Origin of the sequence: Streptomyces sp. WAC 06738, from assembly GCF_003945505.1 — a bacterium.
In the GTDB taxonomy this organism is placed as follows: domain Bacteria; phylum Actinomycetota; class Actinomycetes; order Streptomycetales; family Streptomycetaceae; genus Streptomyces.
The window spans coordinates 3,987,389-4,043,690 of record NZ_CP029618.1 but is presented as its reverse complement, the minus strand read 5'-3'; the positions used below and the strand labels follow the sequence as shown (position 1 = coordinate 4,043,690).

Below are 56,302 nucleotides of genomic sequence, written 5' to 3'. Positions count from 1 at the left end.
AGGTCCGTGCCCGCGCCCTCGCCGGCCGCCAGCAGCGACGGCGGCGTGGCGCTCACCAGCAGGCGCGTGGCCGGGCCGTAGCGGGTGTCGAGTTTCTGGCCCGGCGGGGGGCGGAAGACGACCTCCAGCGACAGCGCACCCGGGGCCACGTCCGTCGCCGCGCGCCGCGTGCGGTGGGCGACCGGGGTCACGCGGACCGCCTCGTCCGGGAGCCGGAGGCGGGTCAGGCGGTGGCGCGCGGACTCGACGACCACGATCTCGTCGCCGTCCACCACCGCGTCCGACGGCTCCCGCAGGTCCGTCGCCAGCGTGGTCACGGTGCCGGTGGCCGGGTCGTAGCGGCGCAGGGCGTGGTTGTACGTGTCCGAGACCGCCACCGAGCCGTCCGGCAGCGCCGTGACGCCCAGCGGGTGCTGGAGCAGCGCCTCGCCGGCCGGGCCGTCGCGGTGGCCGAAGTCGAAGAGCCCGGTGCCGACCGCGGTGTGCACCCGGGCCCGCTGCCCGGGCTCCCCGCCCGGCTCCAGCCAGCGCAGCGCCGACGTCTCCGAGTCCGCGATCCACAGCCGGCCGTCCGTCGCCGCCAGCCCCGAAGGCTGCGCGAACCACGCCTCCTCGGCAGGCCCGTCGAGCAGTCCCTCGTTCGTCGTGCCGGCCGCCGCCCGCACCGTGTCCGTCTCCGGGTCGTACGTCCACAGTTGGTGGACCCCCGCCATCGCGATCCACAGCCGGCCGTCGAACCACGCCACGTCCCACGGCGACGACAGGTCGACCTCGCGCCCCGGCCCCGACGCGGGCGAGCCCTGCCACCACTGCCGCCCGGTCCCCGCCAGCGTCGTCACAGAGCCGGTGCCGAGGTCGAGGGCCCTGATCGCGTGGTTCACGGTGTCCGCCACCGCCACCGCGCCGGACGGCAGCAGCGCCAGCCCCTGCGGCTCGTTGAAGCGCGGCGCGGCTCCGTCCGCGTACCCCCGCTCCCCGCTGCCGATCGACCGCACCACCGTCTCGCCGTCCGGCTCCAGCTCCACCAGCCGGTGCCGCGTCGTGTCCGAGACGAGCAGGTTGCCCGACGGCAGCCGCAGCGCCTTCCCGGGGAAGCGCAGATGCGTCGCCACCGGCTCCGGCGCCCGGTACGGACCGTCGCCGCGCCGCAGCGTGCCCTTCGCCGCGTGCTCCGCCTCCAGCTCCGCGACCATCCGCTCGATGGCGTGCACGTGCCCCTCACCGGCGTGCTGCGCGACGACGTACCCCTCCGGGTCGATCACCACCAGCGTCGGCCACGCCCGCACCGCGTACTGCTTCCACGTCGCCAGCTCCGGGTCGTCCAGCACCGGGTGGTGCACCCCGTAGCGCTCGACCGCGTCCACGACCGCCGCGTGCTCCGCCTCGTGCACGAACTTCGGCGAGTGCACGCCGACGACGACCACCGTGTCCCGGTGCTTCTCCTCCAGCTCGCGCAGCTCGTCCAGGACGTGCAGGCAGTTGATGCAGCAGAACGTCCAGAAGTCCAGGATCACGACGCGGCCGCGCAGCGCGGCGAGGCTCAGCTCCACCCCGCCGGTGTTCAGCCAGCCGCCGCTGCCGGCAAGCTCGGGAGCCCGCACCCGGGCACGTTTCGCCATGAGCAGAGCCAACCACACCGCTGACGCGCCCATTCCCCACCGGCCACGCCAGCCCCGCCGGCCCCGGCGCTACGGCCGTCCCAGCACCCGGTCCCGCAGCGCGGGGAACTCCTCCCGCGTCCGCGCCACCCGCGCCGGATCCAGCTCCGCCCGCAGGACTTCCTCCCCCTCGCCCGCCTCGGCCAGGATCTCGCCCCACGGGTCCACGATCATGCTGTGCCCCGCCTGCGCCACCCCGCCCGTCGTCCCCGCCGTGCCGCAGGCCAGGACGAACGCCTGGTTCTCCACCGCCCGCGCCTGCGCCAGCAGCCGCCAGTGCGCGCGGCGCCGCGCCGGCCAGCCCGCCGGGACGACGAAGGTCTGCGCGCCCTTGTCGGTCAGGGCCCGGAACAGCTCGGGGAAGCGCAGGTCGTAGCAGGTGGCGAGGCCCACGACGGTGCCGGGGAGGTCCGCGGTGACGACCTCGCCGCCCGCGCCCATGAGGACGGCCTCGCCGCGGTCGAAGCCGAAGCGGTGGATCTTGCGGTACGTGCGCGCCGGCGCGCCGTCGGGAGCGTAGAGGAGGCTCGTGTTGAAGAGCGTGCCCGCCGCGTCCCGCTCCACGATCGAGCCCGCGTGCAGCCACACGCCCGCGTCCCTGGCCGCCGCCGCCATCGCCGCCGCCGTGGGCCCGTCGAGGGTCTCCGCCGCGGCATCGAAGTCGTCGAAAGCGAACGCGCCCACGTGCCACAGCTCCGGCAGCACCACGAGCCCGGAGCCCTCTTCGGCACGGACGAGCGCCGCCGCACGGGCCCGCCGGCTTTCCACGGTTTCATCCGGATCCACCCGGAACTGGATCAGAGAAGCGCGCACCTTACCACCACCTCGAAGCCCAAGTCGTGTGCGTCACCGCATAATCGTCACCCGAAAGCACTGCCGGGGCACCCGTGCGCAGCGTAACTTAGGGCCTGCCGTGCATCTCGCGAACGATCCCGTAAGGGGTAGTGTGACCGTCCACTCCAGCCTCCAGCCGTCCATCGATGCCTGGGCCCACTCGGCCGAGGCCATTTCCGAACTCGTGGCACCGCTCTCCGAGGGGGAGTGGAGCGGTCGAAGCGGACTGCCGGGGTGGTCCGTACGGGATGTCGTCTCCCACGTCATCGGCGCCGAGTGCGAGGCGCTGGGCGACCCCCGGCCGATCCACAACCTGCCGGCCGACCTCATGCACATCACCAGCGAGAAGGCGCGCTACGTCGAGGTGCAGGTCGACACGCGCCGCCACCACACCGCGCCGGAGATGACCGCCGACCTCGAGTACACGCTCATCCGCCGCCGGCGCCAGCTCCGCGACGAGAAGCGCGCCCCGGAGGCCAAGGTGCGCGGCGCGTTCGGCAGCGAGATGACGCTCGCGGAGCTGACGCACTACCGCGCCTTCGACATATGGGTGCACGAGCAGGACATCCGCCGCGCGCTGGGCAAGCCGGGGAACATCGACTCGCCGGGCGCGCACCTCGTGCGCGACGAGCTGCTGGCGCGGCTGCCGAAGGTGGTGGCCGAGGACGCGGCGGCGCGGCCGGGGTCGATCGTGGTCGTGGACGTGACGGGCCCGGTGGAGTTCATGCGGACGGTCCGGGTCGGGGAGGACGGCCACGGCTCCATCGACGGCAGCGTCTCGCTCGGGCCGACGGTGACGCTGACGACGGACTGGGAGACGTACCTGTGGCTGGCCACGGGCCGGCTGCGGGCGGCCGCGGCGGCGGACCGGGTGAAGGTGGAGGGCGACGCGCACCTGGCGGAGACGGTCCTGCGGCACTTCTCGGTGACGGACTGAGGGCGGGGACGAGGGCCTGACGGCCGGCACGGCGCCCGGCCCGCGGCCGTACGGCACCTGACGGTCCGTACGACACCTGACGGTCCGTACGACACCTGCGGCATCGCCCGTACGGGCCGGGGCGGGCGCGCCTCCTCACCCGTAAGGGGGCAGCCCTCATCCGACCGGCACAGCCCGGCGGGCGCCCCGCGCCCGGCCGCCCCAGGCTGATCATGTGAGCATCAGCCAGGAACAGCTTCTCCGTTGCAGCGTCGCCGTCGACGTCGGGGCCACCCGCACCCGCGTCTACCTCAGGGGCATCGGCCTCGTCGTGGACGAGCCGAGTGCCGTCGCCCTCAACTCCCACACCGGCGCCCTGGTGGCCGTCGGCGGGCAGGCCGAGGCGATGACCGGCCGTACCCCCGACCACATCCAGGTCGTCCGGCCCGTGGGGCCGAACGGCATCACCGACATCGAGATGGCCCAGCGCATGCTCCGCCACCTCATCCACGCCAAGGTCCGCAGATCCTGGCGCTTCCACCCCTCGCTACGGGCCGCGGCGTGCACCCCGCACGACGCCGAGCCGCTGACGCAGCGGGCGATGATCGACACGCTGGCGGGGCTGGGCGCCAAGCGGGTCATCCTCGTCGACACCCTCATCGCCACGGCGGTGGGCTGCGGGCTGCCGGTGCCGGCGGCGGAGGGCACGCTGATCGTGGTGTGCGGTGCGGCGATGACGCAGATCGCCGTGCTGTCGCTGGGCAACGTGGTCGCCGCCGAGAAGGTGCCGGTGGGCGGGCAGGCGGTGGACCGGGCGCTGGTGGAGCATCTGCGCATCAACCACGAGGTGATGCTGCGCAGCCACACCGTCAGCCAGGTGCACCGCGACCTCTCGCTCGCCGGGGCGCAGGGCGCGGCGACGCTGGAGGTGCTCGGCCGCGACGTGGTCTCGGGACGCCCGCGTACGGTCCAGGTCGACCCGGCGGCGGTGGGGCAGGCGGCGGGGGTGCCGATGCTGGCGGTGCTGGACGGGATCCGCTCGGTGCTGCGCCGCTGCCCGCCGGACCTGGTGGCGGACATCGGGGACCGGGGGATCGTGCTGGCGGGCGAGAGCGCGACGATGCCGGGCCTGGAGACGATGCTGCGTACGTCGGTGGGGCTGCCCGTGCGCATCGCGGAACGCCCGGACGTGGCGGCGGTGGTGGGCCTCGGCTCCATGATCGAGAACGGCGCGCCGCCGGAGACCATCCCCGACGCGACCTCGGGCCCCGCGGGCTTCCACGAGCCCACCCCGGCGGCCAACCCGGCCCCGCAGCCGAACCAGACCCCCGAGGTGGCCACGGAGGTGGCGACGGACTGACACCGCAGACTCCGGGTTCGGTGTTGCGGGGTCAGTGGCGGCATGGGCGTCGCGACCCACAGGTTTCGGGCATTGCTCTTTCCGGCGCACGCATCGCCGCGGCGGTCAGGTGGCCGCCGGCCGGCCCGCCAGCGCCTGGGCGGCCATGAAGGAGCGGGCACCCATGGCCATGGCGGGCTGGTGTTCCTGGATCAGGCGGACGCGGTGTACGGATTCCTTGTACGCGGGGTCGATACGAAGACCGCGCGCCGTGCCGCGGGCGCGCCTCAGGCGGGGACGTGGACGGCCGAGACGCGGCTCGCCACCAGGCGTTCGCGTTCGCGGCGGTGGGCTCGGCGGCGCAGGCGCAGGATCTGGGTGATGCCCAGGATCTGCAGGACGAAGATGCTCGCGAAGGCGATGCCGTAGCGGTCGCCCGTCGCGTCCAGCAGCAGGCCCACCGCCAGCAGCGTGGTGATCGACGCCGTGAAGCCGCCCATGTTGACGATGCCGGACGCCGTGCCCAGCCGCTCCGGCGGGTTCGCCGGGCGGGCGAAGTCGAAACCGATCATCGACGCGGGCCCGCACGCGCCCAGCACGCAGCAGAGCACCACCAGCAGCCAGCCCGGCGCGTGCGCCCCCGGCCAGCTCAGTACCGTGCCCCACACCAGCGCCGTCGCCGCCACCGTGCCCAGCGCGAGCGGCAGCCGGGCCGCGTGGTGCCGGGCGACGAGCTGGCCGTAGACGAGGCCGACCGCCATGTTGGAGAGCACCAGCAGCGTCAGCAGTTGGCCGGCCTCGGCGCGGCTCGCGCCCTGGGCCTCGACGAGGAACGGCAGCCCCCACAGCAGCAGGAAGACCATCGCCGGGAACTGGGTGGTGAAGTGCACCCAGAAGCCCAGCCGGGTGCCCGGCTCGCGCCAGGCGCCGGTTATCTGCGCCCTGATGCCGCGGCCGTGGTGGTCCTCCGGGGGCGGGGGCACGTAGTCGCGGGGCTGGTCGCGGAGGAAGAGGAGGACGAGGACGAGCATGACCGCGCCGGCCACCGCGCTGCCCGCGAAGGTCGGGGTCCAGCCGAACTCCTGGAGCATGCGGGAGAGTACGAGCGTCGAGACCAGGTTGCCCGCCATCCCGACGAGCCCCGCGAGCTGCGCTATCAGCGGCCCGCGGCGGGCCGGGAACCAGCGCGCGCCCAGCCGCAGGATGCTGATGAACGTCATCGCGTCGCCGCAGCCGAGCAGCGCGCGGGAGGCGAGTGCGGTGCCGTACGTGCCGGAGAGCGCGAAGCCGAACTGCCCCGCCGTGTAGAGCACGATGCCCATCGCCAGCACCCGGCGCGTGCCGAGCCGGTCGACGAGCAGGCCGACGGGGATCTGCATCCCGGCGTAGACGAGGAGCTGGAGTATGGAGAAGCCCGACAGGGCGGAGGCGCCCACGTCGAAGCGCTCGGCGGCGTCGATGCCGGCGACGCCCAGGCTCGTACGGTACGTGACGGCGACGAAGTAGACGGCGACGCCGAGGCTCCACATGGCGGCGGCCGTCAGGCCGCCGGGCGGGTCGCCGGGCAGACCGCGGCCGCCCCCCGCGCGCACGGCGGTCACCGCAGGTCCCCGCGGAGCAGGTCCCGTACGGAGGCGACGTGGCCGTGCACCGCGGCGGCGGCGGTGTCGGCGCTGCCGCTGCGCAGCGCCTGGAGGATCTCGGCGTGCTCGGCGAGGGAACGGCGCATGCGGTCGGGCTGGGCGTTCATGAGCGCGACGCCCATGCGGAGCTGGCGGTCGCGGAGTTGGTCGTAGAGGCGGACGAGGATGGCGTTGCCCGCGTTGCGGACGATCTCGGCGTGGAAGCAGCGGTCGGTGACGGACGCGGCGGCGCGGTCGTCGGCCTCGACGTGCCGGCGCTGCTCCTCCAGCAGCTCTTCGAGCCGGGTGAGCAGCGCGGCGGGCGCGGGCACGGACCGGCGGGCGGCGTGCTCCTCGACGAGCATCCGGGTCTCGACGACGTCGGCGATCTCCTGTGCGGAGACGGGCAGGACGAACGCGCCCTTCTTCGGGTACAGCTCCAGCAGCCCCTCGGCCTGCAGCCGCAGCAGCGCCTCGCGCACGGGCGTGCGGGAGACGCCGACGGCGTCGGCAAGCTCGCCCTCGGTGAGCATCGTGCCGCCCTCGTAACGCCGTTCCAGCACGCCTTGTTTGACGTGGGCGTAGACGCGGTCGGCGGCGGGCGCGGGCTTGGCGGGGGCGGCGGGGCTCGGCGGCATGCGCACAGCATAGATACAACACGTATGCGTACGCCGTCGCCGTCCGCGATGCGGACAGGAGTTCACGGGTACGTACGCACGCGCACGCCCCCGGCGCCCGTGGGAACGGGGACCGGGGGCGTGCGCCGTGCCGGGGGTCAGCCCCAGGTGAGCAGCCGCTTCGGCCGCTCCAGGACCGCCGCGACGTCCGCGAGCACCTTCGAGCCCAACTCCCCGTCGACCAGCCGGTGGTCGAACGAGAGCGCGAGGGTCGTCACGTGCCGCGGCTTGACCTTGCCCTTGTGCACCCACGGCTGCTGCTTGATCGCGCCGAAGGCGAGGATCGCCGGCTCGCCGGGGTTGAGGATCGGCGTGCCGGTGTCGATGCCGAAGACGCCGACGTTGGTGATGGTCACCGAGCCGTTCTGCATCGCCTCCGGCGTCGTCCTGCCCTCGCGGGCGGTGGCCACCAGCCCGGCCAGCTCGGTGGCCAGCTCGGGGAGCGATCTGGCGTGCGCGTCCTTGATGTTCGGCACGATCAGGCCGCGGGGGGTGGCCGCGGCGATACCGAGGTTCACGTAGTGCCTGCGGACGATCTCCTGACGCTCCTCGTCCCAGGCGGAGTTCACCTCGGGGTTGCGCCGGATGGCCAGCAGCAGGGCCTTGGCGACGATCAGCAGCGGGTTGATCCGCAGCCCGGCGAGATCGGGGTCCTCCTTCAGCTCCCGGACGAGCTTCATCGTGCGGGTGACGTCGACGTTGACGAACTCCGTGACGTGCGGCGCGGTGAAGGCGCTCGCGACCATCGCCTGGGCGGTGGCCTTGCGGACGCCCTTGATGGGGATCCGGGTCTCGCGGGCGGTGGTCCCCGGTTCCGCGGCGGGGGCCGGGTGGGCGGCGGGCTCGGCGGCCGGTACGGGCCGCGCGGGCGCGGCCTGCGCCGGTGCCGCGGCGGCGTGGACGTCGTCGCGGGTGATGACGCCGCCGTCACCGGTGGGGACGACGGCGGCGAGGTCGACGCCGAGGTCCTTGGCGAGCTTGCGCACGGGCGGCTTGGCGAGCACGCGACCGCCCGCGGCGGGCGCGTCGGGTGCCGCGGCGGCGGGCGCGGCCGGCTCCGCGGTGGAGACGTCTGCTCCCGGCATGTCCGTGATGCCGCCCGCGGCGGTGGCGCCGTGGCCGGCCGCGGGGGCAGCCGTGCCGGTGCCGGCCTGCGGCGGCGGTGCCGCCCGGCCGTTCAACTCGCCCTGGATCGACGCCGATGCCTCGGCACCGGGCTGCGGCTTGCGCGGCCGGCGCTTCGTCGAGCCCTGCGCCACGCCGTAGCCGACGAGCACCGGCTCCCGCTTGGGGGCGCCGCCGGCCGCCGCGGCGTCACCGCCGTCCGGCGCGGCGGCGGCGTCGGACGCCGCCTCCGTCCCGCCGGCGGGCTCCCCGGCTTCCGGGGCCGCCCCGGGTTCCGTGTCGACGGCGATGATCGGCGTACCGACGTCGACCGTGTCGCCCTCGGCGAAGCGGATCTCCTGCACCACCCCGTCGTACGGGATCGGCAGCTCGACGGCCGCCTTCGCCGTCTCCACCTCGCACACCACCATGCCGTCGTGCACGGCGTCGCCAGGCTGGACGTACCACTTGAGGATCTCCGCCTCGGTCAGGCCCTCGCCCACGTCGGGCAGCCTGAACTCGCGGAGGCGCGCGGTGTTGCTCATGGTCACGGACACGCTCCCTGTTCAGTACGCAAGCGCGCGGTCGACGGCATCGAGCACCCGGTCCAGGTTGGGGAGGTACTCCTCCTCCAGCCTCGCCGGCGGGTACGGCGCGTGGAAGCCGCCGACGCGCAGCACCGGGGCCTCCAGATGGTAGAAGCACCGCTCCGTGATGCGTGCGGCGATCTCCCCGCCGGACCCGTAGAACACCGGGGCCTCGTGCACGACGACCAGCCTGCCGGTCTTCTCCACCGAGCGCTGCAGGGTGTCGAAGTCGATCGGCGACATCGACCGCAGGTCCACGACCTCCAGCGACGTGCCCTCCTCCGCGGCCGCGGAGGCGACCTCCAGACACGTCTTCACCATCGGCCCGTACGCGGCGAGCGTGAGGTCCGTGCCCTCCCGGGCGACCCGCGCCTCGTGCAGCGGGCCGGGGATCGCGGAGGTGTTGACCTCGCCCTTGTCCCAGTAGCGCCGCTTGGGCTCGAAGAAGATCACCGGGTCGTCGCTGTGGATGGCCTGCTGGAGCATCCAGTACGCGTCCGCCGGCGTCGAGGGCGAGACGCACTTCAGCCCCGCCACGTGCGCGAACAGCGCCTCCGGCGACTCGCTGTGGTGCTCGACCGCGCCGATGCCGCCGCCGTAGGGGATCCGGATGACGACCGGCAGCTTGACCCTGCCCAGCGCCCGCGCGTGCATCTTCGCGAGCTGCGTGACGATCTGGTCGTACGCGGGGAAGACGAACCCGTCGAACTGGATCTCCACCACCGGCCGGTAACCCCGCAGCGCCAGCCCGATCGCGGTGCCGACGATGCCGGACTCGGCCAGCGGCGAGTCGATGACCCGGTCCTCGCCGAAGTCCTTCTGCAGCCCGTCGGTGACGCGGAAGACGCCGCCGAGCTTGCCGACGTCCTCGCCGATGACGAGCACCTTGGCGTCGTCCTCCATGGCCGTGCGCAGCGACGCGTTGATCGCCTTGGCCAGCGCCATCTTCTCGACCGCCATGGTCAGTGCCCCTTCCCGGCGGCGGCGCCCGCCTCGTCCGCGAAGGACGCCTGGTACGCCGCGTACTGCGTCCGCTCCTCGTCGACGAGCGCGTGCCCGTCGGCGTAGATGTTCTCGAACATGGCCATCGGGTCCGGGTCGGCCATGGTCCTGATGGCCTCGCGCACCCGCTTGGCCAGCGCGTCGCTCTCCTCGTCGAGCCCGGCGAAGAACGCCGCGTCGGCGAGGCCCTCCCGCTCCAGCAGGGTGCGCAGCCGCAGGATCGGGTCCTTGGCCTCCCAGGCGGCGCGCTCGTCGTCGCGGCGGTAGCGGGTGGGGTCGTCGGACGTGGTGTGGGCGCCCATGCGGTACGTGTACGCCTCGATCAGCATCGGGCCCTGGCCGGAGCGGGCGTGCTCCAGCGCCTTGCGGGTGACGGCGAGGACGGCGAGCACGTCGTTGCCGTCGACGCGGACGCCGGGGAAGCCGTAGCCGGCGGCGCGGCGGTAGAGCGGGACGCGGCTCTGGCGCTCGGTGGGCTCGGAGATGGCCCACTGGTTGTTCTGGCAGAAGAAGACGACCGGGGCGTTGTAGACGGCGGCGAAGGTGAACGACTCGGCGACGTCGCCCTGGCTGGAGGCGCCGTCGCCGAAGTACGCCACGACGGCGGAGTCGGCGCCGTCCTTGGCGACGCCCATGGCGTAGCCGGTGGCGTGGAGCGTCTGGGAGCCGATGACGATCGTGTAGAGCTGGAAGTTGTTGCTGTTCGGGTCCCAGCCGCCGTTGTTCACGCCGCGGAACATGCCGAGCAGCAGCGTCGGGTCCACGCCGCGGCACCAGGCGACGCCGTGCTCGCGGTAGGTGGGGAAGACGTAGTCGTCCTCGTGGGTCGCCCGGCCCGAGCCGACCTGTGCGGCCTCCTGGCCGAGCAGCGAGGGCCACAGGCCCAGCTCGCCCTGGCGCTGGAGGGTGACGGCCTCGGCGTCGAAGCGGCGGGTGAGGACCATGTCGCGGTAGAGGCCGCGCAGCTCTTCCGGGCTCGGGTCGACCGCGTACTCGGGGTGCTCGATGCGCTCGCCCTCGGGGGTGAGGAGCTGGACCAGCTCGGGGACGTCGGCGGCGCCGTCGCCGTGCGGCAGGGCGCCGGCGGATGCGGTCGCCTTCCCGGCGGCCTTCGCCTTCTTCGCCGCCGGGGCGGTCCCGGCCTTCTTCGCGGGCCCGGCGGCCCCGGCCGCCTTCTTCGCGGGGGCCGTCTTCTTGGCCGCGGTCTTCTTGGCGGCGGCCTTCTTGGCGGCGGCCTTCTTCGCGGGCGGCTTGGCGTTCGCCGTCGCCTTCCCGGTCGGCGTCTTCCTGGCCGCTGCCTTCTTCGCGGGCGCCGCGGGCGTCCCGGGCGCTGCCGTCGCGGCGGCGCTCCCGCCGTCGCTCCCGCTGGTGCGCTTGCTGCTGCGGCGCGGGTCGCGCGCGGCAGTGCTCTCGGTCACGGTCTCTCCTGACGTCTCTCCGGCCCCCGGGATCGCCGGTGGCCTTCGGTCCCCCGCGGCAGCGGAGGGCGGCTCACCCGATTCCCATACGTGCACGGGGTGGGTGCACCGATGGGGACGGGGGTGACAGGCGCCCGGCATTCCTTCCCACTGGCAGGCACGTTACACAGTGGTCCGCTGCTTCGCGAAGCGGTCCTGACCTGCGGTTTTGCTTTGATTTCCTAGTAACGCAGGAGCCGGCTCGCCTCGTCGGCATCAGGTCCACTGGTCACAGCCTCGCAGGCTGCCGGGACACTGGCACGTTATCCCGGCGGCCCTGAGCGCGGGAAGACCCGGTATGTGAGACTGGGACAGTGGGCATAGACGGAAAAATCACCGTATTCCTACTCGATGACCACGAAGTGGTCCGTCGGGGGGTACACGAGATGCTTCAGGCCGAGCCGGACATCGAGGTCGTCGGCGAGGCCGGCACCGCTGCCGACGCGCTGGTCCGCATCCCCGCGGTCCGGCCCGACGTGGCCGTGCTCGACGTGCGGCTGCCCGACGGCAGCGGCGTCGAGGTCTGCCGCGAGATCCGCTCCCGGGACGAGAGCATCAAGTGCCTCATGCTCACCTCGTTCGCCGACGACGAGGCTCTCTTCGACGCGATCATGGCGGGCGCGTCCGGGTACGTGCTGAAGGCCATCCGCGGCAACGAGCTGCTCACCGCCGTACGGGACGTGGCCGCCGGCAAGTCGCTGCTCGACCCGGTGGCGACGGCGCGGGTGCTGGAGCGGCTGCGCGCCGGCGGGCGCGGCCGGGAGGACGAGCGGCTGGCCGGGCTCACGGACCAGGAGCGCCGGATCCTCGACCTGATCGGCGAGGGGCTGACGAACCGGGCCATCGGCGAGCGGCTGCACCTGGCCGAGAAGACGATCAAGAACTACGTCTCCAGCCTGCTGTCGAAGCTGAACATGGAGCGCAGGTCGCAGGCGGCGGCGTACGTCGCCCGCCGCCAGGCGGAACAGGGCGGCAGCGGCGACCGGGAGAGGCTCCGGGAGGAGTAGGGCCGGGGTGGGAAACCCCGGCCGGGGCCGGGAGGGGCGGCTGCCCCCCCCTCAGCCTTCGGTGCTCAGCCTTCGGTGCCGGCGGCGCCGCCGTTGGCCTGGCCCCCGTCGACGACCTCGCCGCCGATCTCGCCGCCCTCGACCTCGCCCGTCGTCTCCCCGGTGGTCTCACCCGTGGTCTCGCCGGTCGTCTCCCCGGTGGTCTCGCCCGTCGTGCTGCCGCCGCTCTCGGTCGTACCGCCGCTGCCCTCGCTCGTGCTGCCGCCGACGTCGTCGGTCGGCTCGCTGGGCGATCCCGTGGGGCTGCCGGTGCCGGTCGGGCTGTCCGTCGGCGAGGTGGTGGGCGGAGGCTCGGAGGTCTCCTCCCACGTCGGCTCGTCGTCGTGGTACGTCGGCTCTTCCTCCGTGGGCGAGGGCGAGTCCTCCTCCTTCTCCTTGTCCTTCGTCGGACTCTGCTCCTGCTTCGTCGGCGTCGGCGGCGCCTGCTTCTTGTTCTCGTCGTCCCCGCCGCTCAGCGCGAAGGCCACGCCCAGCACTATGGCGACCACCGCCAGCGCCGCGATCGCCCACATCCTGCCGCGCCCGCGGCCCGCCCGGCGCGGGCCGGGGTCGAAGCCGCCGTCGTCCGGGCCGCTGGGCCGCAGCATCCGCGGCGGGGTGTCGCCGCCCGCGGAGGCGAGCGCCGCGGTAGCCGCGGTGGCCCCGACGGCCGGGGTGCCCATCGGCGGCGTACCGCCGACGGCGACGGCGCCGGTGTCCCACGTGCCGGTGTGCGGGCCGACGTCGCGCAGCATGCGCAGCGCGTACTGCAGCAGGCCGAGCATCTCGTCGGCGGTCTGGAAGCGGTCCTCGGGCTCCTTGGCCAGCGCCCGCATCACCAGGCCGTCCAGCTCCGGCGGCGCGTCCTCGCTGATCTGGGACGGCGGCACGGCGTTGTCCTGCGCGTGCTGGTAGACCACGGCCAGGGGGGTCTCGCCGATGAACGGCGGGCGGCCGGTCAGCAGCTCGTACAGCAGGCAGCCGACCGCGTAGAGGTCGGAGCGGGTGTCGACGGCCCGGCCGAGCGCCTGCTCCGGGGAGAGGTACTGCGGCGTGCCCATGACCATGCCGGTCTGCGTCATGGTGGAGGCCGCGCCGTGCAGCGCGCGGGCGATGCCGAAGTCCATCACCTTCACCGCGCCGGTGGTGGTGATGATGACGTTCGCCGGCTTGATGTCGCGGTGGACGATGCTGTGCTGGTGGCTGTACGCCAGCGCCTCCAGCACGCCCGAGATGATCAGCAGCGCCTGGTCGGGCGGCGGGATCTCGGCGCCGGTGAGCAGCTCCTTGATCGTCCGGCCCTCGACCAGCTCCATGACGATGTACGGCACGGTGCTGCCGGCGACCTGGTCCTCCCCCGAGTCGTACACCGCGACGACCGCGTGGTGGTTCAGGCCCGCGACCGACTGCGCCTCGCGCGTGAAGCGGGCCTTGGACACCGGGTCCTCGGCCAGGTCGCTGCGGAGCAGCTTGACCGCGACCTCGCGGCCCAGGCGCACGTCCTCCGCGGCGAAGACCTCGGCCATGCCGCCGCGGCCGAGGCGGCGGGTCAGCCGGTAGCGCCCGTCCCCGACGAGCCCGCCGACCCCCCAGTTCTCGGGAGAATCAGCCATACCGCCGCGGCCCGGCCCGTTCGCCGACGGCTCCTCGGGGGGCTCCGTCTGTGACATCAGTTCCTCGCGGTGGTTTGGTCTCGTCGTCGTCTCGTCGTGGTTCCGTCGTCTGTCCGGTTACGGGGAACGCTACCTCCTGCCCCCGACACCGGATCCCGCTGAACGGAACATGCAACCGGGTCCGGGGGTCCGTACGCAAATCCCGGACGGGGCCGGTGGTGGGGAGGGGCGCGCGGTCCGCGGGGCGGGAGGGGCGGCGGTGCGCGGTGGGTGAAGCGTGGGTGAAGCGGTGGGGGCGCGGCGGGGGACGCGGTGGGTAAAGGGGGTGCAAAGGGACGTCGCAAGGGGGCAGGTGGTCACGGAACGGGCAACCCGCTTGACCTCTCCTCTGCCTGAGGCAGACTTTCTGCATCAGGCAGGCACCCGGGGGAGATCCAGCATGACCGAATACGGCGGCCAGGACGACTACGCCGGCCGATCCGTGGGAGGCGGCCGCTACCGGCTTCTCGACCTGCTGGGCACGGGCGGCATGGCCTCCGTCCACCTCGCCCACGACACCGTCCTCGACCGCCAGGTCGCGGTGAAGACGCTCCACACCGAGCTGGGCCGCGAGGACTCCTTCCGCGAGCGCTTCCGCCGCGAGGCCCAGGCCGTCGCCCGGCTGTCGCACCAGAACGTCGTCTCCGTCTTCGACACGGGCGAGGACCGCTTCGCGGGCGACGGCGGCGGCCCCGTGCCGTACATCGTCATGGAGTACGTCGAGGGCCGCCCGCTGCGCTCGGTGCTCGACGAGGACGTGGCCCAGTTCGGCGCGATGCCCACGGAGAAGGCGCTGCGGATCGTCTCGGACGTGCTGGCCGCGCTCGACGCCAGCCACGAGATGGGCCTCGTCCACCGCGACATCAAGCCGGGGAACGTCATGATGACGCGCCGCGAGCAGGTCAAGGTGATGGACTTCGGCATCGCCCGCGCCGTGCAGTCGGGCGTCACGTCGATGACGCAGACGGGCATGGTCGTCGGCACCCCGCAGTACCTCTCCCCTGAACAGGCCCTGGGCCGCGGCGTCGACGCCCGCTCCGACCTGTATTCGGTGGGCGTGATGCTCTTCGAGCTGCTGACCGGCCGGCTGCCGTTCGACGCCGACTCGCCGCTGGCCATCGCGTACGCGCACGTGCAGGAGCCGCCGCCGGCGCCGTCGTCGATCAACATGACGGTGCCCCCGGTGGTCGACGCGCTGGTGGCGCGGGCGCTGGCCAAGAACCCCGACGAGCGGTTCCGCAGCGCCGAGGAGATGCGCGAGGAGGTGCGCCGGGCGGGCGGCATGACGCCGCCGGGCGCGATGCCGTCCGTCGTCGCGGGGGCGCACGCGCGCGACTCGGGCGCGGGGGTCGGCTCGGCGGTCTTCCCGCCGGTCAACCCGTACCACTCGCCGCCGCCCGGCGCCCCCACCCCGTACCAGCCGATGCAGCAGCAGGGCTTCGGCCCGCCGCAGCCTCAGCAGCAGCAGCCGCACGGCGGGTACGCGACGCCCCAGCCGTACTCGCTCAGCCCGCAGGGCGCGCCGGGCGGGGGTCACGGCGGTGGCAAGGGGAACCGGAACGCCGCGGTCATAGGGCTGACCGTCGTCATCGCCATGGTGGTGATCGCGGCCACCGCCATCATCCTCGTCCTCAACGGAGGCGACGACGGCGACCCCGAGGCCAAGCCGACCGGCCAGACGGAGCAGCCCACCTCCGACCCGACCGCCGGCCCCGGGGACGACAGCGGCGGCGAGGGCGACGCCGGCGGCAAGGGCGAGAACGAGATGATCCCGCCGGACCGCTCCCGCACGATCGACAAGACCCGCTGCACGGAGCCGATGACCGACCCCCAGAACGAGAAGCTGGTCCGGGTGCCGGACTTCACCTTCAAGGACTACCAGTCGGTGCGCGAGTGCCTGCGCGCCGCGCAGTGGTCGTACGAGGTGGACGAGGAGCCCGACGAGCTGTGGGGCAAGGACACCGTGCTGGAGCAGAACTTCGACGAGTACGACGACTACTTCGACCCGTCGAAGGACAAGCTGGAGCTGGTCATCGCGACGGGGTACAAGCAGTAGTACGCCCCGTCCCGCACAGGACTACGGGCCGGTCCGTACCGCGGTACGGACCGGCCCGGTGCCGTGTGGAGGCCGGGACTCGCGCGTCAGAGGTACGGGCCGCCGGTGCGCCCGTGCTCGGGACCCATCTCGCCCTGGTCGTCGCCGCCGAGGCCGCCGCCGGCCGGCAGCGCCCGGCGCATCTGCTCCAACTGCGCCCGCGCGGCCATCTGCTGGGCGAAGAGCGTCGTCTGGATGCCGTGGAAGAGCCCTTCGAGCCAGCCGACCAACTGCGCCTGCGCGATGCGCAGCTCCGCCTCCGTGGGCACGGTCTCGTCGGTGAACGGCAGCGTCAGCCGCTCCAGCTCGTCGATCAGGTCGGGCGCGAGGCCGTCCTCCAGCTCCTTCACGGAACTGGAGTGGATCTCCTTCAGCCGGGCGCGGCTCGCCTCGTCCAGGGGCGCGGCCCGCACCTCCTCCAGCAACTGCTTGATCATGCTGCCGATGCGCATGACCTTCGCCGGCTGCTCGACCTTGTCGGTCAGCGGGATCTCGCGGCCCTCCTCGTCCGCGCCGCCGTCGCCCGGCGCGACGGTCCCGCGTGCCATGCCGTCGGGTCCGACCACCACCACCTGGGGGGTCTCGGGCGGGCGCTCGTTGCTCGGAGTATTCATAGGCCCATTGTCGCGCACGAGCCGGGCGCCGGGGGTATCGGGATCTTGGGCGGCGGGGGCGGACGGGGTCCGGTCGGGTGTGGTCGCTGGTCGGAGGGCTGGGCGCGCCACCAGCCTAGCCGTCCGGCGGACGGCGGAGGTCCAGCATGTGGAAGACCTTGTCGTAGCGGCGCTCCCCGACGGCCACGAACCCGGGCAGCCTGCCGTACTCCGTGAAGCCCAGCGAGCGGTACAGGCGCAGGGCGGCGTCGTTGTCGCCGCGGGCGTCGAGGGTCAGCACCTCGATGCCGGCGGCCCGCGCGTCGGCGACGAGCGCGGCGGCCAGCGCCCGGCCGACCCCGCGGCCGTGCGCCTCGGCGGCGACCGCGAGCTTCTCCAGGTCGGCGTGCGGGCGGTGGGTGGGGCGGGCGTAGCGGAGCCAGTAGCCGAGGCCGAGGAGCCGGTCGCCGAGGTACGCGGCACGCAGCGCGGCGTCGCCCGCGCGGGCGGCGGCGGACACGTCGTCGAGGAGCGCGGCCACGTCAGCGGCGGACGGCGGCTCGACCCAGCCGAGCGCGGCACCGTCGCGGACGAGGTCGGCGAGGAGCCGGTGGGCGGCGGCGGGGAAAGCGGCGGCGAGGCCGGGGGTGGCGGCCAGGGCGGGGGCGGCGAGGAGGGTGAGTTCGTCCGCGGCACTCGCGGCACTCGCGGCCCCACTCGCCCTCACGCCCGCCCCAGGGTATGCGCCTGCGCTGACAACGCCCGGCTCACCGGCATCGCCGGGTGGCCGGTCGCGGAGGCGGGGCGGGGCCGGAGAATCGGCGCCGGGCGCGTTGGCCTGGGCGTTGGTGGGTTTCGCCGGGTCCATGCGGGCAGCGTAGTCGTGCGCTGCGGGCTCAGCGGCGGCGGAGGCGGAGGGCGAAGTACGCCAGGCCCAGGCCGACGAGGGTCATGCCCGTGCCGAGGGGCAGGACGCGGTCCGCCGTGCCGGACCCGCGCCGCTGGACGCGTTCGTCGGCGTCGGCCTGGGCGTCCGGGACGAAGGTGAGGCTCTGCGCCGGGTCGGGGGTGCGGTCGGTGCCGGGGACCGGGGGGTTGCTGCTGCGGTACGGGACGGGGGCGCGGGGAGGTACCGGGCGGGCGTGCGGGTGGTCCGGGTCCGCCTGGCGGGCGCCGGGGGCGGAGGCACGGGGGCGGGGGCTGCGGGGGCGGTCGCGTTCGGCGCGGGGCTGGTCGGCGTCGCGGCGCTTGCCGTGGGGGGAGGGCGTGGGCGCGGGGGAGCGGTCGGAGCGCGGCGGGCGGTCAGGACGGTCCCGGTGCGGTGCCGAGGAGTCGGGGCGGGGGGTGCGGTCTTCGCCGGGAGGCTGGGGGCGGTCCGGGCGGTCCGGGCGGTCCGGGCGGTCGGGACGGTCAGGGCGCTCGGGGCGCTCGGGGCGCTCGGGGCGCTCGGGGCGGTCAGGGCGCTCGGGGCGGTCAGGACGCTCGGGGCGGTCAGGACGCTCGGGGCGCTCGGGCCGGGGTGGTGCGGTGATGTCGCCGGGGGGTGCAGCGGGGTGGGGGTGACCGGGGTGGCGGCGTCCTTCGCCGGCGCCGTTGCCGGCGAGGCCGCCGGGGCGGCGGGGGCGGTCGGGTTCGCCGTCGGCGTCCGCGTCGGGAGGACGCGCCGCGGTGCCGCGGAGGGCGTCCGCGATACGGGACCGGCCGGCTGCGGAGCCGGGCCGGTCGTCTGTCGCGCCGGGTCGGCGGTGTGCGGACCCCGGTCGGTCGTCCGTGACGCCCGGTCGGAGGTCGGTCGCGCGGAGCCGGGCGGCTGCGCCGCGGGAGCGGCCGGCCGCGGGCCCGGGGCTGCCGTCTGCCGCGCGGGGCCGTCCGTCCGCAGCGCCGGGGCGGCCGGCCGCGGAGTCGGCGTACCGCGGCGGCGCGGCGGGGCCGCGGAGGGCTGCGGCGCTCGCCGGAGGGCCGGCGAGACGGGCGGGCTGCGCCGCCGTGACGGCCCGTGGCGTCTCGTGCGGGGTTCCGGTCGGCGCCGCCTCGCTCACCCCGTACACGACCGCCTGCCCCGCCACCACCCCCTGCCACAGCGTCACCGCCACCACCCCGGCCGCGAGGCGCAGGCGACGTGCGGGAGCAGCCACGGCGGGGACCCTTCCGTGCCGGCAGTGCTGACGTGACCAGAGTCACATAAGCCAATAAAGCCGACATTCGGGGCTACGCCGTACGGGTACCCACCCGCACGGCGCACCGCCCGTCCCTCACGTCGTCAGCAGCAGCTTCCCCACGTGCGCGCTCGACTCCATCACCCGGTGCGCCTCCCCCGCCTGCTGCACCGGCAGCGTCCGGTCCACGATCGGCCGCACCCGGTCCGCCTCCACCAGCGGCCACACGTGCTCCCGTACCGCCGCCACGATCGCCGCCTTCTCGCCCGGCGGCCGCCCCCGGAGCGAGGTCGCCGTGATCGCCCCGCGCTTGGCCAGCAGCGCCCCGAGGTTCAGCTCCCCCTTCGCGCCGCCCTGCAGCCCGATCACCGCGATCCGGCCGTTGACCGCCAGCGCCTTCACGTTCTGCGCCAGATACGCGGCCCCGACGATGTCCAGGATCACGTCCGCGCCCGCGCCCCCCGTGGCGGCCCGCACCTCCTTGACGAAGTCCTGCTCGCGGTAGTTGATCAGCACGTCCGCGCCCAGTTCGCGGCAGTACTCCAGCTTCTCCACGCTGCCCGCCGTCACCGCCACCCGGGCGCCGACCGCCTTGGCCAGTTGCACCGCCATCGTGCCGATGCCGCTGCCGCCGCCGTGCACGAGCAGCGTCTCGCCGGGGCGCAGATGCGCGATCATGAACACGTTCGACCAGACCGTGCACGCCACTTCGGGCAGCGCGGCGGCGGTGACGGCGTCGTGCCCGCGCGGTACGGGCAGCAGTTGCCCGGCGGGCACCGCGACCAGCTCCGCGTACCCGCCGCCGGCGAGCAGCGCGCACACCTCGTCGCCGACCTGCCAGCCGGCCACGCCGGCGCCGAGCGCGGCGATCCGGCCGGCGCACTCCAGTCCCGGGTACGGGGATGCCCCGGCGGGCGGCTCGTAGAACCCCTGGCGCTGCAGCACGTCGGCGCGGTTCACGCCGGCGGCGGCCACCTCGATCAGCACTTCGCCTTCCGCCGGCACGGGGTCGGGGACCTCGGCCCAGACGAGCGAATCGGGGCCGCCTGGCTCTGAGATGGTGATGGCATGCATGGAGTGGACGCTACTACTCCGCGTCGTCCGTGCCGCCCCCGTCCTCCCCCGGACCGCGGTCGCCGTTCCGGTTCCGGCCGCGGTCGCGGTCCCGGTCGCGGCCCCGGTCCACGCCGCCCAACTCCCCGTGCGCGCCGTAGCCCCTGGCGCCGCGGGGGTCGCGGGGGTCGCGGATGTCCTCGTAGTCCCGGTAGCCGCGGTCCCGGCGCCCGCCCAGGTCCCAGCCACCCTCGCGGGTGACTATGCGCTCCTTCTCCGGCGTCGTCGCAGGTCCGGCGGCCCGGCTGATGGTGATCAGACGGTCCGTCATCTCCAGCCGGCCGACGTCCGGATCGTCGTACGCCATCAGCCGGTGCCCGCGCTTGACCGCCACCACCAAGTCGTCGGTCTCGCGCGGGTGGAGGCCCGACTCCGCCTTGGTCGCCGGGCGCTCGATGAGATCCAGCCCCGAGCCCTGCACGATCAGGTCCTCCAGCACCGTGCCCGCGCTGGGGCTCAGCACCGACAGGCCGAGGAGCCGGCCCGCCGCGCTGGAGCTGGTGATCACCGCGTCCGCGCCGGACTGGCGCAGCAGCGGGGCGTTCTCCTCCTCCCGCACCGCCGTCACGATCTTGGCCCGCGGGTTCAACTGCCGGACCGTCAGCGTCACCAGCACCGCCGTGTCGTCGCGCTGCGGCGAGATGACGAACTGCGCGGCCCGCTGTCCCTCGGCGCGCAGCAGCACGGCGGAGCGCGTCGCGTCGCCGACGACGCCGGCGAAGCCGTCGGCGTTGGCCGCCTCGATGACCTTGCTGCTCGGGTCGATGATCACGACCTGGCTCTTGTCGAGCCCCTTCGCGCGCAGCGTCTGCAGCGCGGAGCGGCCCTTCGTGCCGTAGCCGACGATGACGGTGTGATCGCGCAACGTGGACCTCCAGCGATCGAGCCGCCACTGCTGGCGGGTGCGCTCGGTGAGCACCTCAAGGGTGGTGCCGACGAGGATGATCAGGAAGAGCACGCGCAGCGGGGTCACCACGAGGACCGTGGTGAGCCGGGTGCCCGGGGTGGCGGGGACGATGTCGCCGTAGCCGGTGGTGGAGAGCGAGACGGTCGCGTAGTACGCGGCGTCCAGCAGGCCGACCTTGCCGCCGGCGTTGTCGTGGTAGCCGTCGCGGCCGAGGTAGACGACGAAGATCGCGAGGCCGAGGACGAAGAGCGCGGCCAGGATGCGGCCGCCGACCTGGCGCAGCGGGGCGCGGGGGCGGCGGGGCAGGGCGACGCGTTGGTCGGGGTATTTCACGCGGAGCCTGCCGGGGTCGCGGCCGCGGGGGTGGCGGCCCAGGGGAGGCGGAGGACGCGTACGGGAGTGCCGGCGGGGGCGCCGCCGGGCGGGACGACGGCGAGGGCGTCGGCGACGGCGAGGCCGCGGAGCATGGCGGGTCCCGTGAAGCGCAGGGGGCGCGCGGCGAGGTAGGGGGCGCCGGAGGCCGCGGCGCGGACGGGCGCGGCGTGGGCGCCGCGCGCGGGGGTACGTGCCGGGCGCTGGGCGCCCGGGGGCGGGATCTGCGCGGCGGGTGCGGTGGGCGCGGAGCGCTCGGTACACGCGGGCCGGTGCGCCGCGGGTGCGTGCGCGCCCTGCTCCAGGGCGACCGGCACCAGCCGGGTGTCCGTCGGGTGCCCCTTCACGTCCGCGGTGAGCACCGCCTCGGGCGGCTCCGGCACGGGTGCGCCGCCGAGCACGCGCACCAGCGGCTCGGCGAGCGTGAGGAGCCCGGAGACCGCCGCCAGCGGGTTGCCGGGCAGCCCCACGACGTGGGCACCGGTCGGCAGCACCGCGAGCAGCATCGGGTGCCCCGGCCGTACCGCGACGCCGTCGACGACGAGGTCCGCCTTGAGGCGGCGCAGGGTGCCGTGGACGTGGTCGACCGGGCCCGCGGCGGTGCCGCCGGTGGTGACGACGACGTCCGCGGTGGACGTGGCGACGGCCTCGTACAGCAGCTCCGCGTCGTCCCCCAGGCGCCGGGTGACGAACGGCTCGGCGCCGCACGCGCGCAGCCACGGCTCCAGCATCGGGCCGAGCGCGTCGCGGATCCGGCCCTCGCGGGGCAGGCCGCGGTGCAGCAACTCGGCGCCGAGGACGAGGATCTCGACGCGGGGGCGGCGGACGACGCGCAGCTCGTCGTGGCCCGCGGCGGCGGCGAGCCCGAGGACGGCGGGGGTGACGCGCTCGCCGGCGGGCAGCAACTCGGCGCCCGCGCGGCACTCCTGGCCGCGGGGGCGGATGTCCTGGCCGGTGCGGACGTCCTGGGCGGCGGTGGCCCCGGTGGCGTAGAGGCTGCCGTCGTCGCGGAGTTCGGCGTGCTCGGAGCGGAGGACGCCGGTGGCGCCGGGCGGGACGCGGGCGCCGGTCGCGATGCGGACGGCGTGGCCGTCGGGCAGCGCGGGGTGGGCGGCGTGGCCGGCGAGGATGCCCTGGCCGGAGGCGTCGAGCCGCCAGGGGCCCGGCCCCGCGACGGCGTAGCCGTCCATGGCGGAGGTGTCGAAGGGGGGCAGGTCGGCGAGCGCCCTGAGCGGTTCGGCGAGCACCTGCCCGTACGCCCCGGCCACCGGCACCGCGACGGCACCCAGCCGCCGCCCGGACCGCACGGCCACCCGGCGGGCGGCGTCCCAGGACAGCCCGCGCGGGTCGCCCGGCTCCGGCCGGGCGCGCCCGGCGAGCCCGAGGGCGACGTCCAGCGGATCCCCGCCGCGCCCCGATCCGGTACGCGCCGCGGGCGCACCGGCGCCGTCGGAGCCCGCACGCCCGTCGGGGCGCGGCCCCGGGCCCGTACGGGGAGAGGCTGCGGCGGAGTCGCCGCCGCTTTCCCGGGGGTTGCGGTCGGAGCCCTCACGCGCCAGGCGAGGCCCGCGGCGCCCGGAGCCTGCCCCTGCCCCCGGCACGGCGGGCCCGTCCCCGGCGCCCGGCTCAGAACCCGGGGCACCTCCACGACCCCCGCCGGTCACGCGCCCCTCGGCGCGAGGCCCCGGACTTGTACGCGCCGCAGGCGCGCCGAAACCGTCCCCGCGCTCCCGGGGACCACGGTCCGGACGTGCACCGGCAGCGCGCCCCTCGGCGCGACGACCCGTCGCACCGCGCGCGGCAGCGCCGTCCGGGCCGTTCCGGTCCGTGAACGCCAGGGCGTCGCCGAACTCGTCCGTGCGCGCCCCCTCCCGGGACGTACCCGGCCGGACGCGGCCGGCGGGAGCCTCGGGCGGCGGGGTGTCGGCGAGGGTGAAGGCGTCGCCGTAGGTGGCGGCCAGGTCGCGGCGGTCGTTCGCCAGCGCCAGCGCGTCCGCGAACTCGTCGCCGCGGGCCCCGCTTTCGCCGTCGCTCCCGTTCCCGCTGCCGCTTCCGGCGCCCGTCCTCGGGGTGCGCCGGTCGCCGCGCCGACCAGACGTCATGTGCCCGACCGGCCCTCCTCGGCCGCCTCCTCCGCCCACCGCTCCGTCAGCGCCGTGACCTTGCGCGCCGCTTCCGCGACCGCCTCGGGGCCGCCGCCGGCCCGCCCCGCCGCGTAGCCGACGAGGAACGTCGTCAACGGCGCCGCGGGGCGGGCCACTCCGTGCGCGGCGTCGCGCGCGAGGTCGAGCAGGACGCGGGTGTCCACCTCGGTGTCGAGACCGAGTTCTTCCTTCACCGCTGCGAGCCATTCATCCAGCACGTGCCCATGCTCCCTGATCCGGTCCCTGGCCGTGGCCAGATCTTCCCAGGTGTCGCAGTCGAACGTGGCACCGGATGCCGACCGGACGAGCGTCAGCTCCCCGGTGAGCAGCCGCAGCGGCAGCCCGGCGACCCCTCCGTACTCGACGGCAAGCAGCGCGAGGCCGCGCCGCAGCGACTCGCTCCGGTACGCCGCGACCAGCGGCTGGTCGCGCCCGGCGCCGTCCACGAGCATCGCCCCGTCCACGCCGTCGCCGGCCGCCGCGAGCGATGCGCGGAGGGTGCGGACCGTGCCGTCGTCCAGGAACGGCAGGTCGGCGGAGAGCAGCACGACGGTATCGGCGGAGGTGAACGGCAGCGCGGCGGCCAGCGCGGCGACGGGGCCGCCGCCTGGCGGCGCCTCGCGGGTCCACGTCACCGGCCGGACCGTGGGACGCCGGGGCCCCACGACGACGGTCTGCCCGGCGCCGCGGCACGCGCGCAACACCCGGTCCAGCAGGGTCCGCCCGCCGACGCGCAGGGCCATCTTGTCGACCCCGCCCAGCCGCCGTGCGGCGCCTCCGGCGAGCACGACGGCGGCGTACGCCCCGGCCGCCCCGGCGCCCGCACCCGCGTGCGCCGCCCCGGACCCCGTACCACCGGACTCCTCCATGGCACGGGACCCTACCCGCCGTGCGCCGTTCCGCTAGAGGGCCCTGAGCAGCACCGCGGGATGCTCGACGCAGTCGGCCACGTACCGCAGGAAGCCGCCCGCCGTGCCGCCGTCGCACACCCGGTGGTCGAACGTGAACGACAGCTCCACCACGCGCCGCACCGCCAACTCGCCGCGGTGCACCCACGGCTTCTCCGCGATCCGCCCCACGCCGAGCATGCCCGCCTCGGGGTGGTTGAGGATCGGGGTCGAGCCGTCGACACCGAAGACTCCGTAGTTGTTCAGCGTGAACGTGCCGCCGGTCAGCTCCGCGGGCGTCAGCGTGCCGGCCCGCGCCGCCTCCGTCAGCCGCGCCATCTCCGCGGAGAGGCGCTCGGCGGAGAGCGCGTGCGCGTCGCGTACGACCGGGACGACGAGCCCGCGGTCCGTCTGCGCGGCGAACCCGAGGTGGACGGCGGGCAGCCGGACTATCTCGCGGCCTTGCACCGTGGAGTTCAACTCGGGGTAGCGCGCGAGCGCGGCGGTGCAGACGCGGCCGAGCAGCGCGAGCAGCGACACCGCGGGGCGGTCCCCCGCCGCGGCGTTCATCGCCCGCCGGGCGTCGAGCAGTTCCGTCGCGTCGGCGTCCACCCAGCACGTGACATCGGGGATCTCCCGGCGGCTGCGCGACAGCTTGTCGGCGATGGCCCCGCGCACTCCCCGCAGCGGCACCCGCTCGCCCTCGGCGAGCCCGGCACCCGCGGCCACGGCCCCGGCCGTTCCTCCATCAGCGGTACGGGCCCCGGCGCCGACTGCCCCGTCATCGACGGCCGTACGTCCTACAGCAGCAGCGGCACCGCGCCCCGCGGGCGTCCCGGCCCGTACCGCGGCCTCGACGTCGGCGCGCAGGATCAGCCCGTGCGGCCCGCTGCCGGTGATCGCACGCAGGTCGAGGCCGGACTCCCGGGCGATCCGCCGTACCAGCGGCGAGATGACCGCCACCGGCCCGTCCGCCGGGACCTCGGGCGCCTTCGCGCCCCGCGGTGCCGGCGCGCCCGCGCCGGGACGGACCGGGCCGCCGCCCAGTGAGGTTCGCCCGGCACCTGCGCTCCGCCGCCGCCTGCGCGCACCGCCCGCGCTCGTGCCGTAGCCGACGAGGACGTTGCCCGAGCCTCCCGTCTCCTCCCCGGCGAACTCCGCCGCGGCCCGCGCGTCGGCCACCACGCCGTCGGCCCGTGCGCCGTCGGCCCGTACGCCGTCAGTGCCCGCCGGACCGCCGTCCGCCGCACCCGCGCCGCGGATCCTGTCCTCGATCCGGTCCCGGTATCCGCCGCCGGATCCGGAGCCGGTGCCGGCCTCCACCGCCACCGTGACCAGAACGGACCCCACCGGCACCTCCGTGCCCGGGTCGCCGTGGCGGGCGGTGACCACGCCCCCGTAGGGGCACGGCACCTCGACCATCGCCTTGGCCGTCTCCACCTCCACCACCGGCTGGTCGACGGCGATGACGTCGCCCACGTCCACCAGCCAGGTGACGATCTCCGCCTCCGTCAGGCCCTCCCCCAGGTCGGGCAGCGCGAACTCGCGGACCTCCGGCATCAGCCGCCCTCCGTCCACTCGGCCTCCCACTGCAGCCGCGACACCGCGTCCAGCACGCGGTCCACGCCCGGCAGGTGGTGCTTCTCCAGCATCGGCGGCGGATACGGGATGTCGAGGCCGGCGACGCGCAGCACGGGCGCCTCCAGGTAGTGGAAGCACCGCTCGCCGATGCGGGCGGCGATCTCGCCGCCGGGGCCGGCGAAGCCGGGCGACTCGTGGACGACGACGGCCCGGCCCGTGCGCCGTACGGACGCCGTCACCGTCTCCTCGTCGAACGGCACCAGGGAGCGCAGGTCGACGACCTCCAGGTCCCAGCCCTCCTCCCGCGCGGCCTCGGCGGCCTCCAGGCAGACCGGCACCGACGGCCCGTACGTCACGAGCGTCGCCGTCGTGCCCGGCCGGCGCACCACCGCGCGGCCGATGCCGGGCACCTCCTCGGGACGGTCGGGGTCCCAGCCGGCCTTCGACCAGTAGAGCCGCTTGGGCTCCATGAAGACCACGGGGTCGTCGGAGGCGATGGCCGCGCGCAGCAGCCCGTAGGCGTCGGCGACGGTGCCGGGCGTCACCACGTGCAGCCCGGGGGTGGCCATGTAGTACGCCTCGGAGGAGTCGCCGTGGTGCTCCACGCCGCCGATGCCGCCGCCGTACGGGACGCGGATGGTCAGCGGCATCGGGGTGGCCCCCCGGGTCCGGTTGCGCATCCGGGAGACGTGGCTGACGAGTTGCTCGAACGCCGGGTAGCCGAAGGCGTCGAACTGCATCTCGACCACGGGCCGCAGCCCGTACATCGCCATCCCCACCGCCGTGCCGAGGATGCCGGCCTCGGCCAGCGGGGTGTCCGCGCAGCGGTCCTCGCCGAACTCCTCGGCCAGGCCCTGGGTGATGCGGAAGACGCCGCCGAGCTGCCCGACGTCCTCGCCCATGACGTGGACCGCGGGGTCGGCTGCCATGGCGTCGCGCATCGCGCGGGTGAGGGCCTGCGCCATGGTGGCGGGCTTGCGTCCGGCTGCGGTGCCGGCGACGGCCGTCGTCGTCATCGCTCGCCCTCCTCCGCCTGGAGCTCCGCCTCCAGCTCCGCGCGGAGCATGCTCTCCTCCGCGCGGAGCTGCGGGGTCGGCTCGGTGTAGACGTGCGCGAAGAGGTCCATCGGGTCCAGCTCGGCGTCGGCGTGCAGCCGCTCGCGCATGCCCGCCGCCAGCTCCTCCGCGGCCGCGCGGGCCGCGGCGGCGCCCGCCTCGTCGAGCAGCCCGCGGCCGGTCAGCTCGGCCTCCAGCAGCGCGATGGGGTCGTGCGCCCGCCAGGGCTCGACCTCGCTGTCCGTGCGGTACCGCGTGGCGTCGTCGGCGTTGGTGTGCGCGTCCATCCGGTACGTGACGGCCTCGACCAGCGTCGGGCCGCCACCGCCCCTGGCCCGCTCGACGGCCTCGGCGAGGACCTCGTACGCGGCGACCACGTCATTGCCGTCGACGAGGCGGCCCGGCATCCCGTACCCCACGGCCTTGTGGGCGAGGGAGGGGGCGGCGGTCTGCTTGGCGAGGGGGACGGAGATCGCGAAGCCGTTGTTCTGCACGAGGAAGACCACGGGGGCACGCCAGACGGCGGCGAAGTTCAGCGCCTCGTGGAAATCGCCCTCGCTGGTGCCGCCGTCGCCGACCATGGCGAGGGCGACCACGTCGTCACCCTTGAGCTGCGCGGCGCGGGCGAGGCCGACCGCGTGCGGGAGCTGGGTGGCGAGCGGGGTGCACAGCGGGGCGATGCGGTGCTCCGCGGGGTCGTACCCGGTGTGCCAGTCGCCGCGGAGCAGGGTGAGGGCCTGCACGGGGTCGAGGCCGCGGGCGACGGCCGCGAGCGTGTCCCGGTAGCTGGGGAAGAGCCAGTCCTGCGGGCGCAGGGCGCGGGCGGCGGCGACCTGGCAGGCTTCCTGGCCGGTCGTGGACGGGTAGACGGCCAGGCGGCCCTGCTTGGTGAGGGTGGTGGCCTGTTCGTTGTACCGCCGGCCGGTGACCAGCGCGCCGTACAGCTCGCGGAGCAGTCCGGCGTCGCTTTTCTCCGCGGCGGAGGTGCCGAGCACGCGGTAAGGCTCGGGGTCGGGCAGCAGGGGGGCCGCTTCCGTACGCGGCTTCCAGGCCGGCGGGGGCGCCGGTTGGTACGCGCGGCCGGGCTGCTCAAGAACCGTCATGACGTCCACCTCCTTGTGGGCGTGGCTGAGTCCTCATGCACTCCCTACCGATTGTTCGGTTGACGGCACATTTTGGCTACAGGGAACCCCAGCCTGTGGACAAACGGTTCTGCACAGCTTCCAATACCAGCAGGTCGTCCAGACAGGGGAGGCGGTACGGCATGGCGGAAGAACAGTTGGCAGACGACACCCCTGACCTGCCCGCGCCCGCCCCGGCGGTGCCCGCGCCGCGCCCACCGGCCCGCCGCCTCGACTCCGTCGACCGCGAGATCGTCCGCATCCTGCGCGCCGACGGCCGCGCCTCCGTACGCTCCGTGGCCGAGCAGGTCCACGTCTCCCGCGCCAACGCCTACGCCCGGATCAACCGCCTCATCGACGACGGCGTGATCCGCGGCTTCGCCGCCCGTATCGACCAGGAGCGGGCGGGACAGGGGACGTCCGCGTACATCACGCTGAAGATCGTCCAGAACACCTGGCGCACCGCCCGCCGCCAGCTCGAACAACTGCCGGGCGCGGCGCACATCGCGCTCGTCGGCGGGGACTTCGACGTGCTGCTGCTGGTGCACACGGAGGACAACCGCGCGCTGCGCGACCTGGTGCTGACCCGGATCCAGTCGATCCCGGAGGTGCTCTCGACGCGCACGCTGCTGGTCTTCGAGGAGACGGACGTGCAGAACGACCTGCTGAGCTGAGTACGGGCCCGGAGCCCCGCCCCGGCTGGGTACGGGCCGGGCCGTCCGCCGTCAGGTCCGCAGGCCGGCGAAGGCCAGCGTCACCACGGCCGCCGTGACCTCGGCGTCGTCGTGCGCGTTGCCCGCACGCGGGCGGTACCACTCCGCGATCGAGTTGATCATGCCGAAGAGCAGGCGCGTGGCCAGCCGGACGTCCACGTCGGCGCGGAGGTCGCCGTCCGCCACCGCCTCCTTGAGCAGCGCCGCCACCCGGGCGTCGAACTCGCGCCTGCGCTCCATCGCCCAGCGCTCCGTCTCGGTGTTGCCGCGGACGCGCAGCAGCAGCGTCACGTACGGCAGCTCCGCCATCAGCACCGCGGTCGTGCCCCGGGCCACGGCCTCCAGCCGGTCCACCGCCCGGCCGGTGCGCGCCGCGGGCTCGTCGAGGACGCCGAAGAGGCCGTCGAGCGCCCGGCTGACCGCGCGGTGGAGCAGCTCCTCCTTGCCGCGCACGTGGTGGTATATCGAGGACTTGGAGATGCCCGCGGCGCGCGAGAGGTGTTCCATCGAGGTGCCGTCGTAGCCCCGCTCCAGGAAGACCTCGACGGCCACGGCGAGCAGCGTCTCGGGGGTGTACGTGTCCCGTTTCGCGCCGCTCCGCGCGCCTGTCCGCCTGCTCTCGGCCACTTATCCACAGCCTCTCTTGCCCCGACCGATCATTCGGTTACTCTAGCCGCGAAGCCCGATTTCCGCCCAGCTCGACGAGGAGTTGGTTCCGCATGCCCGCCCCCCTCACGCCCGGCGCGCTCGCCGAGAAGCACCGCCCGATCCTGGACCAGGCGCTGGACGCGATCCGCACCCGCGCCTTCTGGTCGCCGCACCCCGAGCACCCGAAGGCGTACGGCGAGAGCGCGCCCGCGGACGGCCAGGCGGCCTTCGAGGCGCTGCGCGGCACCCGTATCGACCTCGGCCAGCCCGGCACGGACGGCTGGGCGGGGGACGAGGTCTCGCCGTTCGGGCTGGAGCTGGGGATCACGTATCCGCACGCGGACCCGGACGTGCTGCTGCCCGCGATGCGGGCGGCGACGGGGGCGTGGCGGGAGGCGGGGCCGGAGCTGCGCGCGCTGGTCTGCCTGGAGATCCTGGCCCGGATCAGCGCCCGCACCCACGAGTTCGCGCACGCGGTGATGCACACGTCGGGCCAGGCGTTCATGATGGCGTTCCAGGCCGGCGGGCCGCACGCGCAGGACCGCGGCCTGGAGGCCGTCGCGTACGCGTATGCGGAGCAGAGCCGCACGCCGCTGGTCGCCGAGTGGTCCAAGCCGCAGGGCAAGCGTGACCCGCTGCACCTGCGCAAGACCTTCACCGCCGTGCCGCGCGGCGTCGCGCTGCTCGTGGGGTGCAACACGTTCCCGACGTGGAACGGCTATCCCGGCCTCTTCGCCTCCCTGGCGACGGGGAACGCGGTGCTGGTCAAGCCGCACCCGCGGGCCGTGCTGCCGCTGGCGCTGACCGTGCAGGCCGCCCGCGAGGTGCTGACGGAGGCCGGCTTCGACCCGAACCTGGTGTGCCTCACCGCCGAGCGGGACGGCGAGGGCGTGGCCAAGTCGCTGGCGCTGCGCCCCGAGATCAGGATCGTGGACTACACCGGCTCGTCCGCCTTCGGCGAGTGGCTGGAGGAGAACGCCCGCCAGGCGCAGGTCTACACGGAGAAGGCCGGGGTCAACACGGTCGTGGTCGACTCCACGGACGACTACCGCGGCATGCTCGCCAACCTCGCCTTCTCCCTCTCGCTCTACAGCGGCCAGATGTGCACCACACCGCAGAACCTGCTGATCCCCCGCGACGGCATCGACACCGACCAGGGCCGCAAGTCGTACGACGAGGTGGTCGCCGGCCTCGCCGCCGCGGTCGACAAGCTCCTCGGCGACGACGAGCGGGCGGCGGCGCTGCTCGGCGCGATCGTCAACCCGGGGGTGAGGGAGCGGCTGGAGGCGGCCCCGGGGCTCGGCGAAGTCGCCCTGGCCACCCGGGCGGTGGTCCACCCGGAGTTCCCCGGCGCCACGGTGCGTACGCCGGTGATCGTCAAGCTCGACGGCGCGAAGCCGGAGGCCGAAGCGGCGTATCTGGAGGAGTGCTTCGGCCCGGTGTCGTTCGCGGTCGCGGTCGACTCGACGGGGGACGCCGTGGAGCTGCTGCGGCGCACGATCCGCGAGAAGGGCGCCATGACGGTCGGGGCGTACACGACGTCGACGGAGGTGGAGCGCCGGATCGAGGAGGCGTGCCTGGAGGAGCCGGCGCAGTTGTCCTTCAACCTCACCGGCGGGGTGTACGTGAACCAGACCGCGGCCTTCTCCGACTTCCACGGCTCGGGCGGCAACCCGGCGGCGAACGCGGCGCTGACGGACGGCGCGTTCGTGGCGAACCGCTTCCGGATGGTGGAGGTCCGCCGCCCCGCGTAGCCCCGGCACGGGTCGCCGCGAGCCCGGCGGAGATCCGGACGGCACGGCCTATCCGTGCGCCGGGGTGTCCGGGCCGGCGGTCTGGGACCAGTGGTAGAGGGTCATGGCGACGCTGGTGGCCAGGTTGTAGCTGGAGACCTGCGGGCGCATCGGGAGCGAGACGAGCCGGTCCGCGCGCGTGCGCAGGGCCGGGGAGATGCCGTGCCGTTCGGAGCCGAAGGCGAGGAGTGCGCCGGGCGGCAGGCGCAGGGTGCGCAGGTCGTCCCCGGCGGGATCGAGGGCGTAGAGCGGGCCGGGGGCGGCGTCGGGGAGGTCACCGAGCGGAAGGCGGGCGACGGCGGTGGCGTAGTGCAGCCCGGCGGCGCCGCGGACGGCGTTGGGGTGCCAGGGGTCGGCGTCGCCGGTGGTGACGACGCCGGTGGCGCCCATGCCGGCGGCGAGGCGGACGACGGCGCCGACGTTGCCGAGGTTGCGCGGGTTGTCGAGGACGACGACCGGCGCGGAGCGGGGCGCGCGCAGCGCGGCGCGGACGGCGGCCGGTTCCGGCCGGTCGGCCAGTGCGGCGACGCCGGTGGGGTGCCGCCGGGGCACCAGCTCGCGCAGCTCCCGGTCGGGCACTTCGGCGAGCAGGGCGTCGAGGCGGTCGGCGAGGTCGGGGGCGAGTTCGCCGGCGAGCGCGCGGGCGCCGGCGCGGGAGGCGGTGACGGCGATCCGGACCCGGGCGCCGAAACGCAGGGCGTGCTTGAGGGCGTGGAAGCCGTCGAGCAGCACGGCCCGGTCGTCCGCGGCGGCCTCGCGCCACTTCCGTACGACGTCCGCGCTCATGCGCCGAGCCTACGCGTCGCGGCCCGCCGCCCGTCCGCGTGCCCCCTGCGCCCCTCGGGCCCGCAAGCCCTCAGGCCCCGCGGACGTCCGCGGGCGCCTCCGCGGAGTCCGCCTGGGCCGGGATCGCCGGACCGGGATCGCCGGCCCGCGGTGGGTGCTCGCCGGGCGGGGCCGTGCCCGGCATCCTGCCGAGGAGCAGGTTCTTCAGCCCCGTGACCTTGGCGCCCGCCCACACCAGGGCGATCGTCGGCAGGAACACCAGGTCCGCGGAGATCATCGCCGCCGAGAAGAACGGCAGCCCCATGATCACGGCGATCGACGCGTGGTCGATGATCATGACGGTCAGCAGCACGTTCTTCAGCCGCCGGTTGAAGAGCGTGAACGGGAAGGCGACCTGCACGATGACCGTGCCGTAGCCGAGCAGCATGATCACGGCCCCGTTGCCCGCCATCATGTCCGCGAGCCCCGGCCAGGGCGTGAAGTAGTCCAGCTTGAGCGGGTAGTAGACGGCGGTGCCGTCCTGCCAGCGGTTGCCCTGGACCTTGTACCAGCCGGCGGTCGCATAGATGAAGCAGACCTGGGCCATGATCACGAGCAGCCCGGCGTTGTGCGCGAGGTTCGCCAGCACGTCGCAGACCGTCCGCGGCTCGGCGGACCTGGCGCGCCGCGCCGCCCACCACACCGCGTGCGCGACCCACAGACCCCAGAAGATCAGCGCCCAGCCCCAGGTCAGGTGCCCCAGCACGGTCGCGGTGGCCAGCGCGGCGCCGGTCACCGCCCACAGCACCGTCCCGACCCGGTCCCGCGCCGGAGCCGCCGTGCCGAGCTCCGCCTGCCGCCGCGCCCGCCGCGCGTCGAGCGACCACACCTGGCCGCAGCGCGTGATCACCAGGTACGTGGCCATGAGGTGGATGACGTTGTCGCCGCCGTCGCCCATGAAGATGCTGCGGTTCTGGAGCGACAGCACGCCGATCATGAACAGCACCGACGCCGTCCGCGTCCGCCACCCCAGCAGCAGCATCACGCTGGCGGCGATGGCCAGCAGGTAGACGATCTCGAACCAGAACTCGCTGCGCGACCACATCAGCAGCGTGAACGCGTCGGTCTGGCTGATCAGCCGCTTGCCGAGGTCGTAGCTCCACGGCCCGTCGGGACCGTACAGCTCGTGCCGGTGCGGCAGTTCGCGCAGCAGGAAGCAGAGCCAGGTGAACGCGAAGCCGATGCGCACGACGGCCGTCTGGTACGGGCCGAGCGCCCGTGTCGTGACGTGCCCGAGGCCGCGGGTGAGGGCGTCCTCGAAGCGCCGGCGCAGCTCGCTCGCCGAGGGCATCTCGGGGGGCGTGGGGGGGGTGTGCGGTGCCGAGGTCACTGGGCGGTCTCCTCCCACACCTCACGGTCGCTCTCCATCAGGTCCTCCCCCGTGACGATCCACCACGGCAGCTCCCGGTAGACCGGCGCGGTGTCCCACCGCTCGCTGCTCCACGGCGGCGGCGCGATCCGGCGGCTGGTCTGCCGGAGCTGGATCTTCTCGACCCGGCCCTCGTTCAGCACCGGGCCCAGGCGCCGCATCACGATGCGCTTGACGTAGTCCTCGGCGAGGTCGGCGCGGTCGGAGACGGCGCGGTTGTCCTCGTCGTGGGTGTCGGTCCAGTAGTCCCAGCCGCGGCGCAGTTCGTTCTGCACGGTGTGGCTGGGGGCCGGGTTGCCCCTGATGTTCTCGTGGTCCATGGCGGTGAGGTCGACCCAGCCGGTCTCCTCGGTGTCGCCGCCGGGCATCCGCAACTGGGCACGTACCTCGACGTGGATGTTCGTCTGCAGCGGGTTGGGCGCGAAGAGCCGCCAGTTCTGCTCGAACTCGGGGAAGACGATGCGGTCGATCGTCTCGTCGTGCTTCTTGCTGAGCGTGTTGGCCGGGGCGACGTGCAGGAAGCCCGCGCCCAGGTGCACGGTGACGACGCCGACCAGCACCGCGATGGCCAGGGCGACGATGATCCGCGAGACCGGCGACAGCCCGGCGACGCCGAGCACCGGCCGCGGCGAGGCCGCCGCCTCGCCCTCCGCGGGCTCCGCCGGCGCCGCCGCTTCCGCCCCCGTGACGCCCCCGCCGTCGGGTATGCCGGCGCGGCTCTCGTCCGGCTGGCGCGATTCCATAACCCCCGGGCTCCCGTCTCCTCCGGTCCTTAGGACCGGCACGCTACCCACCCCGACCGCCTCCGCGCAGTCTGCGGGGGCAGAAACCGACCTTGACAGGGTAAGGCCGGGCAAGGAGCATGGAACCGAACGATCGGTCGGTAGGGAGGGCACGGGAGCCGAGATGCCGGAGACGATCACCGAAAGAGGCCGCGGGCCGGGAGCCGAGCCGGGTCCCCGATCCCGTACGGGCGCGGGCACGGCGGAAGACGCGCCGCAGGCCACCGCCGCGTTCGAGGCGAAAATCGCCGCGGACGAGCGCATCGAGCCGCGCGACTGGATGCCGGACGCCTACCGCGCGACGCTCGTGCGCCAGATCGCCCAGCACGCGCACTCCGAGATCATCGGCATGCAGCCGGAGGCGAACTGGCTGACGCGCGCCCCCTCCCTGCGCCGCAAGGCGATCCTGCTCGCCAAGGTGCAGGACGAGGCGGGCCACGGCCTGTATCTCTACAGCGCCGCCGAGACCCTGGGCACCGGCCGCGACGAGTTGCTGGACAAGCTGCACGCCGGCCGCCAGAAGTACTCCTCGATCTTCAACTACCCCACGCTCACCTGGGCCGACGTCGGCGCCATCGGCTGGCTCGTGGACGGTGCCGCGATCATCAACCAGGTGCCGCTGTGCCGCTGCTCCTACGGCCCGTACGCGCGCGCGATGGTCCGCATCTGCAAGGAGGAGTCCTTCCACCAGCGCCAGGGGTACGAGCTGCTCCACACCCTCGCGCACGGCACCCCCGGGCAGCGCGCGATGGCGCAGGACGCGGTCGACCGCTGGTGGTGGCCGTCGCTGATGATGTTCGGCCCGCCCGACGACGAGTCGGCGCACTCGGCGCAGTCCATGGCCTGGAAGATCAAGCGCCACTCGAACGACGAGCTGCGCCAGCGCTTCGTCGACATCTGCGTGCCGCAGGCCGAGATCCTGGGCCTGACGCTCCCGGACCCCGACCTGCGGTGGAACGAGGAGCGGGGACAGCACGACTTCGGCGCCATCGACTGGACGGAGTTCAAGGAGGTCCTCCGGGGGAACGGACCGTGCAACGAGCAGCGGATAGGCCGCAGGCGGCAGGCGCACGAGGACGGCGCATGGGTGCGCGACGCCGCCGCGGCGTACGCCGCGAAGCGGGCGCGCGCCGCGGAGTCCGCGGAGGCGGCGGCATGACGGCGCCGGCCGCCGGCGGCGGTGCGGAGCAGGACGCGGCCCCGGGGCGTACGGGCGCGGAGACTGCCCCCGGGTCCGGCGGCGCGGAGGCGGCAGGGGACTGGCCGCTGTGGGAGGTGTTCGTACGCAGCAGGCGCGGCCTGTCGCATGTGCACGCCGGCTCGCTGCACGCCCCGGACGCCGCCATGGCCCTGCGCAATGCGCGCGATCTCTACACCCGCCGCCAGGAGGGCGTCTCGGTGTGGGTCGTGCCGTCCGCGGCGGTCACGGCCTCCTCGCCCGACGAGAAGGACCCGTTCTTCGCCCCCGCCGCCGACAAGCCGTACCGGCACCCCACGTTCTACGAGCTGCCGGAGGGGGTGCGGAACCTGTGAGCACCGCCCAGGACCCGGCCACCGCCGCCCCGGCGCCCCTCGACCCCGCCGCCGCCGCGGGCGCGCTGGCGCTGGGGGACGACGCGCTCGTGCTCTCCCACCGGCTCGCGGAGTGGACCGGCCACGCGCCGGTCCTGGAGGAGGAGGTCGCCCTCGCGAACATCGCGCTCGACCTGCTCGGCCAGGCGCGCACGCTGCTCTCCCTCGTCGGGGACGAGGACGAGCTGGCCTTCCTCCGCGAGGAACGCGCCTTCCGCAACGTGCAGTTGGTCGAGCAGCCGAACGGCGACTTCGCGCACACGATCGCCCGCCAGTTGTACTTCTCCGTCTACCAGGAGCTGCTCTACGGGCAGTTGGCCGCCGCCGGTGAGCCGTCGCCCCTGGCGCCGCTCGCGGCGAAGGCGGTGAAGGAGGTCGCGTACCACCGCGACCACGCCGAGCAGTGGACCCTGCGCCTCGGCGACGGCACGGAGACCTCGCACGCCCGGATGCGGGCGGGCCTCGACGCGCTCTGGCGGTTCACGGGCGAGCTCTTCCGGCCCATCGGGGGCCTGGCGGTGGACTGGGCCGGGCTGGAGGCGGCGTGGCTGGCGGCCGTGGGCGGCGTGCTGGAGCGCGCCACGCTCGGGCTGCCCGAGGGCCCGCGCGGCACCGGCTGGTCGGCCGGGGCCGGGCGCGAGGGCGTGCACACGGAGCCGTTCGGCCGGATGCTCGCGGAGATGCAGCATCTGCACCGCAGCCACCCGGGGGCGTCATGGTGACGGACGCCCCGGGGGACACCCCGCTGGAGGAGCGGCTGCGGGAGCTGGCCGGCAGCGTGCCGGACCCGGAGCTGCCGATGCTGACGCTCGCGGAGCTGGGCGTGGTCCGCGGGGTGCGCAGGACCGGGGCGGCGGCGGTGGAGGTCGAGCTGACGCCGACGTACACGGGCTGCCCGGCCGTGGAGTCCATGGCCGAGGACATCGAGCGGGTGCTGCGCGAGCGCGGCGGGATGGCGGAGGTACGGGTGCGGCGGGTGCTGGCGCCGCCGTGGACGACGGACGACATCACCCCGGAGGGCCGCCGCAAGCTCGCCGAGTCGGGCATCGCCCCACCCCGTACGACGCGCCCCGAGGGCCCGGTCCCGGTCATGCTGAGCCCCCGGCGCGCCCCGGCGACGCCGTCGCCGGGCGACGGGCCGGCCCCGGCGCCGGGCGGTGCCGGCTCCATGAGGCCGGGGGCCACCGCGCCCGTCGCAGGCGTCCCGTGTCCCCACTGCGGCTCCGCCGAGACCGAGTTGCTGTCGCCGTTCTCCTCCACCGCCTGCAAGGCGCTCCGCCGCTGCACCGCCTGCCTGGAGCCCTTCGACCACTTCAAGGAGCTGACGTGACCTCCGCCGCCGCACCCCGGGGGCACGCCGTCTTCCACGACCTCAAGGTCGCCGGCATCCGCCGTCTCACCGACGACGCCGTCGCCGTGACCTTCGCCGTGCCGCCCGAGCTGCGCGCCGTGTACGGCTTCCGGGCCGGGCAGCACGTCGCCCTGCGGATCCCCACCGGCACCGAAGGCGGCACGAGCGACCGGCGGACGTACTCGATCTGCTCCCCCGAGGACCCCGCGCCCGCCGAGCTGACCGTCGGCGTCCGCGAGGTCGCCGACGGCGCCTGCTCGCCGTACGTCAACCGGCGGCTCGCGCCGGGGGAGACCCTGCCCGTGCTCACGCCCGCGGGCCGCTTCGGGCTGCGCGAGACCCCCGTCCCCGGCGGGCGGTACGGCGCGGTGGCCGGCGGCAGCGGCATCACGCCCGTGCTCTCGATCGCCGCGACCCTCCTCGGGCGCGACCCGCGGGCCCGCTTCTGCCTCGTCCGCAGCGACCGCTCGACCGACTCCGCGATGTTCCTGGAGGAGGTCGCCGACCTCAAGGACCGCTATCCCGACCGGCTCCAGGTCGTGCAGGTGCTCAGCCGCGAGGAGCAGCAGGCCGGGCTGGCCGCGGGACGGCTGGACGCGGCGCGGCTGGCGGAGCTGCTGCCCGCGCTGCTGCCGGTGGCGGACGTCGCGGGCTGGTTCCTGTGCGGGCCCTTCGGGCTGATCCAGCAGGCCGAGCGCGGGCTGCGCGGCCTCGGCGTGCCCCGCCGCCGGATCCACGAGGAGATCTTCCACATCGACGACGCCCCGGCTCCCGAGCCCGCCGGCGCCGCGCCCGAGCACAGCACGCTGACCGCCACCCTCGCGGGCCGCTCCGGCAGTTGGCCGCTGCGGCCGGGCGAGAAGCTGCTCGACGCGGTGCTGCGGGCCCGCCCGGACGCCCCGTACGCCTGCAAGGGCGGCGTCTGCGGTACGTGCCGGGCGTTCCTGGTCCGCGGCGAGGTCCGGATGGACCGCAGCTACGCGCTGGAGCCCGACGAGCTGGCCGCCGGCTACGTGCTGGCCTGCCAGTCGCATCCGGTGACCGAGCAGGTGGAGCTGGACTTCGACCGCTGACCGGGGCGGGCCGCGGCCGCGGCCGTCGTCACGACCACGGCCGCGGGCCGGGTCAGAGCACGTGCCCCGCGGCGCCCTTGTCGTCCACGACCGGCCGCCCGGCGGCGGCCCACGCCTCCATGCCCCCGGCGACGTTGACGGCGTCCATCCCCTGCTGCACCAGGTACATCGCCACCTGCGCCGAGCGCCCGCCGGAGCGGCAGATCACGTTGATCCGGCCGTCCTGCGGCGCCGCCTCGGTCACCTCGCCGTAGCGCGCGGCGAACTGGCTCATCGGGACATGCAGGGCGCCCTCGGCGTGGCCTGCCTGCCACTCGTCGTCCTCGCGGACGTCCAGGAGGAAGGCGGTCTCCGTCAGCTCGTCGATGCCGACCGTGGGTACGTGACCAAAGCTCATGCCACGACGCTACCGGACCGCCGCCCGTGCCCGTCCCGGCTCTCTCCGGACCCGGCCCCGGCTCAGCCGCGGGCCAGCTCCGCGAGCGCCGCTTCCTTCTCCGACACCCGCGCCAGCAGCTCCTCGGCGATCTCCTCCAGCAGCCGGTCCGGGTCGTCGGGCGCGAGCTTCAGCATCTGGCCGATCGCGCCCTCCTCCAACTGCTTCGCGACCGACACCAGCAGCTCCTTGCGCTGCGCCAGCCACTCCAGCCGCGCGTACAGCTCCTCGGCCCGGCTGCGCCGGGGCTCCTCGGGCGCGGGCCCGGCCTGCCACTCCGCCTTGAGCGCGGTCAGCGCCTCGACGTCCCCGGAGGCGTACGCGGTGTTCACCCGGGCGATGAAAGCGCTGCGCCGGTCCGACTCGTGCTCGTCCTGGGCGAGGTCGGGGTGCGCCATGCGGGCCAGCTCGCGGTAGAGCCGCCGGGCCTCCTCGCTGGGCCGCACCCGCGGCGGCGGCGACACCGGCCGGCCGGTGAGCATGTCCGCGGCCTCCGGCGAGAGCCCGTCGGAGTCGAGCCAGCCGCCGAAGAGCTCCTCGACTCCGGGCATCGGCATCACCAGCGCCCGCGCCTCGTCGGCCCGGCGCTTGTCCTCCGGGTCACCGGTCCGCTCGGCCCTGGCCTCGGCGATGAGGGCGTCCAGCTCGTCGAGGCGGCTGTACATGGGGCCGAGGCGCTGGTGGTGCAGCCGGGAGAAGTTGTCGACCTCGATACGGAACGTCTCGACGGCCACCTCGAACTCGATGAGGGCCTGCTCCGCGGCCCGTACGGCGCGCTCCAGCCGCTCGGCGCCGGTGTCCTCGCCGCCGTCCGCGTCCTCGGCGTGCTCGCCGCCGGCTGCCCCGTCGGCGCGCGCGTGCTCGTCGTCGGGGGCGTCTGCTCGTCGGGCTCCGCGGGTTCCGTCACCCCGCCAGCGTACGGGGTGGGCCTCCGGGCGGGACGGCCGGTTCCGCGAGGTGTGGCCCGCCGCATACGGCCCCGCCCGCCCCGGTCGCGGTCCGGTCGCGGAAACGGCGGGACCGGCGACGGCACTGCCGTCGCCGGTCCGCTGATCGGGCAGGGGCGGGAGGGCGCGGGCCCGGGGGCTCCGCGGCTCCACCGCCTCAAGAGCCGTCACCGGCTCGGACGTTGACTCAGACGTTGACGCCGAAGTCCTGTGCGATGCCGCGCAGCCCCGAGGCGTAGCCCTGGCCCACGGCGCGGAACTTCCACTCGGCCCCGTTGCGGTACAGCTCGCCGAAGACCATGGCGGTCTCGGTCGAGGCGTCCTCGCTGAGGTCGTAGCGGGCGATCTCGTTGTTGTCGGCCTGGTTGACGACGCGGATGAACGCGTTGCGCACCTGGCCGAAGCTCTGCTGGCGGCTCTCGGCCTCGTAGATCGACACCGGGAAGCTGATCTTCTCGATCTCGGCGGGCACGCCCGCGAGGTTCACCTTCACCTGCTCGTCGTCACCCTCGCCCTCACCGGTGAGGTTGTCACCGGTGTGCTCGACGGAGCCGTCGGGGCTCTTGAGGTTGTTGAAGAAGATGAAGTGCTGGTCCGAGAGGACCTTCCCGTCGGCGCCGAGCAGCAGCGCGCTGGCGTCGAGGTCGAAGTCCGAGCCGGTGGTGGTACGCACGTCCCAGCCGAGACCGACGACGACGGCCGTGAGCCCCGGCGCCTCCTTCGTCAGCGAGACGTTTCCACCCTTAGCGAGGCTGACACCCATGACTTACCCTGCCCCAATCCGGCGCGGGCCGCGCCGCTTGACGAACATTGCTGGGCCCGGCTGACCGCGGCACCCATCGGTGCAACGAGCACCCCGGGACCCCGGTTCCCGCCAGCGTACGGCGACGAATCGGACCTCGTGCCTTTGGGTCTACCACCTTCGCCGATCGCCCCGGAACCCCCCGGGCGGCGCGTTACGCCGTCCGGGCGTTTCACGTGAAACCAGACCCGGGCCGCCCCGCGGCGGCCCGACGCTCCCCTCAACCGTTTCACACATCGCCGACCGGCGCCGTGCTGCCGGGAAAGAGCGCAAGCGCATCCGGGCCCCTCGGCCGCGGCACCCACCCGACGAGCACGGGGCGCGGGGCGCACAACAAAACGACGGAAGGCTCCCCGCACCGGTGACGTGCGTCACCTGGGCCGGGCACCTTCCGTCGATGCCGTCTGTGTGCGCGAGGGGGGAGTTGAACCCCCACGTCCTTTCGGACACTGGAACCTGAATCCAGCGCGTCTGCCTATTCCGCCACCCGCGCAAAGGGTGTGCCGTACGCGACTGGAAGCCGCCCCGGCGTTGTGCTGACGTCAGGAAGACTAGCACGCGGTCCGGGCCCGAATCACATCCGATTTGCCCGCACCGAGGCCGCTCGGGGCCGCGGGTGCGGGACACTGGGAGGAGCCGCCCGTACCATCCCAGGGGACGCCTGGGCGGACGGTGGAGGAGCAGGGCGGGGCGGCCGGCTGGACGGCCGTCCCGACAGGTGCGAGACAGGTGTGAGAGAGGACACCAGGTACCGGCGGCGGGGACCGGGAACCAGTCCATTCCCCCGCGCGTGGATACGATCAGCGTGCAGTTTCGAGCAGCATGTTCGAGGGCCCGGCGGGAAGGCCCGTAGGAGAGGAGGTGCCCCGTGGGAGTACTCAAGCGCTTCGAGCAGCGTCTCGAGGGTCTCGTCAACGGCACCTTCGCCAAGGTGTTCAAGTCCGAGGTGCAGCCGGTGGAGATCGCCGGCGCCCTGCAGCGCGAGTGCGACAACAACGCCACGATCTGGAACCGTGAGCGCACCGTCGTACCCAACGACTTCATCGTGGAGCTGAGCGCCCCCGACTACGACCGGCTCGCTCCCTACTCCGGCCAGCTCGGCGAGGAGCTGGCCGCCATGGTCCGCGACTACGCCCAGCAGCAGCGCTACACCTTCATGGGCCCGATAAAGGTGCACCTGGAGAAGGCCGAGGACCTCGACACGGGCCTCTACCGGATCCGCAGCCGCACCCTGGCGGGCAGCCACTCCCAGGCGCCCGCGCGCGGCCGGCCCGGCGGGGCGCCCACCATGCCCCCGGGACCCGCGGGCCCCGGCAGCTACGGCTCCCAGCCCAGCGACTACGCCGCCTACGGCCGGCCGCCGCAGCACCAGCCGCCGCCCATGCCCGCGGGACCGCCGCCAGGGCCGCCCGGCGGCGCCCCCGCCGGAGCCCCGCCCGGCGGCGCGCGCCGGCTGCGGCACTGGCTGGAGATCAACGGCGTACGTCACCAGATGACCAGGCAGTCGCTGGTCCTGGGCCGCAGCACGGAAGCCGACGTGCGGATCGACGACCCCGGCGTCTCCCGCCGGCACGCCGAGATCCGTACCTTCGACGGCGGCGCGATGGTGCAGGATCTCGGGTCCACGAACGGCATCGTGGTGGACGACCAGCACACCCAGCGCGCTACGCTCCGCGACGGCTCACGCATCCGCGTGGGCAACACCACCGTCCTCTACCGGCAAGAAGGGTGAAGCGGGGCCGATGTCAGAGCTGACCCTGACGGTCATGCGGCTGGGTTTCCTCGCCGTACTGTGGCTGTTCGTCATCGTCGCCGTACAGGTCATCCGCAGCGACCTGTTCGGCACCCGGGTCACCCGGCGGGCGGCGGCCGCCCAGGACCGGCCGCCGCCGCGGCCGCAGGCGCCGCCGCAGGACGCCAGGGGCGGCCGCGGCGGGCGCCGGGGCCAGCGCGGGGCCCCGACCAAACTCGTGGTCACCGAGGGGTCGCTCACCGGCACCACCGTCACCCTGCAGGGGCAGACCATCACCCTGGGACGGGCCCACGATTCGACAATCGTGCTGGACGACGACTACGCCTCCTCGCGGCATGCCAGGATCTATCCGGACCGTGACGGGCGCTGGATCGTGGAGGACCTCGGTTCCACCAACGGCACCTACCTCGACCGGACCCGGCTCACCGTGCCGGTGCCGATCCCGCCCGGCGCACCGATCCGGATCGGCAAGACCGTCATCGAGCTGCGGAAGTAGAAGACCATGACCGGAGGGCGGGCACCATGCGGATGTACCCGGAGCCGACCGGCGAGGTGCGCATGAGCCTCTCTCTGCGCTTCGCCGCCGGGTCGCACGAGGGCATGATCCGTGACCACAACGAGGACTCCGGCTACGCCGGTCCCCGGCTGCTCGCCATCGCCGACGGCATGGGCGGCCAGGCCGCCGGCGAGGTCGCCAGCTCCGAGGTCATCTCCGTCATGGTCGCCCTCGACGAGGACGTCCCGGGCTCCGACCTGCTCACCGCGCTCGGCACGACCGTGGAGCACGCCAACGACCGGCTGCGCCGCATGGTCGAGGAGGACCCGCGGCTGGAGGGCATGGGCACCACGCTCACGGCCCTGCTCTGGACGGGCCAGCGGCTGGGCCTCGTGCACGTCGGCGACTCCCGCGCGTACCTGCTGCGCGACGGTGCGCTGACGCAGATCACCAAGGACCACACCTGGGTGCAGCGGCTCGTCGACGAGAACCGCATCACCGAGGAGGAGGCGACCACCCACCCGCAGCGCTCGCTGCTCATGCGCGCGCTCGGCAGCGGCGACCAGGTCGAGCCCGACCTGTCCATCCGCGAGGTGCGCGCCGGCGACCGCTACCTGGTCTGCTCCGACGGCCTGTCCTCCGTGGTGAGCCACGAGACGATGGAGAACACCCTCGCCGGTTACGCCGGGCCGCAGGAGACGGTGCAGGAGCTGATCGAGCTCGCGCTCCGCGGCGGCGGCCCGGACAACATCACCGTCATCATCGCCGACGTCCTCGACGCCGCCGACGACGACACCATGGCCGGCCGGCTCAACGACGCCCCCCTGGTCGTCGGCGCCGTCGCCGAGAACCAGCACCAGATCGACACCGCCGGCATGCAGACCCCGGCCGCCCGCGCGGCGGGCCTGGGCCGGCCCACGCCCCCGCAGGCCGGCGGCTTCGGCCCGGCCGGCGACGGCGGCGACCCGTACGGGCTGTCGTACAACGACGAGGACTTCGTCAAGGCCCCGCCCCGCTTCAAGTGGCTCAAGCGCGGGCTGCTGATCGCCGTGGTCCTCGGCGGGCTGGGGTTCGGCGGCTACAAGGCGTACGACTGGACTCAGTCCCAGTACTACGTGGGCATGAAGGACGACCACGTCGCCGTCTACCAGGGCATCGACCAGAAGCTCGCCTGGATGAGCCTCTCCTCCGTCCACCAGGACCACCCGGACATCGAGCTGAAGTACCTCCCCACGTACCAGCAGAAGCGCGTCGAGGACAACATCGCCGAGGAGAGCCTCGGCGACGCCCAGGCGAAGGTGGCCGACCTCCAGGAGCAGGCCGACGTCTGCCGTACGGTCGCGGAGGCCGAGGCCGCCGACTCCCGTGCGCGGGAGGAGGAGCGGCGGCAGCAGGAGCAGGAGAAGCAGAACCCCGACAAGCAGGGCGACGCAGGGGACAAGGCCGGAGACAGCGCGGGGGACGAGAAGGCCGAGTCGCCGGCACCCGGAGCCTCGTTGACCGAGGAAGAGCAGAAACTGGCGAGGCAGTGCCCGAACCAATAACCCGTTGGGGGGCGGACCGTACATGAGCAGCAGCCACACCAGCACCATCAGTTCGGTGGCTGCGCCCAGTCGGCGCAACACAGAGCTGGCGATGCTCGTCTTCGCCGTGCTGATCCCGGTCTTCGCGTACGTGAACGTGGGTCTGGCGAAGGAGGACACCGTCCCCGCCGGCGTCCTCGGCTATGCGGCGGGGCTCGGCTGTCTGGCCGCCGTCGCGCACCTGGTGGTACGGAAGTTCGCCCCGTACTCCGACCCGCTGCTGCTGCCGATCGCCACCCTTCTCAACGGCCTGGGCCTGGTGCTGATCTGGCGCCTCGACCAGGAGCCGTCGCTCACCACGCCCGCGCTCGGCGGCCCGATGGCGCCCGGCCAGCTCATGTGGTCCGCGGTCGGCGTCGGGCTCTTCGTCGTCGTGCTGCTCTTCCTCAAGGACCACCGGGTCCTGCAGCGTTACACGTACATCTCCATGGCCGCGGCGCTGGTCCTGCTCATCATGCCGATGGTGCCGGGCCTGGGCGCGAACGTGAACGGCGCCCGCATCTGGATCCGCATCCCGGGCCTCGGCTCGCTGCAGCCGGGCGAGTTCGCGAAGATCGTCATCGCGGTCTTCTTCGCCGGCTACCTGATGGTCAAGCGGGACGCGCTCGCCCTGGCCAGCCGCCGCTTCATGGGGCTGTACCTGCCCCGCGGCCGCGACCTCGGCCCGATCCTGGTGATCTGGGGCCTCAGCCTCATGATCCTCGTCTTCGAGACCGACCTCGGCACCTCGCTGCTCTTCTTCGGCCTCTTCGTGATCATGCTCTACGTGGCCACGGAGCGCACGAGCTGGATCGTCTTCGGCCTGCTGCTCTCCGCACTCGGCGCGGTGAGCGTGGCCTCCTTCAACAGCCACATCGGCGACCGCGTCGACAACTGGCTGAACCCGCTGGCACGCAGCCCCGTCAACGACGGCGTGACCGAGACCGCCCAGGCGATGTACTCCTTCGGCTCCGGCGGCCTCTTCGGCTCCGGCCTCGGCCAGGGCTTCTCGCGCCTGATCGGCGGCATCGCCACCAAGAGCGACTACATCCTCGCCACCGTCGGCGAGGAGCTGGGCCTCACCGGCCTCATGGCGATCGTCGTCCTCTACGGGCTCCTCATCGAGCGCGGGATGCGCACGGCCCTCGCCGCCCGCGACCCGTTCGGCAAGCTGCTCGCGGTCGGCCTCTCCGGCGCGTTCGCGCTGCAGTGCTTCGTCGTCGCCGGCGGCGTCACCGCGCTCATCCCGCTCACCGGCATGACGATGCCGTTCCTCGCCCAGGGTGGCTCCTCGGTCATCGCCAACTGGGCACTGATCGCGATCCTGCTGCGCATCAGCGACACCGCGCGCAGGCCGGCACCGGCGCCCGCACCTTCGCCCGACGCCGAGATGACCCAGGTGGTACGCACATGAACAAGCCACTCCGCCGCGTCGCCGTCTTCTGCGGCCTGCTGGTGATAGCCCTGCTCGTCCGGGTCAACTGGATCCAGTTCGTCGAGGCCGACGAGCTGCGCAACCACGAGGACAACCGGCGCGTGGCCATCGAGCGCTACGCCCACCCCCGCGGCAACATCATCGTCGGTGACAAGGCGATCACCGGCTCGACCGAGACCTCGGGCAGCGACTTCAAGTACAAGCGCACCTACAAGGACGGCCCCCTGTGGGCCCCCGTCACCGGCTACGCCTCCCAGGCGTTCGGCGCCAACCAGTTGGAGGCGCTGAACGACGGCATCCTCACCGGCAACGACGACCGGCTGTTCTTCAACCGCACGATCGACATGATCACGGGCAAGGACAAGAAGGGCGGCAACGTCGTCACCACCCTCGACGCGAACGTGCAGAAGGCCGCGTTCGAGGGCCTGGGCGACCGCAAGGGCGCCGTCGCCGCCATCGACCCGGAGACCGGCGCGATCCTCGGCCTGGCCAGCAGCCCCAGCTACGACCCGTCCTCCTTCGCGGGCAACTCCAACAAGGACTCGGAGAACTGGGTCGCGCTCAACAAGGACAAGGACAAGCCGATGCTCAACCGGGCGCTGCGCGAGACGTACCCGCCCGGCTCCACGTTCAAGGTCGTCACCGCCGCGGCGGCGCTGGAGAGCGGCAAGTACGACATGGACGAGTCGACCGGCGCCCCCGAGACGTACAAGCTGCCGCTGTCGACCAACACCCTGGGCAACGAGGTCAAGGGCGTGTGCGAGGACGCCACCCTGCGCGAGGCGCTGCAGTGGTCGTGCAACTCCGTCTACGCGATGATCAGCGACAAGGTCGGCAACGAGGGCATGATCGAGATGTCCGAGAAGTTCGGCTTCGGCAACTCCGAGCTGGACACCCCGGTCCGCGCCGCCGAGAGCATCTACCCGGAGATGGACCGCCCGCAGAACGCCATGGGCGGCATCGGCCAGGCGTCCAACCGCGCGACGCCGCTGCAGATGGCGATGGTCGCCTCGGCCGTCGCCAACGACGGCGAGCTGATGAAGCCGTACATGGTCGAGAAGCTGGTCGCGCCGAACCTCAACGACATCGAGGTGACGCAGCCGCAGACGCTGAGCGAGCCGCTCTCCGGCGAGAACGCGCAGAAGATGCAGCAGATGATGGAGACCGTCGTCAACGAGGGCACGGGCTCCAACGCCAAGATCGACGGGGCCACCGTCGGCGGCAAGACGGGTACCGCGCAGCACGGCATCGACAACCGCGACCTGCCGTACGCCTGGTTCATCTCGTACGCCAAGGACCCCGACAGCGACAAGCAGATCGCCGTCGCCGTCGTCGTCGAGGACGCGAGCGCGAACCGCGACGACATCTCCGGCGGCGGCGTCGCGGCGCCGATCGCGAAGAGCGTCATGGAAGCCGGTCTGGGGCGGTAGCGGACCGCACGCAAGCGGGACGCAGGCGGGGAACGAAAGGGTGAGGAGTGGAGCGGCGGGGGATGTCACCCGGGGGGAGTGCCGGGAAAGTGACCGCATGAAGGGAACCGCGGAGCGGGTGCGCGGCGTCACCCGATAGCGGTCGGATACCGGTCGGATATCGGCTGACGGTCTGGCCCGAACGGTGTCATCCGCGCCCGGTACGGTATGCCGAGCAGCACGAGCCGGACACCCCGTGCCGGTGCTCCACTTCACCACGGGAGCAGGAACGGAAGAGGGCTGGGAGTAGCTATGGAAGAGCCGCGTCGCCTCGGCGGGCGGTACGAGCTGGGCCAGGTGCTCGGCCGCGGCGGGATGGCCGAGGTGTACCTCGCCCACGACACCCGCCTCGGCCGTACGGTCGCGGTCAAGACGCTCCGCGCCGACATGGCCCGCGACCCCTCGTTCCAGGCCCGCTTCCGCCGCGAGGCCCAGTCCGCGGCCTCCCTGAACCACCCCGCCATCGTCGCCGTGTACGACACCGGCGAGGACTACATCGACAGCGTCTCCATCCCGTACATCGTCATGGAGTACGTCGACGGCTCCACGCTGCGCGAGCTGCTGCACTCCGGGCGCAAGCTGCTGCCCGAGCGCACGCTGGAGATGTGCACGGGCATCCTCCAGGCCCTGGAGTACTCGCACCGCAGCGGCATCGTCCACCGCGACATCAAGCCGGCGAACGTCATGCTGACGCGCACCGGCCAGGTCAAGGTCATGGACTTCGGCATCGCCCGCGCGATGGGCGACTCCGGCATGACGATGACGCAGACCGCCGCGGTCATCGGCACCGCGCAGTACCTCTCCCCCGAGCAGGCCAAGGGCGAGCAGGTCGACGCCCGCTCCGACCTGTACTCGACGGGCTGCCTGCTGTACGAGCTGCTGACCGGCCGGCCGCCGTTCGTCGGCGACTCCCCGGTGGCGGTGGCGTACCAGCACGTACGCGAGGAGGCGCCGCCGCCGAGCACGTTCGACCCCGAGGTCACGCCCGAGATGGACGCCATCGTGATGAAGGCGCTCGTCAAGGACCCGGACTACCGGTACCAGAGCGCCGACGAGATGCGCGCCGACATCGACGCCGCGCTGGAGGGCCTGCCCGTCGCGGCGGCCGCCGCGATGGGCGCCGTCGGCTACGGCGGCGACACCCCGACCACCGCCATGACCCCGCAGAACGGCTACGGCACCACGATGCTGCCGCCCGCGCGGGACGACGACGGCGGCATGGGCTACGACGGCGGGCAGGGCCGCCGCCGGCAGCAGAAGCGCAGCGGCGCGACGTCGACGGTGCTGCTGATCCTCGCCGGCATCCTGGTCCTCGTGGGCGCCATCTTCATCGGCAAGTCCATCTTCGGCGAACAGGGGGCGGACCCGGTCACGGTGCCGAACGTCGTCGGCGACAAGTTCTCTGACGCCCAGAACGCCATGAGCAACGTCAAGCTCACCCTGACGAAGTCCGGCGAGGAGCGCTGCGACGAGCCCAAGGGCACCGTGTGCAGCACCAGCCCGGCGGCCGGCGAGGACGTCGACCGCGGCTCGACGGTCACGGCGGTCGTCTCCAAGGGCTCGGGCACGCAGAAGGTCACCGTCCCGAACGTGGAGGGCGTCGACGCCGACGAGGCCGAGGACACCCTGCGGGAGGCGGGCTTCGACGTCGAGCAGGAGGACCAGGAGTCCAGCGAGCCGGAGGGGCAGGTGCTGAGCCAGGACCCCGAGGGCGACACCAAGGCCCCGAAGGGCGCCACCGTGACGCTCACCGTCGCGGTCGAGCCGGAGGAGACGGAGCCGGCGACGATCAACATCCCGCGGGTCATCGACCTCTCGTACGAGGACGCGAAGTCGACCCTGGAGGGCCAGGGCTTCGTCGTCTCGCGCACCGAACAGCAGACGGCCGACGCCGCTCCGGAGACGGTCATCGCGCAGAGCCCGGAGGGCGGCACGGCGGCCACGGAGGGCGACACGGTCACGGTGACCGTCGCCGTCGAGCCGGACGAGCCGTCGACGGTGGCGGTGCCGTCCGACCTGGTCAACAAGACGGTCGGGGAGGCGAAGGCCCAGTTGCAGGGCATGGGCCTGGTCGCCGGCTTCATCCCCGGCGCCCCCTCGGACGACGCCGCGATCGTCATGGCGCACGACCCGCCGGCGGGCACCGAGGTGGAGCCGGGCAGCACCGTGAACCTGGTCACGCGGCCCGGCGACGGCGAGTAGGGTCCCCGGGCCGGGCTCCCGGCCGCGTAGATCAGCGCGATGCGAGCGACCCCGCCGAGCGGGTAGGCTGGGTGCCGCTTCGGGGCCTTAGCTCAGTTGGTAGAGCGCTGTCTTTGCATGGCAGATGTCAGGAGTTCGACTCTCCTAGGCTCCACGACCCGCACCCGCGGACGGGGTGCAGGGGAACGCCCTCCGGAAGGGATCTTCCGGAGGGCGTTCCCCTGCGTGGGGAAGGCGTCCCGGTGGTGACGGCCGCGGCGGCTCCGGCGTGATCGACGCCACCCGGGCCGGCGGCCGGAGCGTCACCCGCCGTCAGAGGTCGTCCTCGCGTTCGTAGTACGCGCGGCCGGTGTCCGTGGGCTCGCCCGCCTCCGAGCGGGCCGTGCCGCCGCCCTCGGCGTCCATGTCCGCCGCCGCCCGGCGGGCCTCGGCGTCCGCGTCGCGGTCGGCGTCGGCGCGGTCGATGCGGGTCTCTCGGTCCATGTACTCGGTGTCGTCGACGATCCGGGTGGTGGAGGCGTCGCTTCCGGGTTCCGTGGCCTCCGGGGGCTCGACCATCCAGTCCGGGTTGACCTGGCGGTCCCACCAGCGCCAGACGGCGACCGCCGCGGCGCCGAGGGCGCCGACGACGGCGGTGCGCTTGACCGTACGGCCGACGGCCGCGCGACGCTGCCGCCTGCGCGCCAGCCGGTCGATCTCCGCCGGGCTCACCTCGCCGCGCAGCGCCGACAGCGCCGCGGTGCCGCGGGCGGCGGCCTGCCTGGTCGCGGGGCCCGCGGCGGCCTTCGTCGCGACGGCCGCGGCCTTCGTCGCCGCGGCGGCGCCCAGGACGCGCGGGGCCGCGTACGCCGCCGCCCCGCGCGCCCGGCGGGCCATGCCGGAGGCGGTCCTGTCCAGTTCGCCGGGCACCGCCTGGCGCACCTTCCGTACCTGGGGCTCCAGGTGGGCGCCGTACGCCACCTGGGCGTTCGCGGCCATGTCGGAGACCATCGGGCGGAAGCGCTCCAGCGCCTCGTGCGCCATGTGGGCGCATTGGTCCCTGGCGGTGGCGGCGTACGGCGCCACCGCCTCGGCCGCCTGCTGCACGCTCTGCTTCGCCGTGTCAGTGGCCGTGCGCGCACCGTTCTTGCGGGTCACGGATCTCTCCTTCGTACGGGCCGGGTGGCACTGTGCGCCTCTTCACCTGCGTACAGATCATGCCCGGATTCAACCTTTTAAGCATGTTATGTCACGCCGATCACTTGGCAGGAGGCTGGGGATCGCCCGGGCGGGCGTGCGAGGATCGGGGGACGCAAATGAATCCGTAAGGAAGGCACATCGTGGCCGAGCAGCTCTACGCCACCCTGAAGACGAACCACGGCGACATCGAGGTGAAGCTCCTGCCGAACCACGCGCCGAAGACGGTGCAGAACTTCGTCGGGCTCGCCACCGGCGAGCGCGAGTGGACCCACCCGGCGACGGGTCAGGTCTCCCACGAGCGTCTGTACGACGGCACCGTGTTCCACCGCGTCATCAGCGGCTTCATGATCCAGGGCGGTGACCCGCTGGGCAACGGCACCGGCGGCCCCGGCTACGAGTTCGGTGACGAGTTCCACCCGGACCTGGCCTTCGACCGCCCGTACCTGCTGGCGATGGCGAACGCCGGGCCCGGCACCAACGGCTCGCAGTTCTTCATCACCGTGGCGCCGACCGCCTGGCTGACCGGCAAGCACACCATCTTCGGCGAGGTCGCCGACGAGGCCGGCAAGAAGGTCGTCGACGAGATCGCGGCCGTCCGGACGAAGCGGGCCGACCGCCCCGAGAAGGACGTGGTCATCGAGTCCGTGGAGATCACGCGCCGCTGACCCCGGGAACCTGAGCGCCCCGCCCGTCGTACCACCAGCAGGTGAGTCGACGGGCGGGAGTGCGGGGCGGGGCGTGCGGAGAACCAGAGGGGACGCGGTGCAATGACGGACCAGGCGCCGGGAGGGGCGGAGAGACCGGCCGGGGACAGCGGGCTGCCGGGCTGCTACCGGCACCCGGACCGCGAGACCGGCGTGCGCTGCGTCCGCTGCGACCGGCCCATCTGCCCGGAGTGCATGATAAGCGCGTCGGTCGGCTTCCAGTGCCCCGAGTGCGTCCGCGGCGGCTCGGGTACGGGTCCCGCGCCGCGCGCCTCCGCGCCCCGTACGCTCGCGGGCGGCGTCATGTCGGAGGACCCGCGGCTCATCACCAAGATCATCCTCGGTCTCAACCTCGCGGTCTTCCTCGCCGTGCTCACCGGCGGCGACCGGGTCAGCGACCCGATGCTCCTCGTCGGGAAGGCGGTCTTCTCCTTCGGCGGGCCGCTCGAAGGCGTCGCGGAGGGCCAGTACTACCGGCTGCTCAGCTCCGTCTTCCTGCACGAGGAAGTCGCCCACATCGCGCTGAACATGCTGGCGCTGTGGTTCCTCGGGCCGCCGCTGGAGGCCGCGCTCGGCCGGCTGCGGTTCGTCACGCTCTACGTGCTCTCCGGCCTCGGCGGCAGCGCGCTGTTCTATCTGGTCGCCGCGCCCAACGACGCCGCGCTCGGCGCCTCCGGCGCCATCTTCGGCCTCTTCGGCGCCACCGCGGTGCTGATGCGCCGGATGAACTACGACATGCGGCCCGTGCTGGTGCTGCTGGCGATCAACCTGGTCTTCACCTTCACCTGGTCGGGCATCGCCTGGCAGGGCCACATCGGCGGGCTCGTGATCGGCACGGCCGTCGCGTACGGGTTCGTGCACGCGCCCCGCGACAAGCGGGTCCTGGTGCAGCGGGCGGTGGCGGCGGCGGCGCTGCTGGCGATCGTCGCGGTGGTCGTGATCCGCACCCTGCAACTGACGTAGCGCCCGCCGCGGCGGGCCACGTAACCTCGGGGCCGCAGCCGCGTTGAGAGGGGTGGGGCAAGCAGCCACGCCCGAAGTTGTCCACAGGTAGTCAGCGATCCTGTGCGTACCGTGGGGACAGCCGTTCGATATCGAACACCCCTGCGTTTTCCTTGGCAGGTCGCGGAATCACCGCTGGTCCGGACGGTGTACCGCGGTCGGACCGGCGTCAACGCCACTGAGGTTATCCACAGATCTTCTGCTTTCTGCACAGCATGTGGATGACCTGTGGATAACTCTGCCCGCGGCGAGCCGCGAGGGGGTGGCCGGCGGCTACTTCCACTGCGTGGAGACGACGAACCCCGCGAGGATGAAGCCGAAGCCGACCACGATGTTCCAGTTGCCGATCGATTCGAGCGGCAGGTCCCCGGTGGTGACGTAGAACACGACGATCCAGGCGAGTCCGATGACGAACAACGCCAGCATCAGCGGTGCCACCCAGCTCCTGCCGGTGCCTGACAGCTTGAACTCGCCCGACTTCGCCGGCGGCGGGGTGTAATCGGCCTTCTTACGGATCCGTGACTTCGGCACGAGAGACTCTCCTGTCGACGCTGCGGTTGCGGGCCTGTCGGGGAGGCCCCGAGCCGCGGGGGCGGCTCCTTCCCCGGGCGTGTCCGTTAGCGTAGTCCTTCCACCGGGGGTAAGGAGACAAGGGTACGGTGACCAATTCCGCACGGCGGCTCCGTATCAGGCCCGCACGGCTCTTCACCTTCGCCGCCTTCGCCCTCGCCGGGCTGATCTTCTGGACCAGCTTCAACACCGCGCAGGGCACCAACCTGCGCACCGACGACTCCATGCTCCGCCTCACCGACCTCATCTACGAGCGCGACCGCGCCAACCAGCGCCTCGACGGCGGCAACGCCTCCCTCCGCGAGGACGTCGACTCCCTCGCCGAGCGCGACCACGGCGCCGGCACCGCCCCCCGCAAGGAACTGCGGGAGGCGGAGCGGGCGGCCGGGGCCACCGAGGTCGACGGCGCCGGGCTCACCGTGACGCTCACCGACGCCCCGCCGGACGCCACCGCGCTCATCCCCGGCGTGCCCGACCCCACGCCGGACACCCTCGTCGTGCACCAGCAGGATCTCCAGGCCGTCGTCAACGCCCTGTGGGCGGGCGGCGCGGAGGGCATCCGGGTCATGGACCAGCGGCTCATCTCCACCAGCGCGGTGCGCTGCGTCGGCAACACCCTCATCCTCCAGGGCCGGGTGTACTCACCCCCGTACAAGATCACCGCGGTCGGCGACCGGCAGGACCTCCAGGCCGCCCTGGACGCCGAGCCCGCGGTGCAGAACTATCTGCGCTACGTCGAGGCGTACGGCCTCGGCTACGAGGTCGACCGGCACGATTCCGTGACGCTCCCCGGCTACTCCGGCACCGTCGGCCTGCACCACGCCCGCCCCGTGGAGTGACCACTCCCACGTCCCCCCGGCCGGTGGCGCGGGCGAAGCCCGCCGCTTCGTGGGGCACGGGTCGTTAGTCTGGTGACTCGTACGGACGAATTCGGCAACGGCGCACGGCCGCACGCGGGCCGCGGACGGGCCCCGCGAAGGCAGCGCGAGGCAACGCAAGGACAACGGCGAAGATCGGCGAAGAGGGACGCATGTACGGCTGGATCTGGAGGCATCTGCCGGGCAACGCGCTGGTACGGGCGCTGATCTCGCTCATCCTCGTCCTCGGCATCGTCTTCCTCCTCTTCCAGTACGTGTTCCCCTGGGCCGAGCCGCTGCTGCCGTTCAACGACGTCACCGTCGACGAGGGAGCCGCCCGGCGATGAGCGCGCGCATTCTGGTCGTGGACAACTACGACAGCTTCGTCTTCAACCTGGTCCAGTACCTGTGCCAGCTCGACGCCTCGTGCGAGGTGCTGCGCAACGACGAGGTGACGCCGCTCCACGCCGACGACGGCTTCGACGGCGTGCTGCTCTCCCCCGGGCCCGGGACCCCGGAGCAGGCGGGGGTGTGCGTCGACATGGTGCGGCACTGCGCGGAGCGGGGGCTGCCGGTCTTCGGGGTCTGCCTCGGACTGCAGTCGATGGCGGTCGCGTACGGCGGTGTGGTCGGCCGGGCGCCGGAGTTGCTGCACGGCAAGACCTCGCCGGTGACGCACGGCGGCGCGGGCGTGTTCGCCGGGCTGCCGTCGCCGTTCACGGCGACGCGGTACCACTCGCTGGCCGTCGAGCGCGAGTCGCTGCCCGACGAGCTGGCGGTCACGGCGGAGACGGACAGCGGCCTGGTGATGGGGCTGCGCCACCGCGATCTGCCGGTGGAGGGCGTGCAGTTCCACCCGGAGTCGGTGCTGACGGAGTGGGGCCACCGGATGCTGGCGAACTGGCTGGTCGAGTGCGGCGACGCCGGTGCCGTCGAGCGGTCGGCGGGGCTGGCGCCGGTGACGCGCGGGCCGGTGACGGGCCCGGCACAGGGGCCGGCACCTGACGTGGCGCGCGTGGGCGGGTTGGCGCCCGCGGGCGGCGGGGCGGCCGGGACAGCGGGGTGACCGACACCCGGCCGGACGGCAACGCACCGGGGCGCGCGGAGGAGCGCGAGCCGGGGCGCGAAGCGCGTTACCGCGGCTTCCACGACTCAAGCGCCCCCGGCCGGCCGGCGGACGACGCCGCGGACCCGCTCACCGACCCGCAGTCCGGCGGCCTGCCGCCGCTGCCGCGCCGGGACACGTCGGGAGCGGGCGGGCGTGCGGGCCCCGGTGCGGGGGGCCGCGGGCAGGGCGCCGGGATGTCCGGCGCGGGTGCCGGATCGTCCGGTACGCGGCCGGGGTTCGGCTCCGGTACGGGCCCGGGGCCCGCCGGTTACGGCGCGGGCGCCGGGGGCGGCTCCGGTCCGTACGAACAGGGACAGGGCGGCCGGGGCCGGGGGCGCGGGAGCTACGGCGCCGGCGGACAGGATCCGCTGGAGCAGGGGCACCTGCCGGAGTACGCCCACCGCAACCCGCTCCGCGGCGACCCCCTGCCGCCGCCGCGCAGCGCGGACGCGGGGCCGCGGCCGGAGCAGGGCGCACCGCCCCCGCAAGGGCAGGGTCCCTTCACGGAGCAGCCCTCGCAGGGCGAGCACCCGCGGCCCCGGCATCCGCAGACCGCGTACCCGCAGCCGCACGTGCCGCGGCAGGAGCCCGCGGCCGTGGAAGGACCGCGGCCGCGGCCGCTGGAGCGGCCCGAGTCGCCGACCTCGGCGGTCTCCCGCTGGTTCCGCCCGCACACCCCGCCGGACGGCCGCGACCCGAACGCCGCCCCCGCCGCCTACGCGCCCCCCGCGGACCCCGCGCAGGGCTCCCCGCGAAACGATCCGCCGCCCCACGACGGCCACTACCCGGGCACCGACCACCCGGGCGGCTACGCGCCCGCCCCGGGCACCGCCCCGGTACCGGCCCCGCATGCCCACTACCCGGACGACCGCGCCGCCCCCGGCGCCCACGCGCCCCCGGCGTACCCCGCGCACACCGATGCGCCGGCCGGCCAGACGGCGATCGTGCCGCAGGAGGGGACCGCGGCGCAGTACCCGATGTCGTCGTACGACGCGGGCCACCCGTCGCCGTCCCCGTACGCGGAGGCGCCGCAGGCGGCCGCGTACGGGGAGAGCACCTCCGCGTACCACCCGCAGGGCCCGGCGGCGTACGACCCGCAGCTCCTCGGCTACGACCAGGCGCCCGCCGAGCCCCTCGGCACCTCCTACCCGGCGGCGACCGGCGACCCGCTGACCGACCCCCTCGACCCGGCGCCCCCGACGGGCCGCCGCCGGGCCGGGACCGGCGACCCCCTCACCGATCCGCTCGACCCGGCACCGCCGACCGGCCGCCGCCGGGCCGGGACCGGCGACCCCCTCACCGACCCCCTCGACCCGGCACCGCCGACCGGCCGCCGCCGGGCCGGGACCGGCGACCCCCTCACCGACCCCCTCGACCCGCCCGCCGCCCCCCAGCCCTCCCCGCGCCGTCACGCCGGGCGGCCCGCGGTCGAGGAGCAGCAACAGCCGTACACCGTGCCCGCCCAGGGCCGGCACGCCGGCGGCGCCCCGGCGAGCGCCGCCGCCTCAGGTGCAGACGTCGGCGCCGACCCCTCGGCCCACCGTGACCCCTCCCCCTGGGGCGACCTCTCCGCCGCCGCCCACGCCGGCGGCCCCGCCACAGCCGACCCGGCGCGGGCCCCGGCAGCGGCCCAGCCACACGCCCAGGCCCAGGCCCAGGCACAGGCGCAGGCGCAGCCACGGACCCAGGTGCAGCCGCCGGCCCCCGCCGCCCCCGCCACCGACCGGCCCGCGAAC

The 56,302-nt window shown here is 74.0% G+C and carries 49 protein-coding genes, 2 tRNA genes and 1 pseudogene (2 of these 52 cut by a window edge); 24 read left to right on the top strand and 28 right to left on the bottom strand.

Annotation, left to right across the window (positions count from 1 at the left end):
* Both DMB38_RS17475 and DMB38_RS17470 read right to left on the bottom strand, forming a co-directional pair.
* A protein-coding gene (locus DMB38_RS17475; protein WP_125935966.1) for an NHL domain-containing thioredoxin family protein crosses the window boundary here: on the bottom strand, positions 1-1,619 show its 5' portion. The gene continues 229 nt to the left of window position 1, outside the view; only the first 1,619 of its 1,848 coding nucleotides appear in the window; its start codon is at positions 1,617-1,619; the stop codon falls past the left edge of the window.
* Positions 1,620-1,688: 69 nt separating this feature from the next.
* Positions 1,689-2,471, bottom strand: coding sequence for a nitrilase-related carbon-nitrogen hydrolase (locus tag DMB38_RS17470; RefSeq protein WP_164716032.1), 783 nt, complete (start codon positions 2,469-2,471; stop codon positions 1,689-1,691).
* Between the two features lie 133 nt (positions 2,472-2,604).
* Here DMB38_RS17470 and DMB38_RS17465 point away from each other — a divergent pair, with 133 nt between their 5' ends.
* Positions 2,605-3,429 (top strand): maleylpyruvate isomerase family mycothiol-dependent enzyme, encoded by an 825-nt coding sequence (locus DMB38_RS17465; RefSeq protein ID WP_125935965.1) that lies wholly within the window; start codon positions 2,605-2,607, stop codon positions 3,427-3,429.
* 214 nt (positions 3,430-3,643) lie between these two features.
* Positions 3,644-4,768: a rod shape-determining protein gene (locus DMB38_RS17460; protein WP_125935964.1), complete on the top strand. Its 1,125-nt coding sequence runs from the start codon at positions 3,644-3,646 to the stop codon at positions 4,766-4,768.
* A 266-nt stretch (positions 4,769-5,034) separates the two neighbouring features.
* Here DMB38_RS17460 and DMB38_RS17455 read toward each other — a convergent pair whose 3' ends face one another.
* The 5 genes from DMB38_RS17455 to pdhA (DMB38_RS17435) all read right to left on the bottom strand — a co-directional run bounded on the left by DMB38_RS17455 (position 5,035) and on the right by pdhA (DMB38_RS17435) (position 11,157).
* Entirely contained in the window at positions 5,035-6,348 is a 1,314-nt protein-coding gene (locus DMB38_RS17455) for an MFS transporter (protein ID WP_125935963.1), read from the bottom strand.
* Entirely contained in the window at positions 6,345-7,007 is a 663-nt protein-coding gene (locus DMB38_RS17450) for a GntR family transcriptional regulator (RefSeq protein ID WP_047016854.1), read from the bottom strand. Before DMB38_RS17450 ends, DMB38_RS17455 begins: the two co-directional genes overlap by 4 nt.
* 137 nt (positions 7,008-7,144) lie before the next feature.
* On the bottom strand, positions 7,145-8,695 hold the full coding sequence (locus DMB38_RS17445) for a dihydrolipoamide acetyltransferase family protein (protein ID WP_125939097.1): 1,551 nt from the start codon (positions 8,693-8,695) through the stop codon (positions 7,145-7,147).
* A 21-nt stretch (positions 8,696-8,716) separates the two neighbouring features.
* Positions 8,717-9,697: an alpha-ketoacid dehydrogenase subunit beta gene (locus tag DMB38_RS17440; protein WP_047016853.1), complete on the bottom strand. Its 981-nt coding sequence runs from the start codon at positions 9,695-9,697 to the stop codon at positions 8,717-8,719.
* Positions 9,698-9,699: 2 nt separating this feature from the next.
* Positions 9,700-11,157, bottom strand: a complete 1,458-nt coding sequence (pdhA, locus tag DMB38_RS17435; protein WP_125935962.1) for a pyruvate dehydrogenase (acetyl-transferring) E1 component subunit alpha — start codon at positions 11,155-11,157, stop codon at positions 9,700-9,702.
* A 353-nt stretch (positions 11,158-11,510) separates the two neighbouring features.
* On the opposite strand from pdhA (DMB38_RS17435), the gene DMB38_RS17430 reads away from it, so the two are divergent.
* Positions 11,511-12,203, top strand: coding sequence for a response regulator transcription factor (locus DMB38_RS17430; RefSeq protein ID WP_125935961.1), 693 nt, complete (start codon positions 11,511-11,513; stop codon positions 12,201-12,203).
* A 65-nt stretch (positions 12,204-12,268) separates the two neighbouring features.
* On the opposite strand, the gene DMB38_RS17425 is transcribed toward DMB38_RS17430, so the two are convergent.
* Positions 12,269-13,912 (bottom strand): protein kinase, encoded by a 1,644-nt coding sequence (locus DMB38_RS17425; protein ID WP_047016850.1) that lies wholly within the window; start codon positions 13,910-13,912, stop codon positions 12,269-12,271.
* Between the two features lie 382 nt (positions 13,913-14,294).
* Here DMB38_RS17425 and DMB38_RS17420 point away from each other — a divergent pair, with 382 nt between their 5' ends.
* Positions 14,295-15,950: a protein kinase gene (locus DMB38_RS17420; RefSeq protein ID WP_125935960.1), complete on the top strand. Its 1,656-nt coding sequence runs from the start codon at positions 14,295-14,297 to the stop codon at positions 15,948-15,950.
* 86 nt (positions 15,951-16,036) lie between these two features.
* Here the strand turns inward: DMB38_RS17420 and DMB38_RS17415 are convergent, their stop codons facing one another.
* From DMB38_RS17415 to pdhA (DMB38_RS17370), 10 genes and pseudogenes are all read right to left on the bottom strand, one after another.
* Entirely contained in the window at positions 16,037-16,603 is a 567-nt protein-coding gene (locus tag DMB38_RS17415) for a bacterial proteasome activator family protein (protein WP_125935959.1), read from the bottom strand.
* Between the two features lie 115 nt (positions 16,604-16,718).
* Complete coding sequence (locus DMB38_RS17410) at positions 16,719-17,240, bottom strand: GNAT family N-acetyltransferase (protein WP_125939096.1); 522 nt, start codon at positions 17,238-17,240, stop codon at positions 16,719-16,721.
* A gap of 238 nt (positions 17,241-17,478) precedes the next feature.
* Positions 17,479-18,717 carry a hypothetical protein gene (locus DMB38_RS36150; RefSeq protein WP_164716029.1) on the bottom strand — a complete coding sequence of 413 codons (1,239 nt, stop codon included), beginning with the start codon at positions 18,715-18,717 and terminating at the stop codon, positions 17,479-17,481.
* 117 nt (positions 18,718-18,834) lie between these two features.
* Positions 18,835-19,812: an NAD(P)H-quinone oxidoreductase gene (locus DMB38_RS17400; protein ID WP_047016845.1), complete on the bottom strand. Its 978-nt coding sequence runs from the start codon at positions 19,810-19,812 to the stop codon at positions 18,835-18,837.
* Between the two features lie 274 nt (positions 19,813-20,086).
* A pseudogene (locus DMB38_RS17395) lies at positions 20,087-21,133 on the bottom strand (potassium channel family protein); the annotation flags it as partial.
* The gene (locus DMB38_RS17390; protein WP_240662327.1) at positions 21,088-23,232 is read right to left on the bottom strand and encodes a molybdopterin molybdotransferase MoeA; all 2,145 of its coding nucleotides are present in this window, start codon (positions 23,230-23,232) and stop codon (positions 21,088-21,090) included. The pseudogene DMB38_RS17395 and the gene DMB38_RS17390, both read right to left, overlap by 46 nt.
* Positions 23,229-24,143 (bottom strand): DUF6457 domain-containing protein, encoded by a 915-nt coding sequence (locus tag DMB38_RS17385; protein ID WP_125935957.1) that lies wholly within the window; start codon positions 24,141-24,143, stop codon positions 23,229-23,231. The genes DMB38_RS17390 and DMB38_RS17385 overlap by 4 nt, the downstream gene beginning before the upstream one ends.
* Positions 24,144-24,176: 33 nt before the next feature.
* The gene (locus DMB38_RS17380) at positions 24,177-25,721 is read right to left on the bottom strand and encodes a dihydrolipoamide acetyltransferase family protein (protein ID WP_125935956.1); all 1,545 of its coding nucleotides are present in this window, start codon (positions 25,719-25,721) and stop codon (positions 24,177-24,179) included.
* Complete coding sequence (locus tag DMB38_RS17375; protein ID WP_125935955.1) at positions 25,721-26,758, bottom strand: alpha-ketoacid dehydrogenase subunit beta; 1,038 nt, start codon at positions 26,756-26,758, stop codon at positions 25,721-25,723. The genes DMB38_RS17380 and DMB38_RS17375 overlap by 1 nt, the downstream gene beginning before the upstream one ends.
* On the bottom strand, positions 26,755-27,900 hold the full coding sequence (gene pdhA / locus DMB38_RS17370) for a pyruvate dehydrogenase (acetyl-transferring) E1 component subunit alpha (protein ID WP_125935954.1): 1,146 nt from the start codon (positions 27,898-27,900) through the stop codon (positions 26,755-26,757). Before pdhA (DMB38_RS17370) ends, DMB38_RS17375 begins: the two co-directional genes overlap by 4 nt.
* Before the next feature lie 161 nt (positions 27,901-28,061).
* On the opposite strand from pdhA (DMB38_RS17370), the gene DMB38_RS17365 reads away from it, so the two are divergent.
* A complete protein-coding gene (locus DMB38_RS17365; RefSeq protein ID WP_125935953.1) occupies positions 28,062-28,592 on the top strand; it encodes an Lrp/AsnC family transcriptional regulator in 531 nt (176 codons plus the stop codon).
* Positions 28,593-28,643: 51 nt separating this feature from the next.
* Here the strand turns inward: DMB38_RS17365 and DMB38_RS17360 are convergent, their stop codons facing one another.
* Positions 28,644-29,258 (bottom strand): TetR/AcrR family transcriptional regulator, encoded by a 615-nt coding sequence (locus DMB38_RS17360; RefSeq protein WP_125935952.1) that lies wholly within the window; start codon positions 29,256-29,258, stop codon positions 28,644-28,646.
* A 92-nt stretch (positions 29,259-29,350) separates the two neighbouring features.
* On the opposite strand from DMB38_RS17360, the gene paaN reads away from it, so the two are divergent.
* Entirely contained in the window at positions 29,351-31,033 is a 1,683-nt protein-coding gene (gene paaN, locus DMB38_RS17355) for a phenylacetic acid degradation protein PaaN (protein WP_125935951.1), read from the top strand.
* Between the two features lie 48 nt (positions 31,034-31,081).
* On the opposite strand, the gene DMB38_RS17350 is transcribed toward paaN, so the two are convergent.
* From DMB38_RS17350 to DMB38_RS17340, 3 genes are all read right to left on the bottom strand, one after another.
* On the bottom strand, positions 31,082-31,858 hold the full coding sequence (locus tag DMB38_RS17350; protein WP_125935950.1) for an RNA methyltransferase: 777 nt from the start codon (positions 31,856-31,858) through the stop codon (positions 31,082-31,084).
* A gap of 70 nt (positions 31,859-31,928) precedes the next feature.
* Complete coding sequence (locus DMB38_RS17345) at positions 31,929-33,188, bottom strand: HTTM domain-containing protein (protein ID WP_240662326.1); 1,260 nt, start codon at positions 33,186-33,188, stop codon at positions 31,929-31,931.
* A gap of 35 nt (positions 33,189-33,223) precedes the next feature.
* Complete coding sequence (locus DMB38_RS17340) at positions 33,224-34,009, bottom strand: DUF5819 family protein (RefSeq protein ID WP_125935948.1); 786 nt, start codon at positions 34,007-34,009, stop codon at positions 33,224-33,226.
* Between the two features lie 319 nt (positions 34,010-34,328).
* On the opposite strand from DMB38_RS17340, the gene paaA reads away from it, so the two are divergent.
* The 5 genes from paaA to DMB38_RS17315 all read left to right on the top strand — a co-directional run bounded on the left by paaA (position 34,329) and on the right by DMB38_RS17315 (position 38,044).
* A complete protein-coding gene (gene paaA, locus DMB38_RS17335) occupies positions 34,329-35,207 on the top strand; it encodes a 1,2-phenylacetyl-CoA epoxidase subunit PaaA (RefSeq protein WP_346429541.1) in 879 nt (292 codons plus the stop codon).
* A gap of 107 nt (positions 35,208-35,314) precedes the next feature.
* A complete protein-coding gene (paaB, locus tag DMB38_RS17330) occupies positions 35,315-35,581 on the top strand; it encodes a 1,2-phenylacetyl-CoA epoxidase subunit PaaB (RefSeq protein WP_047020129.1) in 267 nt (88 codons plus the stop codon).
* The gene (paaC, locus tag DMB38_RS17325; RefSeq protein WP_125935946.1) at positions 35,578-36,342 is read left to right on the top strand and encodes a 1,2-phenylacetyl-CoA epoxidase subunit PaaC; all 765 of its coding nucleotides are present in this window, start codon (positions 35,578-35,580) and stop codon (positions 36,340-36,342) included. The genes paaB and paaC overlap by 4 nt, the downstream gene beginning before the upstream one ends.
* Positions 36,336-36,950 (top strand): iron-sulfur cluster assembly protein, encoded by a 615-nt coding sequence (locus DMB38_RS17320; protein ID WP_125935945.1) that lies wholly within the window; start codon positions 36,336-36,338, stop codon positions 36,948-36,950. Before paaC ends, DMB38_RS17320 begins: the two co-directional genes overlap by 7 nt.
* Entirely contained in the window at positions 36,947-38,044 is a 1,098-nt protein-coding gene (locus DMB38_RS17315) for a 2Fe-2S iron-sulfur cluster-binding protein (protein WP_125935944.1), read from the top strand. Before DMB38_RS17320 ends, DMB38_RS17315 begins: the two co-directional genes overlap by 4 nt.
* 52 nt (positions 38,045-38,096) lie before the next feature.
* Here the strand turns inward: DMB38_RS17315 and DMB38_RS17310 are convergent, their stop codons facing one another.
* From DMB38_RS17310 to DMB38_RS17295, 4 genes are all read right to left on the bottom strand, one after another.
* Positions 38,097-38,441 (bottom strand): rhodanese-like domain-containing protein, encoded by a 345-nt coding sequence (locus tag DMB38_RS17310; protein ID WP_047016830.1) that lies wholly within the window; start codon positions 38,439-38,441, stop codon positions 38,097-38,099.
* Positions 38,442-38,503: 62 nt separating this feature from the next.
* The gene (locus DMB38_RS17305) at positions 38,504-39,598 is read right to left on the bottom strand and encodes a hypothetical protein (protein ID WP_240662322.1); all 1,095 of its coding nucleotides are present in this window, start codon (positions 39,596-39,598) and stop codon (positions 38,504-38,506) included.
* A 16-nt stretch (positions 39,599-39,614) separates the two neighbouring features.
* Positions 39,615-40,190: a TerD family protein gene (locus tag DMB38_RS17300; RefSeq protein WP_047016828.1), complete on the bottom strand. Its 576-nt coding sequence runs from the start codon at positions 40,188-40,190 to the stop codon at positions 39,615-39,617.
* 448 nt (positions 40,191-40,638) lie between these two features.
* Positions 40,639-40,722 (bottom strand) — tRNA-Leu (locus tag DMB38_RS17295).
* A 375-nt stretch (positions 40,723-41,097) separates the two neighbouring features.
* On the opposite strand from DMB38_RS17295, the gene DMB38_RS17290 reads away from it, so the two are divergent.
* The 7 genes from DMB38_RS17290 to DMB38_RS17260 all read left to right on the top strand — a co-directional run bounded on the left by DMB38_RS17290 (position 41,098) and on the right by DMB38_RS17260 (position 49,300).
* Entirely contained in the window at positions 41,098-41,961 is an 864-nt protein-coding gene (locus DMB38_RS17290) for a DUF3662 and FHA domain-containing protein (protein WP_047016827.1), read from the top strand.
* Positions 41,962-41,971: 10 nt separating this feature from the next.
* On the top strand, positions 41,972-42,478 hold the full coding sequence (locus tag DMB38_RS17285; protein ID WP_047016826.1) for an FHA domain-containing protein: 507 nt from the start codon (positions 41,972-41,974) through the stop codon (positions 42,476-42,478).
* A gap of 26 nt (positions 42,479-42,504) precedes the next feature.
* Positions 42,505-44,022 (top strand): PP2C family serine/threonine-protein phosphatase, encoded by a 1,518-nt coding sequence (locus DMB38_RS17280; RefSeq protein ID WP_125935943.1) that lies wholly within the window; start codon positions 42,505-42,507, stop codon positions 44,020-44,022.
* 22 nt (positions 44,023-44,044) lie between these two features.
* Positions 44,045-45,454 (top strand): FtsW/RodA/SpoVE family cell cycle protein, encoded by a 1,410-nt coding sequence (locus DMB38_RS17275; RefSeq protein ID WP_125935942.1) that lies wholly within the window; start codon positions 44,045-44,047, stop codon positions 45,452-45,454.
* Entirely contained in the window at positions 45,451-46,905 is a 1,455-nt protein-coding gene (locus DMB38_RS17270; protein WP_125935941.1) for a penicillin-binding transpeptidase domain-containing protein, read from the top strand. Before DMB38_RS17275 ends, DMB38_RS17270 begins: the two co-directional genes overlap by 4 nt.
* A 291-nt stretch (positions 46,906-47,196) precedes the next feature.
* Positions 47,197-49,146 (top strand): Stk1 family PASTA domain-containing Ser/Thr kinase, encoded by a 1,950-nt coding sequence (gene pknB / locus DMB38_RS17265; protein WP_125935940.1) that lies wholly within the window; start codon positions 47,197-47,199, stop codon positions 49,144-49,146.
* A gap of 81 nt (positions 49,147-49,227) precedes the next feature.
* Positions 49,228-49,300: transfer RNA gene (locus DMB38_RS17260), tRNA-Ala, on the top strand.
* A 158-nt stretch (positions 49,301-49,458) separates the two neighbouring features.
* On the opposite strand, the gene DMB38_RS17255 is transcribed toward DMB38_RS17260, so the two are convergent.
* On the bottom strand, positions 49,459-50,283 hold the full coding sequence (locus tag DMB38_RS17255) for a DUF5324 family protein (RefSeq protein WP_125935939.1): 825 nt from the start codon (positions 50,281-50,283) through the stop codon (positions 49,459-49,461).
* A 182-nt stretch (positions 50,284-50,465) separates the two neighbouring features.
* On the opposite strand from DMB38_RS17255, the gene DMB38_RS17250 reads away from it, so the two are divergent.
* Together DMB38_RS17250 and DMB38_RS17245 are read left to right on the top strand one after the other, a co-directional pair.
* Complete coding sequence (locus DMB38_RS17250; protein ID WP_047016820.1) at positions 50,466-50,990, top strand: peptidylprolyl isomerase; 525 nt, start codon at positions 50,466-50,468, stop codon at positions 50,988-50,990.
* Between the two features lie 102 nt (positions 50,991-51,092).
* On the top strand, positions 51,093-51,992 hold the full coding sequence (locus tag DMB38_RS17245; RefSeq protein ID WP_125935938.1) for a rhomboid family intramembrane serine protease: 900 nt from the start codon (positions 51,093-51,095) through the stop codon (positions 51,990-51,992).
* Positions 51,993-52,304: 312 nt separating this feature from the next.
* On the opposite strand, the gene crgA is transcribed toward DMB38_RS17245, so the two are convergent.
* Complete coding sequence (gene crgA / locus DMB38_RS17240; protein ID WP_047016818.1) at positions 52,305-52,562, bottom strand: cell division protein CrgA; 258 nt, start codon at positions 52,560-52,562, stop codon at positions 52,305-52,307.
* 128 nt (positions 52,563-52,690) lie between these two features.
* Here crgA and DMB38_RS17235 point away from each other — a divergent pair, with 128 nt between their 5' ends.
* The 4 genes from DMB38_RS17235 to DMB38_RS17225 form a co-directional block, all read left to right on the top strand.
* Positions 52,691-53,440 (top strand): DUF881 domain-containing protein, encoded by a 750-nt coding sequence (locus DMB38_RS17235; protein WP_125935937.1) that lies wholly within the window; start codon positions 52,691-52,693, stop codon positions 53,438-53,440.
* A 191-nt stretch (positions 53,441-53,631) separates the two neighbouring features.
* Positions 53,632-53,805, top strand: coding sequence for a hypothetical protein (locus tag DMB38_RS36145; protein WP_027774183.1), 174 nt, complete (start codon positions 53,632-53,634; stop codon positions 53,803-53,805).
* The gene (locus tag DMB38_RS17230) at positions 53,802-54,524 is read left to right on the top strand and encodes an aminodeoxychorismate/anthranilate synthase component II (RefSeq protein WP_125935936.1); all 723 of its coding nucleotides are present in this window, start codon (positions 53,802-53,804) and stop codon (positions 54,522-54,524) included. The genes DMB38_RS36145 and DMB38_RS17230 overlap by 4 nt, the downstream gene beginning before the upstream one ends.
* A protein-coding gene (locus tag DMB38_RS17225) for a class E sortase (protein WP_125935935.1) crosses the window boundary here: on the top strand, positions 54,521-56,302 show its 5' portion. Its footprint extends 870 nt past the window's final position; only the first 1,782 of its 2,652 coding nucleotides appear in the window; its start codon is at positions 54,521-54,523; its stop codon lies off the right edge, out of view. The genes DMB38_RS17230 and DMB38_RS17225 overlap by 4 nt, the downstream gene beginning before the upstream one ends.

Excerpts from the sequence above, each read along its gene's own strand:
- paaN (WP_125935951.1), top strand. The coding sequence starts at position 29,351 with ATGCCCGCCCCCCTCACGCCCGGCGCGCTCGCCGAGAAGCACCGCCCG.
- DMB38_RS36145 (WP_027774183.1), top strand. The coding sequence starts at position 53,632 with ATGTACGGCTGGATCTGGAGGCATCTGCCGGGCAACGCGCTGGTACGG.
- DMB38_RS17365 (WP_125935953.1), top strand. The coding sequence starts at position 28,062 with ATGGCGGAAGAACAGTTGGCAGACGACACCCCTGACCTGCCCGCGCCC.
- DMB38_RS17400 (WP_047016845.1), bottom strand. The coding sequence starts at position 19,812 with ATGCATGCCATCACCATCTCAGAGCCAGGCGGCCCCGATTCGCTCGTC.
- DMB38_RS17375 (WP_125935955.1), bottom strand. The coding sequence starts at position 26,758 with ATGACGACGACGGCCGTCGCCGGCACCGCAGCCGGACGCAAGCCCGCC.
- DMB38_RS17385 (WP_125935957.1), bottom strand. The coding sequence starts at position 24,143 with ATGGAGGAGTCCGGTGGTACGGGGTCCGGGGCGGCGCACGCGGGTGCG.
- DMB38_RS17300 (WP_047016828.1), bottom strand. The coding sequence starts at position 40,190 with ATGGGTGTCAGCCTCGCTAAGGGTGGAAACGTCTCGCTGACGAAGGAG.
- pknB (WP_125935940.1), top strand. The coding sequence starts at position 47,197 with ATGGAAGAGCCGCGTCGCCTCGGCGGGCGGTACGAGCTGGGCCAGGTG.
- paaA (WP_346429541.1), top strand. The coding sequence starts at position 34,329 with ATGCCGGACGCCTACCGCGCGACGCTCGTGCGCCAGATCGCCCAGCAC.
- DMB38_RS17390 (WP_240662327.1), bottom strand. The coding sequence starts at position 23,232 with ATGACGTCTGGTCGGCGCGGCGACCGGCGCACCCCGAGGACGGGCGCC.
- DMB38_RS17350 (WP_125935950.1), bottom strand. The coding sequence starts at position 31,858 with ATGAGCGCGGACGTCGTACGGAAGTGGCGCGAGGCCGCCGCGGACGAC.
- DMB38_RS17285 (WP_047016826.1), top strand. The coding sequence starts at position 41,972 with ATGTCAGAGCTGACCCTGACGGTCATGCGGCTGGGTTTCCTCGCCGTA.
- DMB38_RS17270 (WP_125935941.1), top strand. The coding sequence starts at position 45,451 with ATGAACAAGCCACTCCGCCGCGTCGCCGTCTTCTGCGGCCTGCTGGTG.
- DMB38_RS17445 (WP_125939097.1), bottom strand. The coding sequence starts at position 8,695 with ATGAGCAACACCGCGCGCCTCCGCGAGTTCAGGCTGCCCGACGTGGGC.
- DMB38_RS17380 (WP_125935956.1), bottom strand. The coding sequence starts at position 25,721 with ATGCCGGAGGTCCGCGAGTTCGCGCTGCCCGACCTGGGGGAGGGCCTG.
- DMB38_RS17320 (WP_125935945.1), top strand. The coding sequence starts at position 36,336 with ATGGTGACGGACGCCCCGGGGGACACCCCGCTGGAGGAGCGGCTGCGG.
- DMB38_RS17275 (WP_125935942.1), top strand. The coding sequence starts at position 44,045 with ATGAGCAGCAGCCACACCAGCACCATCAGTTCGGTGGCTGCGCCCAGT.
- DMB38_RS17230 (WP_125935936.1), top strand. The coding sequence starts at position 53,802 with ATGAGCGCGCGCATTCTGGTCGTGGACAACTACGACAGCTTCGTCTTC.
- DMB38_RS17450 (WP_047016854.1), bottom strand. The coding sequence starts at position 7,007 with ATGCCGCCGAGCCCCGCCGCCCCCGCCAAGCCCGCGCCCGCCGCCGAC.
- DMB38_RS17345 (WP_240662326.1), bottom strand. The coding sequence starts at position 33,188 with ATGCCCTCGGCGAGCGAGCTGCGCCGGCGCTTCGAGGACGCCCTCACC.
- pdhA (WP_125935954.1), bottom strand. The coding sequence starts at position 27,900 with ATGACGGTTCTTGAGCAGCCCGGCCGCGCGTACCAACCGGCGCCCCCG.
- DMB38_RS17340 (WP_125935948.1), bottom strand. The coding sequence starts at position 34,009 with ATGGAATCGCGCCAGCCGGACGAGAGCCGCGCCGGCATACCCGACGGC.
- DMB38_RS17280 (WP_125935943.1), top strand. The coding sequence starts at position 42,505 with ATGCGGATGTACCCGGAGCCGACCGGCGAGGTGCGCATGAGCCTCTCT.
- DMB38_RS17425 (WP_047016850.1), bottom strand. The coding sequence starts at position 13,912 with ATGTCACAGACGGAGCCCCCCGAGGAGCCGTCGGCGAACGGGCCGGGC.
- DMB38_RS17420 (WP_125935960.1), top strand. The coding sequence starts at position 14,295 with ATGACCGAATACGGCGGCCAGGACGACTACGCCGGCCGATCCGTGGGA.
- DMB38_RS17245 (WP_125935938.1), top strand. The coding sequence starts at position 51,093 with ATGACGGACCAGGCGCCGGGAGGGGCGGAGAGACCGGCCGGGGACAGC.
- DMB38_RS17415 (WP_125935959.1), bottom strand. The coding sequence starts at position 16,603 with ATGAATACTCCGAGCAACGAGCGCCCGCCCGAGACCCCCCAGGTGGTG.
- DMB38_RS17440 (WP_047016853.1), bottom strand. The coding sequence starts at position 9,697 with ATGGCGGTCGAGAAGATGGCGCTGGCCAAGGCGATCAACGCGTCGCTG.
- DMB38_RS17310 (WP_047016830.1), bottom strand. The coding sequence starts at position 38,441 with ATGAGCTTTGGTCACGTACCCACGGTCGGCATCGACGAGCTGACGGAG.